The sequence below is a fragment of the Pseudomonas corrugata genome, assembly GCF_001269905.1.
Lineage (GTDB): Bacteria > Pseudomonadota > Gammaproteobacteria > Pseudomonadales > Pseudomonadaceae > Aquipseudomonas > Aquipseudomonas corrugata.
Genome location: NZ_LHVK01000007.1, coordinates 227459 through 285129, shown reverse-complemented (window position 1 = coordinate 285129; position 57671 = coordinate 227459). Strand labels below are relative to the sequence as shown.

Annotated in this window: 53 protein-coding genes (2 of these 53 running past the window's edge); 29 read left to right on the top strand and 24 right to left on the bottom strand. The window is 61.6% G+C overall.

Features of this window, described 5'->3' with window-relative positions; genetic code table 11:
• From tssC to AD665_RS10870, 12 genes are all read left to right on the top strand, one after another.
• Positions 1-245 carry the final stretch of a type VI secretion system contractile sheath large subunit gene (gene tssC / locus AD665_RS10925; protein ID WP_024776801.1) on the top strand. Its footprint begins 1252 nt before the window's first position, so the window shows 245 of its 1497 coding nt (coding positions 1253-1497); its start codon lies beyond the left edge, outside the window; it ends in the stop codon at positions 243-245.
• Positions 246-404: 159 nt separating this feature from the next.
• Positions 405-893 carry an Hcp family type VI secretion system effector gene (locus AD665_RS10920; RefSeq protein ID WP_024776800.1) on the top strand — a complete coding sequence of 163 codons (489 nt, stop codon included), beginning with the start codon at positions 405-407 and terminating at the stop codon, positions 891-893.
• Between the two features lie 81 nt (positions 894-974).
• Positions 975-1430: a T6SS effector amidase Tae4 family protein gene (locus tag AD665_RS10915; RefSeq protein ID WP_053192074.1), complete on the top strand. Its 456-nt coding sequence runs from the start codon at positions 975-977 to the stop codon at positions 1428-1430.
• Positions 1430-1855, top strand: a complete 426-nt coding sequence (locus tag AD665_RS10910) for a hypothetical protein (RefSeq protein ID WP_053192073.1) — start codon at positions 1430-1432, stop codon at positions 1853-1855. Before AD665_RS10915 ends, AD665_RS10910 begins: the two co-directional genes overlap by 1 nt.
• Positions 1849-2361 (top strand): type VI secretion system baseplate subunit TssE, encoded by a 513-nt coding sequence (gene tssE / locus AD665_RS10905; protein WP_024776797.1) that lies wholly within the window; start codon positions 1849-1851, stop codon positions 2359-2361. The genes AD665_RS10910 and tssE overlap by 7 nt, the downstream gene beginning before the upstream one ends.
• Entirely contained in the window at positions 2358-4217 is a 1860-nt protein-coding gene (tssF, locus tag AD665_RS10900; protein ID WP_053192071.1) for a type VI secretion system baseplate subunit TssF, read from the top strand. Before tssE ends, tssF begins: the two co-directional genes overlap by 4 nt.
• Positions 4181-5233: a type VI secretion system baseplate subunit TssG gene (gene tssG, locus AD665_RS10895; protein ID WP_024776795.1), complete on the top strand. Its 1053-nt coding sequence runs from the start codon at positions 4181-4183 to the stop codon at positions 5231-5233. The genes tssF and tssG overlap by 37 nt, the downstream gene beginning before the upstream one ends.
• Positions 5226-7916, top strand: a complete 2691-nt coding sequence (gene tssH / locus AD665_RS10890; RefSeq protein WP_053192069.1) for a type VI secretion system ATPase TssH — start codon at positions 5226-5228, stop codon at positions 7914-7916. The genes tssG and tssH overlap by 8 nt, the downstream gene beginning before the upstream one ends.
• Positions 7917-8073: 157 nt before the next feature.
• A complete protein-coding gene (locus AD665_RS10885) occupies positions 8074-10005 on the top strand; it encodes a type VI secretion system Vgr family protein (RefSeq protein ID WP_024776793.1) in 1932 nt (643 codons plus the stop codon).
• Positions 10006-10023: 18 nt separating this feature from the next.
• Positions 10024-10458: a DcrB-related protein gene (locus AD665_RS10880; RefSeq protein WP_024776792.1), complete on the top strand. Its 435-nt coding sequence runs from the start codon at positions 10024-10026 to the stop codon at positions 10456-10458.
• Positions 10459-10470: 12 nt separating this feature from the next.
• Complete coding sequence (locus AD665_RS10875; protein ID WP_053192067.1) at positions 10471-14907, top strand: RHS repeat-associated core domain-containing protein; 4437 nt, start codon at positions 10471-10473, stop codon at positions 14905-14907.
• Position 14908: 1 nt separating this feature from the next.
• On the top strand, positions 14909-15187 hold the full coding sequence (locus AD665_RS10870) for a hypothetical protein (RefSeq protein ID WP_024777886.1): 279 nt from the start codon (positions 14909-14911) through the stop codon (positions 15185-15187).
• A 79-nt stretch (positions 15188-15266) separates the two neighbouring features.
• On the opposite strand, the gene AD665_RS10865 is transcribed toward AD665_RS10870, so the two are convergent.
• The 5 genes from AD665_RS10865 to AD665_RS10845 form a co-directional block, all read right to left on the bottom strand.
• Positions 15267-16775 carry a DUF6630 family protein gene (locus AD665_RS10865; protein ID WP_053192065.1) on the bottom strand — a complete coding sequence of 503 codons (1509 nt, stop codon included), beginning with the start codon at positions 16773-16775 and terminating at the stop codon, positions 15267-15269.
• A gap of 147 nt (positions 16776-16922) precedes the next feature.
• A complete protein-coding gene (locus AD665_RS10860) occupies positions 16923-17456 on the bottom strand; it encodes a hypothetical protein (protein WP_053192062.1) in 534 nt (177 codons plus the stop codon).
• Positions 17453-18748: a PAAR domain-containing protein gene (locus AD665_RS10855; RefSeq protein ID WP_053192060.1), complete on the bottom strand. Its 1296-nt coding sequence runs from the start codon at positions 18746-18748 to the stop codon at positions 17453-17455. Before AD665_RS10855 ends, AD665_RS10860 begins: the two co-directional genes overlap by 4 nt.
• Before the next feature lie 27 nt (positions 18749-18775).
• Positions 18776-19210 (bottom strand): DcrB-related protein, encoded by a 435-nt coding sequence (locus AD665_RS10850; RefSeq protein WP_024777882.1) that lies wholly within the window; start codon positions 19208-19210, stop codon positions 18776-18778.
• A 161-nt stretch (positions 19211-19371) separates the two neighbouring features.
• Complete coding sequence (locus tag AD665_RS10845; RefSeq protein WP_053192059.1) at positions 19372-20085, bottom strand: class I SAM-dependent methyltransferase; 714 nt, start codon at positions 20083-20085, stop codon at positions 19372-19374.
• Between the two features lie 258 nt (positions 20086-20343).
• Here AD665_RS10845 and AD665_RS10840 point away from each other — a divergent pair, with 258 nt between their 5' ends.
• Positions 20344-20628 carry a hypothetical protein gene (locus AD665_RS10840; protein WP_331717173.1) on the top strand — a complete coding sequence of 95 codons (285 nt, stop codon included), beginning with the start codon at positions 20344-20346 and terminating at the stop codon, positions 20626-20628.
• A gap of 195 nt (positions 20629-20823) precedes the next feature.
• Here AD665_RS10840 and AD665_RS10835 read toward each other — a convergent pair whose 3' ends face one another.
• The 3 genes from AD665_RS10835 to AD665_RS10825 form a co-directional block, all read right to left on the bottom strand.
• The gene (locus tag AD665_RS10835; protein WP_024777879.1) at positions 20824-21099 is read right to left on the bottom strand and encodes an HU family DNA-binding protein; all 276 of its coding nucleotides are present in this window, start codon (positions 21097-21099) and stop codon (positions 20824-20826) included.
• 192 nt (positions 21100-21291) lie between these two features.
• Complete coding sequence (locus AD665_RS10830; RefSeq protein ID WP_053192055.1) at positions 21292-22443, bottom strand: NAD(P)/FAD-dependent oxidoreductase; 1152 nt, start codon at positions 22441-22443, stop codon at positions 21292-21294.
• Positions 22444-22481: 38 nt separating this feature from the next.
• Entirely contained in the window at positions 22482-22655 is a 174-nt protein-coding gene (locus AD665_RS10825) for a rubredoxin (RefSeq protein WP_024777877.1), read from the bottom strand.
• A gap of 197 nt (positions 22656-22852) precedes the next feature.
• On the opposite strand from AD665_RS10825, the gene AD665_RS10820 reads away from it, so the two are divergent.
• Together AD665_RS10820 and ubiA are read left to right on the top strand one after the other, a co-directional pair.
• Positions 22853-23416, top strand: a complete 564-nt coding sequence (locus AD665_RS10820; protein WP_024777876.1) for a chorismate--pyruvate lyase family protein — start codon at positions 22853-22855, stop codon at positions 23414-23416.
• Positions 23416-24306: a 4-hydroxybenzoate octaprenyltransferase gene (ubiA, locus tag AD665_RS10815; RefSeq protein ID WP_024777875.1), complete on the top strand. Its 891-nt coding sequence runs from the start codon at positions 23416-23418 to the stop codon at positions 24304-24306. The genes AD665_RS10820 and ubiA overlap by 1 nt, the downstream gene beginning before the upstream one ends.
• Before the next feature lie 48 nt (positions 24307-24354).
• On the opposite strand, the gene AD665_RS10810 is transcribed toward ubiA, so the two are convergent.
• Positions 24355-24738 (bottom strand): COG4315 family predicted lipoprotein, encoded by a 384-nt coding sequence (locus AD665_RS10810; protein ID WP_024777874.1) that lies wholly within the window; start codon positions 24736-24738, stop codon positions 24355-24357.
• A gap of 152 nt (positions 24739-24890) precedes the next feature.
• Between AD665_RS10810 and phoB the strand changes: the two genes are divergently transcribed.
• The 3 genes from phoB to AD665_RS10795 all read left to right on the top strand — a co-directional run bounded on the left by phoB (position 24891) and on the right by AD665_RS10795 (position 28413).
• Entirely contained in the window at positions 24891-25580 is a 690-nt protein-coding gene (phoB, locus tag AD665_RS10805) for a phosphate regulon transcriptional regulator PhoB (protein ID WP_003177195.1), read from the top strand.
• 45 nt (positions 25581-25625) lie between these two features.
• Positions 25626-26948 (top strand): phosphate regulon sensor histidine kinase PhoR, encoded by a 1323-nt coding sequence (gene phoR / locus AD665_RS10800; protein WP_053192053.1) that lies wholly within the window; start codon positions 25626-25628, stop codon positions 26946-26948.
• 124 nt (positions 26949-27072) lie between these two features.
• Positions 27073-28413, top strand: a complete 1341-nt coding sequence (locus AD665_RS10795; RefSeq protein WP_024777872.1) for a hemolysin family protein — start codon at positions 27073-27075, stop codon at positions 28411-28413.
• Positions 28414-28615: 202 nt separating this feature from the next.
• Here AD665_RS10795 and AD665_RS10790 read toward each other — a convergent pair whose 3' ends face one another.
• From AD665_RS10790 to AD665_RS10755, 8 genes are all read right to left on the bottom strand, one after another.
• The gene (locus AD665_RS10790) at positions 28616-29512 is read right to left on the bottom strand and encodes a peptidoglycan DD-metalloendopeptidase family protein (RefSeq protein WP_053192051.1); all 897 of its coding nucleotides are present in this window, start codon (positions 29510-29512) and stop codon (positions 28616-28618) included.
• A 228-nt stretch (positions 29513-29740) separates the two neighbouring features.
• The gene (locus AD665_RS10785; protein WP_053192049.1) at positions 29741-30688 is read right to left on the bottom strand and encodes a response regulator; all 948 of its coding nucleotides are present in this window, start codon (positions 30686-30688) and stop codon (positions 29741-29743) included.
• Between the two features lie 169 nt (positions 30689-30857).
• On the bottom strand, positions 30858-31619 hold the full coding sequence (phoU, locus tag AD665_RS10780; protein ID WP_024777869.1) for a phosphate signaling complex protein PhoU: 762 nt from the start codon (positions 31617-31619) through the stop codon (positions 30858-30860).
• A 112-nt stretch (positions 31620-31731) separates the two neighbouring features.
• Positions 31732-32565: a phosphate ABC transporter ATP-binding protein PstB gene (gene pstB / locus AD665_RS10775; RefSeq protein ID WP_024777868.1), complete on the bottom strand. Its 834-nt coding sequence runs from the start codon at positions 32563-32565 to the stop codon at positions 31732-31734.
• Between the two features lie 138 nt (positions 32566-32703).
• Positions 32704-34374: a phosphate ABC transporter permease PstA gene (pstA, locus tag AD665_RS10770; protein WP_053192046.1), complete on the bottom strand. Its 1671-nt coding sequence runs from the start codon at positions 34372-34374 to the stop codon at positions 32704-32706.
• A gap of 15 nt (positions 34375-34389) precedes the next feature.
• Positions 34390-36423, bottom strand: a complete 2034-nt coding sequence (locus AD665_RS10765; protein ID WP_173668676.1) for an ABC transporter permease subunit — start codon at positions 36421-36423, stop codon at positions 34390-34392.
• Positions 36424-36894: 471 nt separating this feature from the next.
• The gene (locus AD665_RS10760) at positions 36895-37893 is read right to left on the bottom strand and encodes a phosphate ABC transporter substrate-binding protein PstS (RefSeq protein ID WP_024777865.1); all 999 of its coding nucleotides are present in this window, start codon (positions 37891-37893) and stop codon (positions 36895-36897) included.
• Positions 37894-38065: 172 nt separating this feature from the next.
• On the bottom strand, positions 38066-39364 hold the full coding sequence (locus tag AD665_RS10755) for an MFS transporter (RefSeq protein WP_053192044.1): 1299 nt from the start codon (positions 39362-39364) through the stop codon (positions 38066-38068).
• A 384-nt stretch (positions 39365-39748) separates the two neighbouring features.
• Here AD665_RS10755 and AD665_RS10750 point away from each other — a divergent pair, with 384 nt between their 5' ends.
• Positions 39749-40153, top strand: a complete 405-nt coding sequence (locus AD665_RS10750; protein ID WP_024777863.1) for an acyl-CoA thioesterase — start codon at positions 39749-39751, stop codon at positions 40151-40153.
• A 57-nt stretch (positions 40154-40210) separates the two neighbouring features.
• Positions 40211-41110 carry a D-hexose-6-phosphate mutarotase gene (locus AD665_RS10745; RefSeq protein WP_024777862.1) on the top strand — a complete coding sequence of 300 codons (900 nt, stop codon included), beginning with the start codon at positions 40211-40213 and terminating at the stop codon, positions 41108-41110.
• Between the two features lie 132 nt (positions 41111-41242).
• Here AD665_RS10745 and AD665_RS10740 read toward each other — a convergent pair whose 3' ends face one another.
• The 5 genes from AD665_RS10740 to AD665_RS10720 form a co-directional block, all read right to left on the bottom strand.
• Positions 41243-41779 (bottom strand): DUF3299 domain-containing protein, encoded by a 537-nt coding sequence (locus AD665_RS10740; RefSeq protein ID WP_024777861.1) that lies wholly within the window; start codon positions 41777-41779, stop codon positions 41243-41245.
• 88 nt (positions 41780-41867) lie between these two features.
• Complete coding sequence (locus tag AD665_RS10735; RefSeq protein WP_003196372.1) at positions 41868-42113, bottom strand: GlsB/YeaQ/YmgE family stress response membrane protein; 246 nt, start codon at positions 42111-42113, stop codon at positions 41868-41870.
• Between the two features lie 100 nt (positions 42114-42213).
• Positions 42214-43299, bottom strand: coding sequence for a 5-(carboxyamino)imidazole ribonucleotide synthase (locus AD665_RS10730; protein WP_024777860.1), 1086 nt, complete (start codon positions 43297-43299; stop codon positions 42214-42216).
• Positions 43300-43311: 12 nt separating this feature from the next.
• Entirely contained in the window at positions 43312-43803 is a 492-nt protein-coding gene (purE, locus tag AD665_RS10725; RefSeq protein WP_003196369.1) for a 5-(carboxyamino)imidazole ribonucleotide mutase, read from the bottom strand.
• 338 nt (positions 43804-44141) lie between these two features.
• Positions 44142-45044: a LysR substrate-binding domain-containing protein gene (locus AD665_RS10720; protein WP_024777859.1), complete on the bottom strand. Its 903-nt coding sequence runs from the start codon at positions 45042-45044 to the stop codon at positions 44142-44144.
• Between the two features lie 181 nt (positions 45045-45225).
• Between AD665_RS10720 and aspA the strand changes: the two genes are divergently transcribed.
• The 5 genes from aspA to AD665_RS10695 all read left to right on the top strand — a co-directional run bounded on the left by aspA (position 45226) and on the right by AD665_RS10695 (position 52052).
• The gene (aspA, locus tag AD665_RS10715; protein WP_024777858.1) at positions 45226-46650 is read left to right on the top strand and encodes an aspartate ammonia-lyase; all 1425 of its coding nucleotides are present in this window, start codon (positions 45226-45228) and stop codon (positions 46648-46650) included.
• 445 nt (positions 46651-47095) lie between these two features.
• Positions 47096-48544, top strand: a complete 1449-nt coding sequence (locus AD665_RS10710) for an alanine/glycine:cation symporter family protein (protein WP_024777857.1) — start codon at positions 47096-47098, stop codon at positions 48542-48544.
• Positions 48545-48676: 132 nt separating this feature from the next.
• Positions 48677-49681, top strand: coding sequence for an asparaginase (locus AD665_RS10705; RefSeq protein ID WP_024777856.1), 1005 nt, complete (start codon positions 48677-48679; stop codon positions 49679-49681).
• A 187-nt stretch (positions 49682-49868) separates the two neighbouring features.
• Complete coding sequence (locus tag AD665_RS10700; RefSeq protein WP_024777855.1) at positions 49869-50861, top strand: AraC family transcriptional regulator; 993 nt, start codon at positions 49869-49871, stop codon at positions 50859-50861.
• Between the two features lie 828 nt (positions 50862-51689).
• A complete protein-coding gene (locus tag AD665_RS10695) occupies positions 51690-52052 on the top strand; it encodes a DUF6124 family protein (protein ID WP_053192042.1) in 363 nt (120 codons plus the stop codon).
• 125 nt (positions 52053-52177) lie between these two features.
• Here the strand turns inward: AD665_RS10695 and AD665_RS10690 are convergent, their stop codons facing one another.
• Complete coding sequence (locus AD665_RS10690) at positions 52178-52855, bottom strand: glutathione S-transferase family protein (protein ID WP_053192039.1); 678 nt, start codon at positions 52853-52855, stop codon at positions 52178-52180.
• Positions 52856-52939: 84 nt separating this feature from the next.
• Positions 52940-53686 (bottom strand): SDR family oxidoreductase, encoded by a 747-nt coding sequence (locus tag AD665_RS10685; RefSeq protein WP_053192037.1) that lies wholly within the window; start codon positions 53684-53686, stop codon positions 52940-52942.
• 136 nt (positions 53687-53822) lie between these two features.
• On the opposite strand from AD665_RS10685, the gene AD665_RS10680 reads away from it, so the two are divergent.
• The 4 genes from AD665_RS10680 to AD665_RS10665 all read left to right on the top strand — a co-directional run.
• Positions 53823-54734, top strand: a complete 912-nt coding sequence (locus tag AD665_RS10680; RefSeq protein ID WP_024777851.1) for a LysR family transcriptional regulator — start codon at positions 53823-53825, stop codon at positions 54732-54734.
• 181 nt (positions 54735-54915) lie between these two features.
• Positions 54916-55947 carry a histone deacetylase family protein gene (locus tag AD665_RS10675; RefSeq protein ID WP_024777850.1) on the top strand — a complete coding sequence of 344 codons (1032 nt, stop codon included), beginning with the start codon at positions 54916-54918 and terminating at the stop codon, positions 55945-55947.
• Positions 55948-55958: 11 nt separating this feature from the next.
• Complete coding sequence (locus tag AD665_RS10670; protein ID WP_024777849.1) at positions 55959-57059, top strand: polyamine ABC transporter substrate-binding protein; 1101 nt, start codon at positions 55959-55961, stop codon at positions 57057-57059.
• A 396-nt stretch (positions 57060-57455) separates the two neighbouring features.
• Positions 57456-57671 carry the 5' portion of a dermonecrotic toxin domain-containing protein gene (locus AD665_RS10665; protein ID WP_053192035.1) on the top strand. The gene runs 4398 nt beyond the window's last position, so 216 of the gene's 4614 nt are visible here — the first part of the coding sequence; the start codon lies at positions 57456-57458; the stop codon falls past the right edge of the window.

The window sequence follows — 57671 nt, the reverse complement described above, 5'->3', positions numbered from 1 at the left end:
AGGACGAGATGCAGCGCTGGTTGCAGGACTGGATCCTCAACTACGTCGACGGCGACCCGGCGCACTCCACCGAAACCACCAAGGCCCAGCACCCACTGGCTGCAGCCGAAGTGATCGTGGAAGAAGTCGAAGGCAACCCGGGGTATTACAACTCCAAGTTCTACCTGCGCCCGCACTACCAGCTCGAAGGGCTGACCGTGTCGCTGCGCCTGGTATCGAAGCTGCCTTCGGCCAAGGGCGCGTAATCCGACCCCTTGATGTGATCGTTCCCACGCTCGGCGTGGGAATGCCGCCCGGGACGCTCCGCGTCCCAGGAACGCAGAGCGTCCCAAGATGCGTTGCCACGCAGAGCGTGGGAACGATCAACACAACACAACGTGGTAGAAACCACACAGGGAGAAAACATGGCTGTTGATATTTTCATCAAGATCGGCGACATCAAGGGCGAGTCCATGGACAAGGCCCACAAGGACGAAATCGACGTCCTGAACTGGAGCTGGGGCATGTCCCAGTCCGGCAACATGCACATGGGCAGTGGCGGTGGCGCCGGCAAGGTGAACATCCAGGACTTGTCGCTGACCAAGTACGTCGACAAGGCTTCGCCGAACCTGATGATGCACTGCGCCAGCGGCAAGCACATCGACAAGGTCAAGCTGACCGTGCGCAAGGCCGGCGGTGAAAGCCAGGTCGAGTACATGATCATCAACCTGGAAGAAGTGCTGATCACCTCCCTGAGCACCGGCGGCTCGGGCAACGATGATCGCCTGACCGAAAACGTCACCCTGAACTTCGCCAAGGTGCTGGTGGACTACCAGCCTCAGAAAGCCGACGGCAGCAAGGAAGGCGGTCCGGTCAAGTTCGGCTGGAACGTGCGTCAGAACGTCAAGGTGTAATCGAACACGCCCCCGGTGCCACGCGCCGGGGGTGTTTGGTGCTAGCTCTAATCCAATCCTTTGCAGCGCGGTGTCTGAGTCATGGCCAAGCCTTCGTTTATCAATTTGTGGAAAGCCTACTCCGACCTGTTGGTTGCCCATCCTGACGCAAAACCCTGTGACGGTCCTTGGGCAAACCAATGCGCCATACGCATGAGCCTGACGCTCAATGCGGAGAAAACCATCAAGGTCAACAAATCCACCTACACCAAAGACCCCCTGTGCAAGCATGAACACGCCAGGGGGGCCGAGTCATTGGCCAATTGGTTGTGGAAACATTATCTGGGCCGTCCAACTATTCTCAGTAACAGCCCCGAAGACCGAAAGACATTGATGGGCAAGACCGGCCTGATTTTCTTCAAGGACTGCTTCCAGCAATCAGGAGAGACTGCCGAAGGTCGTAGCGGCGACCATATCGATCTATGGAATCGTGGCCTGACCCAAACCAGCGACCTTTTCTATCGATCCAAGAAAGTCTGGTTCTGGGAGCTCACTTAATGAACAAGGCCCTGTTCGCCCTATGCCTGACGACTAGCCTGACCAGCCTGAGCGCATGCGCCGAGCATGCCGGGACGCCGACGACCGAGGCGGTTTTCGAGGGCCAGCCACTCAGCCTGGTGGACGATCAGGGTCAATGCACGCTGGTCAAACCCGACCAGAGTCGCATGAAGCTGGACATGGAATGGCCGTGCGGCTTCAGCTTGGATAAACAGCAGAAATTGCGCGTGGAAATGTTCAACAACATCCCGATTTTTGCGGTCTGGCGCAGCGAACACATGCCCGCCCCCAGCCGCGATTGTCTGAGCAAAATGCAGGCTATTCGTCAGCTGCCGGAAGGTTTCGAGGCGGGAACGGTCAGCCTGTATGCAGCTTGCGGCGCCGGCGGAGACCAGAAAATGTACGTGGCACCCTTTACGTGGTAACCGAAATCGCCACCCGCGATCGCCTGCAACCCTCCCTGCTGGACCGGTTGACCGACGACGATCCGACCAATCCCAAGGAAAGCGCCGACAAACGCGTGCTGTCCCTGACCCAATTGAAAGCCTCGGTGCTGCGTGACCTGGCGTGGCTGCTCAACACCACCTCATTGCTCGACGCCGATGCCACGCTGCACACCCCGGCGGGTACCTCAGTGGTGAACTTCGGACTGCCGGCGCTGGCCGGCAACAGCGCATCGAACGTCGATCTTTCGGCGCTGGAAGCCCTGATCCACCAGGCCATCGCCACTTTCGAGCCACGCATCCTGCGCCACACCCTGCGTGTGCGGGCCCGGGCGACGGCCGAGATGAACCACAACGCCTTGAGTTTCGAGATCGAAGGCGACCTCTGGGCGCAGCCGGTGCCGTTGCGCCTGATGCTGCAAACCGACCTGGACCTGGAAACCGGCCATGTGCGAGTGGTCAACGCCGATCAGCGGAGACGCTCATGAACCCACGCTTGCTGGAGCTGTACAACCAGGAACTGCACCACGTGCGCGAAAGCGCAGCGGAGTTCGCCAAGGAATACCCCAAGATCGCCAGTCGGCTGACGTTGTCCGGCATGGACTGCGCCGACCCGTATGTCGAGCGGCTGCTGGAAGGTTTCGCCTACCTCACGGCACGGGTACAACTCAAACTCGACGCCGAGTACCCGACCTTCACCCACAACCTGCTGGAAATCGCCTACCCCCACTATCTGGCGCCAACACCGTCCATAACCGTGGTGCAGATGCAGGCCGACCCTGACGAAGGTTCGTTGAGCAGCGGTTTCGAGCTGCCCCGGGACAGCGTCCTGCGCGCCGCCCTGGGGCGTGAAACCCAGACCTGCTGTGAATACCGCACAGCCCACTCGGTGACCCTGTGGCCCTTGCAGGTCAGCCAGGCCGAGTACTTCGGCAACCCGTCCACGGTGCTCGGGCGACTGGCCGCCAGTGAGCCGAAAGCCAAGGCCGGCCTGCGCCTGACCTTGCGCACCGGTGCCGAATTGCCGTTCAACAGCCTGGCCCTGGATAATCTGCCGCTGTACCTCAGCGGTGCCGACGAACAACCGTTCCGCCTGTACGAACAGCTACTGGGCAGCGCCTGCGCGGTGTTCGCCCGCCAGCCCGGCGGCAATTGGGTCGAGCGGCTGCCCCAGGATGCGCTGCGCTCCCGTGGCTTCGATGACGTCGACGCTGCGCTGCCGGTGGTGCCGCGAGCGTTCCAGGGCTATCGCCTGTTGCAGGAGTACTTCGCCCTGCCCCAGCGCTTCCTGTTCGTCGACTTCACCCAACTGAGCCGGGCGGTCAAGCGTTGCGATGGCCAGGCGCTGGAGTTGATCGTGCTGTTCGACCGCCACGACCCGAGCCTGGAAGGCAGCGTCGGTGCCGCACAGTTCTTGCCGTTCTGCACCCCGGCCATCAATCTGTTCCCCAAACGCCTGGACCGCATCCACCTGTCGGACCGGGTCAACGAGCACCACGTGATCGCCGACCGCACCCGGCCGATGGATTTCGAAGTGCATTCGCTGACCGGCCTCACCGGCCATGGCACCGGGCCGGAGCAGCCGTTCCTGCCGTTCTATGCCGTGCGCGACCCGTCCCGTTATGGCCGCGACCAGGCCTATTACACGGTGCGCCGTGAGCCGCGGGTGTTGTCCAGCGATCAGCGACGCAACGGCCCGCGCTCGAGCTACATCGGCAGCGAAACCTTTGTCAGCCTGGTGGACAGTCACCAGGCGCCCTACCGCCATGACCTGCGCCAACTGGGCGTGACCGCGCTGTGCACCAACCGCGACCTGCCGTTGTTCATGAGCGTAGGCAGCGGCAAGACCGACTTCACCCTGGCCGACAGCGCACCGGTCGGCGCCGTGCGCTGCGTCGCCGGGCCGAGTCGCCCACGGGCCAGCCATGCCCACGACGCCAAGGCCTGGCGGCTGATCAGCCAGTTGTCGCTGAACTACCTGTCTCTGAGTGAGCAAGGCCAGGGCGCCGCCGCCCTGCGCGAACTGCTGCGCCTGTACGGCGACAGCAACGACGCAGCGCTGCAATTGCAGATCGAAGGCCTGCGGGACGTCAGCAGCAAGGCCTGCACCCGGCGCCTGCCGATGCCCGGTCCGATCGTGTTCGGTCGGGGCCTGGAGATCACCCTGGAATTCGACGAAAACGCGTTCCGCGGCACCGGGGTGTTTCTCCTCGGCGCGGTGTTCGAACGCTTCCTGGCACGCTACGTGTCGATCAACAGTTTTACCGAGACGGTGATCCGTACCACCGAACGCGGCGAGATCATGCGATGGAAAGCCAAGCCCGGACGTCGTCCGACCCTGTGAGTACCCTGGACGCGATGCACCAGGAGCCCTGGGAATACGACTTCTTCCAGGCGTTGCGGCGCATCGAGTGCGAAACCCCCGAGCTGCCGCGCCTGGGCCATTCGTTGCGCCTGGCCGATGACCCGCTGCGCCTCGGGCAACAGGCCGACTGCACCTTTGCCCCGGCCACCCTCGCCTCGGTGCAACCGGGTGTCGACGGTGCGCCGGCGCGGCTGGAGCAGTTCTTCTTCGGCCTCGGCGGCCCCAACGGCCCGATGCCGTTGCACATGACCGAGTACGTGCGCGAGCGCCAGCGCAACAACGCCGACAGCACCAGCAAGCGCTTTCTCGATGTGTTTCACCATCGCCTGCTCAGCCTGTTCTATCGGGCCTGGGCCGAAGCCCGGCCAACGGTCAGCCATGACCGCCCGGACGACGACTACTGGTCGGCGCGCCTGGCGGCGCTCAGCGGCCGGGGCATGCCGAGCCTGCTCAAGCAGGGGCTGATCCCCGACACGGCGAAACTGCATTACAGCGGTCACCTGGCGGCGCAAACCCGCTACCCGGACGGCTTGAAAGCCATCCTCAGCGAGTACTTCGGCCTGCCGGTAGAAATCGAAGAGTACGTCGGCCAATGGCTGGAGTTGCCGGAACGCAGCCGCGTCGGCGTCAGCGCCCATCAACTGGGCGTGGACTTCTGCCTGGGCCGCTACGTGTGGGATCGCCAGCACAAATTCCGCATCCGCCTCGGGCCGCTCAAGCTCGTCGACTACATGGGCATGCTGCCCGGTGGTGAACCGTTCAATGAGCTGGTGGCCTGGGTCGCCGAGTACCTGGGCCATGAATTGGACTGGGACCTGAACCTGGTTCTGGAGCAGTCCGAGGTGCCGGCGCTACAACTCAACGGCCGCTTCCGCCTGGGGTTCAACACCTGGCTGGGGCAGCCCGAAACCGATCCCAACGATCTAATACTGGCCCGGCATTACGCCGAACAGGCCAACACCTCACAGACCTCAAGGAGCCATGAGCATGGGTGAAATCAGTCGCGCCGCGTTGTTCGGCAAACTCAACAGCGTGGCCTACAAAGCCATCGAAGCCGCCACCGTGTTCTGCAAATTGCGCGGTAACCCCTATGTGGAACTGGCCCACTGGTTTCACCAATTGCTGCAACTGCAGGACTCGGACCTGCACCGCATCATCCGCCAGTTCAACGTCGAGCCGGCGCGCCTGGCCCGCGATCTGACCGACGCGTTGGACCGCCTGCCACGGGGCTCGACTTCGATCACCGACCTGTCCTCCCACGTCGAAGAGGCCGTGGAACGCGGCTGGGTCTACGGCAGCCTGATGTTCGGCGAAAGCCAGGTGCGTACCGGGTATCTGGTGCTGGGCATCCTCAAGACCCCAAGCCTGCGCCACGCATTGCTGGGGCTGTCGTCGGAGTTCGACAAGGTCAAGGCCGAAGCCCTGAGCGAGCGCTTTGACGAGTACGTCGGCGACTCCCCGGAGAACGCCCTGACCGCCAGCGACGGCTTTAACGCGGGCAGTGTGCCGGGCGAAGCCAGCGGTGCCATGGCTCCCAGTGCCATGGGCAAGCAGGAAGCCCTCAAGCGCTTTACCGTCGACCTCACTGAACAGGCCCGCAGCGGCAAGCTCGACCCGATCGTCGGCCGTGATGAAGAGATCCGCCAACTGGTGGACATCCTCATGCGCCGCCGGCAGAACAACCCGATCCTCACCGGTGAAGCCGGCGTGGGCAAGACCGCCGTGGTCGAAGGCTTCGCCTTGCGCATCGTTGCCGGTGATGTGCCGCCGTCCCTCAAGGACGTGGAACTGCGCAGCCTCGACGTCGGCCTGTTGCAGGCCGGCGCGAGCATGAAAGGTGAATTCGAACAGCGCCTGCGCCAGGTCATCGAAGACGTCCAGGCCTCGCCGAAACCGATCATCCTGTTCATCGACGAAGCCCACACCCTGGTGGGTGCCGGTGGCGCCGCCGGTACCGGTGACGCGGCCAACCTGCTCAAGCCAGCCCTGGCCCGCGGTACCCTGCGCACCGTAGCCGCCACGACCTGGGCCGAATACAAGAAGCACATCGAGAAGGACCCGGCCCTGACCCGGCGTTTCCAGGTGGTACAAGTGGCCGAGCCGTCGGAAGACAAGGCCCTGCTGATGATGCGCGGCGTGGCCTCGACCATGGAACAGCACCATCAGGTGCAGATCCTCGACGAAGCCCTGGAAGCCTCGGTCAAGCTGTCCCACCGCTACATCCCCGCGCGCCAGTTGCCGGACAAATCCGTGAGCCTGCTGGACACCGCCTGCGCGCGCGTCGCCATCAGCCTGCACGCCGTGCCGGCCGAGGTGGACGACAGCCGTCGGCGCATCGAAGCGCTGGAAACCGAACTGCAAATCATCGCTCGTGAGCACGCGATTGGCGTGGTCATCGGCACACGCCAGACTCAGACCGAAAGCCTGCTGAGCGCCGAACGCGAGCGCCTCGCCGAGCTGGAAAGCCGCTGGGCCGAAGAGAAAACCCTGGTGGACGAACTGCTCGCCACCCGCGCCACCCTGCGCGAGCGCGTCGGCGTGGTAGACAGCGAAGACGCCAGCGAAGCTTCCGACAACGAAAGTCACGCCCTGCGCGAAAAGCTGGTGGACCTGCAACAACGCCTGACCGCCCTGCAAGGCGAAACCCCGCTGATCCTGCCGACCGTGGATTACCAGGCCGTGGCCTCGGTGGTCGCCGATTGGACCGGTATCCCGGTGGGCCGCATGGCCCGCAACGAACTGGAGACCGTGCTCAACCTCGATCAGCACTTGAAAAAGCGCATCATCGGCCAGGACCATGCCCTGCAGATGATCGCCAAGCGCATCCAGACCTCCCGCGCCGGCCTCGACAACCCGAGCAAGCCGATTGGCGTGTTCATGCTTGCCGGTACCTCCGGCGTGGGCAAGACCGAAACCGCCCTGGCCCTGGCCGAAGCCATGTACGGTGGCGAGCAGAACGTCATCACCATCAACATGAGCGAGTTCCAGGAAGCCCATACCGTGTCCACCCTCAAGGGCGCGCCACCGGGCTACATCGGCTACGGCGAAGGCGGCGTGCTGACCGAGGCCGTGCGGCGCAAACCCTACAGCGTTGTGTTGCTGGACGAGGTGGAGAAAGCCCACCCGGACGTGCACGAGATCTTCTTCCAGGTGTTCGACAAAGGCGTGATGGAGGACGGTGAAGGCCGTGTGATCGACTTCAAGAACACCCTGATCCTGCTGACCACCAACGCCGGCACCGAACTGATCGCCGAGGTGTGCAAGAATCCGCGGGACGTGCCCGAACCCGAGGAAATCGCCAAGGCCCTGCGCCAGCCGCTGCTGGAAATCTTCCCGCCGGCCCTGCTCGGTCGCCTGGTGACGATCCCGTACTACCCGCTCAGCGACGAAATGCTCAAGGCCATCACCCGCCTGCAACTCAACCGCATCAAGAAGCGCGTGGAGAGCACCCACAAAGTCGCTTTCGACTACGACGACGCGGTGATCGACCTGATCGTCTCGCGCTGCACCGAAACCGAAAGCGGCGGCCGCATGATCGACACCATCCTGACCAACAGCCTGCTGCCGGACATGAGCCGCGAGTTCCTGACCCGCATGCTCGAAGGCAAGGCCATGGCCGGCGTGCGGATCAGCGCCGTGGATAATGAATTGCAGTACGATTTCAGCGACGCGGCCTGACCTGACAGGAACACAGAAAACCCTGTGGGAGCGAGCCTGCTCGCGATAGCGGAATTACATTCAACCTCGCGTTGACTGACCCACCGCCATCGCGAGCAGGCTCGCTCCCACAGTGGGTTGCGCTCCTTCAGCCAACACAACTTGCACGGGACACTCGATGTTATTCAACCAAGCCTCACGCCTGGCCAAGATCACCAGCCCCCTGGGACCCGAGGTGCTGCTGCTCAAGGACATGGGCGGCGGCGAAGAGCTGGGAAGGCTGTTCAACTATGAGTTGCAGCTGCACTCGCTGGACAACGCCATCGATCTCAATCAGGTGCTCGGCAAACCCATGTGCGTGAGCATGCAGCTGGACGGCGGTGGCGAGCGGCATTTCCACGGCATCGTGGCCCGCTTCAGCCAGAACGTCGACCAAGGCCAATTCGCCAGTTACCAGGCCACGCTGCGGCCCTGGCTGTGGCTGCTGACGCGCACCTCCGATTGCCGGATTTTCCAGAACCTGACCATCCCGCAGATCATCAAGCAGGTGTTCCGCGACCTGGGGTTCTCCGATTTCGAAGACGCCTTGAGCCGCCCCTACCGCGAGTGGGAATACTGCGTGCAGTATCGCGAGACCAGCTTCGATTTCGTCAGCCGCCTGATGGAACAGGAAGGGATCTACTATTTCTTCCGCCATGAACAGGGCCGCCACGTGCTGGTGCTGGCCGATGCCTACGGGGCGCACACCAGCGCCCCCGGCTACGCGTCGGTGCCCTACTACCCGAAGAACGAGCAGCAACGCGAGCGCGACCACATTCACGACTGGCATCTGGCCCAGGAAGTGCAGCCGGGCTCGCTGGAGCTCAACGACTATGACTTCCAGCGCCCCAGTGCGCGCATCGACGTGCGTTCGGCGATGCCCCGCCCCCATGCCGCCGGTGACTATCCGCTGTACGACTACCCCGGCACCTACGTGCAGAGCGAAGACGGCGAACACTACGCCCGCACCCGCATCGAAGCCTTGCAGACCCTACATGAACAGGTCGAGCTGGCCGGTAACGCGCGGGGCCTGGGCTCGGGTCATCTGTTCAGCCTGACTGGCTTCACTCGCCAGGATCAGAACCGCGAGTATCTAATCGTCGGCGCCCGCTACTACCTGTCCCAGGAAAGCGGCGAAACCAGCGGCGGCGCACCGTCGGCACAGTTCGAAAGCAGCCTGACCTGCATCGACGCCCAGCAGAGCTACCGCCCGCTGCCCCACACCCACCGGCCCATCGTCAAAGGCCCGCAGACCGCTCTGGTGGTCGGCCCCAAGGGCGAGGAAATCTGGACTGATCAGTTCGGCCGGGTGAAGGTGCACTTCTACTGGGACCGTCACGACCAGTCCAACGAAAACAGCTCGTGCTGGATCCGCGTGTCGCAGTCCTGGGCCGGCAAAAACTGGGGCTCGATGCAGATTCCGCGCATCGGCCAGGAAGTGATCGTCAGCTTCCTCGAAGGCGACCCGGACCGGCCGATCATCACCGGCCGCGTCTACAACGCCGAGCAGACGGTGCCTTACGACTTGCCCGACAACGCCACCCAGAGCGGCATGAAGAGCCGTTCGAGCAAGGGCGGCACGCCGGCGAACTTCAACGAAATTCGCATGGAGGACAAGAAAGGCGCCGAGCAGTTGTACATCCACGCCGAGCGCAACCAGGACATCGTGGTCGAGGTGGATGAAAGCCATTCGGTGGGTCACGACCGTAACAAGAGCATCGGCCATGACGAGACAGTGACCATCGGCAACAACCGCCTGCGCATCGTCAAACAGGAGGACATCCTGTCGGTGGGCCTGCGCAAGACCGACAGCATCAGCCAGAGCTACGTCATTGAAGTAGGCGAAAACCTGCGACTGGTGTGCGGCGAAAGCATTTTGGAGCTCAACGCCAGCGGCCAGATCAATCTGACCGGCGTGCAGATCAGCTTCTATGCCAAGGGCGATGCAGAGTTCAACACCGGCGGCGTCCTGCACCTGAACAATGGCGGCGGCCCTGGTGCCACCCCCGACGGCCAGGGCGTCAAGGCCAGCATCGACGCCAATGTCAAAGCCGCGTTCCCCAAGGGTTAATCCAGAGATTCAGGCGCCATGACTTACCGCATCAACGAATTCCAGCTCCAATTGCCGCCCAGCGAGTTGCTGGACGCGACGATCAATATCCTCAAGTTCCCCGAACTGGGCACGTCCTTGATCGTCAGTCGCAGCTTGCTGGCCGACGGCGAAACCCTGCAAAGCAACCTCGACGATCAGCTCAAGCGCCTGGAAAAACAGGTACAGGAACTGCGCTGCCAACCGGGCGCCACGGTACGCCTGGGCGCCAACCAGGAAGTCGAAGGCATCGAACTGCGCAGCCAGTTCAGCAAGGGCAACGAGAAAGTCTTCCAGTACCAGTTGGCCCTGGTGCTGCCCGGTACTCGCAAGATGTTTGCCCTGAGTTACGTCAAGGCCGAAAAACTCGGCGATGCCGAAGCCGCGCATTGGGCAACGATCAAGGGTTCGCTAGTGTTCGACGGGCCGGTCTGATGAGCGACTTGCATGTCTGACGCGCTCTGGGCTGCACGGCTGGGCGACGCGCTGGATCACACCTCGATGATGGCCGACATCCTCGGCGGGGTGCTGGAGGTGGCGGCCAACATCGCGATCACGGCCGTCGCCACCGCTGCCGTGGTCGCGGCCACCGGTATCACTGTCGCGACCGGCGGCCTGGGCTGCTTCCTGCTCGGCGCCGTGGTCGGTGCGGTCGTCGGCCTCGCCATGAGCAAGACCGGCGCCGACAAGGGCCTGAGCAATCTCTGCGAGGGCATCGGCAACGCCCTCTTTCCGCCCACGGTGCAGGCGAACATCCTCACCGGTTCCACCGACACCCTGACCAACAACATTCCCGCCGCCCGCGCCGCCGGGGCCATCGAGTCCCATGTCGCGCCGGCCGGCACCGAGCTGGAAGCGCCCGAACCCAGCTACCTGGACATGGCCGAAAGTTTCTTCTCGCAGATGTGGCGCCCCACCGTCGCCACGCCCGCCCCAGGCGCCGTGCCCAAGCCGCTGGACATGATCACCTGCCTGAAGCATCCGCCGATGCCGCCGCAGTTCCTGGCTGAAGGCTCGGATAAGGTCACCATCAACGGCCAGCCCGCCGTACGCAGCGGCGACCGCAGTACCTGCGAAGCCAAGGTAGTGTCGTCCGGACTGATTTCCCCGGACGTGACCATTGGCGGCGGCACCGTGGTGGTGCGCGAGATCCGCAGTGGCAAGACGCCGGGCGTGGGTTTGGCGGTGACCGCGTTGCTGATGCTCAAGGGCGGCAAGGGCAAGTTCCTGAGCAACCTGCCGTGCATGTTGATAGGCGGCGCGGCCTCGATGGCGGTCAGCAGCGCGATGGGCGCGGCGGCCAACGCGGCCATGGGCTCATCGAACCCGGTGCATGCGGCGACCGGCGCCAAAGTGTTGGGGGATGTCGAGGAACTGGACTTCGTCTTGCCCGGCATCCTGCCCATCGACTGGCAGCGTTTCTACAACAGCCGCGACGAACGCCGTGACGGCCTGTTCGGTGCCGGCTGGAGCGTCGCCTACGAAATACGCGTAGAGATCCTGCCCCATCCCGAGGGCGGCGAAACCCTGGTCTATACCGACGAACAGGGCCGGCGCATCGACATGGGCTCGATCCCCCTGGGCGGCGCGGTGTTCAGTGCCGGCGAAGGCCTCTCCGTGCGGCGCCATGCCAACGGGCAATTGCTGATCGAAAGCGCGGACGGCCTGTATCGTCTGTTCGAACCGGCACCGGGGAACGCGGCGTTGCTGCGCCTCAGCCAACTGGGCGACCGCAACGACAACCGTATCTACCTCGACTACGACGAAGCCGGACGCCTGGTGCGGCTGCGCGACACCTTCGATCAGGTTCAGGTCGAATTGGCCTACGACGAGCACCAGCCAAAACGGGTCAGCCGGATCGACCGCCTCTACCCTGACCAGCGCAACGAAGTGCTGATGCACTACGACTACGATGCCCAGGGAGAGCTGGCGCAGGTGCGCCAGTCCAACAGCCAGGTCAAACGTCGTTATGCCTACGACTTCGGGCAGCGGATGGTGGAGCATCAGTTGCCCACGGGGCTGCGGTGCTTCTACGAATGGGCGTTGGTCGAAGGCCTGGAATGGCGTGTGGTCCGCCATTGGACCGACGCCGGCGATACCTACACATTCGACTATGACCTGGCCGGCGGCATCACCCGCATCACCGACGGCTTGAATCGCGTCAGCACCCGGCGCTGGGATGCGCGCTACCAGATCACCGAAGCCATCGATGCACTGAATCGCACCTGGGCATTCGAGTGGAACGACGAAAGCCAGTTGCTGGGGGCGACTGACCCCAACGGTGGGCAGCATCAGTTCAGCTATGACGAAGCCGGCAATCTTTGCCAAACCCTCGACCCGCTCGGCCGCAGCGAGTCGACGCTGTGGCTCGAACACTGGGCCCTGCCTCTGGCCGAAACCGATGCCGCGGGCAATACCTGGCAGTACCGCTATGACGCGCGTGGCAATCGCATTCGCGAAACCGACCCGCTGGGCCACGTCACCCGCTATCGCCACGACGCCCACGGCCAAGTGGTGGAAGTCATCGATGCCAGCGGCAAAAGCAAGACCATGCGCTGGACGGCCCTGGGTCAACTCAGCGAACACACCGACTGCTCCGGCTACACCACCCGGTTGAGCTACGACGAGCGCGGTCTGTTACTCAGCAGTAGCGATGCGCTGGGGGAACGCACGCGCTTCAGTTACGACGACCAGGGCCGCTTGCTGAGCAAGCAGCTGCCGGACGGTCGCATCGAACACTATCAACGCGATGCCAGCGGCCAGTTGATCGGCTACAGCGATCCCGCCGGCCACACCACGTCTTTCCAACACACGCCGAGCGGTCAACTGCGCCTGCGCACCGATGCCCATGGCCGGCGGGTGGAGTTGAGCTACGACAGTTATGGGCGGCTTCTGGCCCTGACCAACGAGAACGGCGAAAGCTATCGGTTTGCCTGGGATGCGGGCGACCGCTTGAGCGCCCAGCACAGTCTGGATGGCAGCCTCAAGCGCTACGCCTACGATGCACTGGACAACGTCACTCGCGTGCAGGCCTTCGCCGTTCCCGGCAGCACCGACCTGGACCTCTCGCCGCAAGCGCCCGTCATCCATGAGCTGGAACGCGATGCCATGGGTCGGTTGGTCGCCAAGGTCACCGCCGATGGTCGAACCGAATACCGCTATGACGCCCTCGACCAGGTCAAGGCCATCACCTTCACCGGCCTGGCCGGCGAACAGCAAAGCATTGGCTTCAGCTACGACGCGCTTGGGCAACTGATCACCGAACAGGGCTGGACCGGTCGCCTCACGCATCGCTATGACGAACTGGGCAACCTCACCCAGACTCAGCTCCCCGATGGCCGCTGGCTGAACCGCCTGCACTACGGCAGCGGTCATTTGCATCAGATCAACCTCGACGGCCAGGTCATCAGTGACTTCGAGCGCGACCGCCTGCACCGCGAAGTGCTGCGCACCCAGGGCAGTCTCAGCACCCGTAGCGAATACGACCGCAGCGGCCGCCTGCGGGCCCGCCAGCGACGTCAACGGGACCAGTCGACCTTGTTGCCGCCAGCGGCACAGTCGTTGTTTGCCTACGACGGTAGCGATCAGCTGGTGGAGCGCTTCGACAACCAGCCCGAAGCGCCCCATCGTCAACTGCTGCACTACGACGCCACCGGCCGCATCCTCGCCAGCCAGGACAATCTCAAGGGGCAGCGTGAAGGTTTCGCCTACGACCCGGCCGCCAACCTGCTCGACGGACTGGTGGGCTCCGGCCACGTCACCCATAACCGCTTGCTGACCTATCAGGACAAGCGCTACCGCTACGACGGCTTCGGCCGCATGGTGGAAAAACGCAGCAGCCGACGCGGTGTCCAGCGCTTCAAGTACGACGCCGAACAGCGGTTGGTGGAGGTGCACAACGACAACGGCTCGGTCGTGAAGATGACCTACGACCCGCTGGGCCGACGCATCGAAAAAACCGAGTACGATCGCCATGCTACCCCGCTTGGTCGTACTCGCTTTACCTGGGATGCGCTGCAACTGTTGCAGGAACACCGCGACAGCCAGACCAGCCTCTACATCTATGCCGACGACGGCCACGAGCCTTTGGCGCGGGTCGATGGCCTTGGTGAGCAGCAGAAGGTCCGTTACTACCACAACGACTTCAACGGCCAGCCCGAACAACTTTCGGAAAGCGACGGCCATACGCTCTGGCGCGCCCATTACCAAGTGTGGGGCAACACCGCCGAAGAGCTGCGCGAACCGTATTACATCGAAGAGCAGAACCTGCGGTTCCAGGGCCAGTACCTGGACCGCGAAACCGGGCTGCACTACAACACCCTGCGCTTCTACGACCCGGACATAGGCCGTTTCACCACGCCGGACCCCATCGGCCTTGCCGGGGGGCTGAACCTCTACCAGTACGCACCGAACCCGGTGAGCTGGATCGACCCCCTGGGGCTGATGAAATGCACCACCCCGCCGAAGGGGCGCAAGGTCAATCGGACGGTCTATCGGTTCGAAGAGCCCGGACGGATCAGCACCACCTGGACCGCCCACAAGTGGAACGTTGCCGCCCGGCATCGTTATACCGCGCCGGGGCTTGGTGGCGTTTATGGCGCCAACTCGCGCAAGACCGCCATGGGCGAGGTCAATCACTGGGGCGTGGACCTGTCCACGCGGGTACTGGTGAGCAAGAAGGTGCAGCTCAACAACGTCCTCGATCTGACACGGGCCGATGTGCGCAAACAACTGGGCGTATCCCTTAAAAGCATCACCGGCAACAAATACACCCAGACCCACCAGATTGGCGCCTGGGCCAAAGCCAACGGTTATGATGGGATCCTGGCGCCGTCGGCGCGAAACCCGACCGGCAGCAACTTGATCTCCTTTGCAGGTTTTTGAAATGGGACTGGAAGACGAATACGTCGGCGACGCCGACTGGCAAACTTTCGTGCGCCTGTACGAAGAGGACTACCTCGACGACAACGCCCGCACGCTCGCCAAGGCCATGGACGACAACCTCGACATGGCCGTGGTGCTCTACGGAAAACGAGGGCTAAAGGAGGGCCTTTGGTGGCTGGAACAGGTCGTGCCGGCCTTGGGTAACAAACGCCCGGGCGATTGCCTCAAGAACCCAAAGCTGATCAGACGCCTGAGAATGGCCTTGATGAGCATGCCGTAATCCACAGCAATGCACCGTGAAGTGCTGTGCACCCAACCGCAGCGAATAAGAGCGCAGTCCCTGTGCCTTGCGTACCGCATCAGTCGAAACTCAGCACCTCGCCGCCCTTGGCCTCGAGCATTTCGCTGAACACCGGCAACCTGGCAACGAAGTCCGCTTCGAACGCCAGGTAGCGGTCCTGTGCCGGCAGGTAACGCACCTGCGGCTTGATACGCCGGATATCCTGGCTGGACAGTTTGAGCACCTGGTTGTCAAGCTGATTCCAGAACCAGGCCAGGGTGTACGAGCCGAACGTGTGGGTGGCGTAGTTCCAGACCCACCAGTCACCGTGTCCTCGGCTGACATGAACATACCCGTGGAACGTGCGCAGTGTAATGAGATTCTTTGGCTCTGTGACGAGCAGGCGGGTGTCCTGGCGCACCTCACTGCCAAAGCCATCCAGCAACGACTTCGTTGCGGTGCCCGAGACCACGTTGAAGCGCCACGCCAGCAGCACGGCCTCGTGGTAGCGCGGGTCTTCGAGGTTCTTGCGCTTGTCTTCGCTGAACAACAGGATCTCATCACCCCCCAGGTAGGCGGTCGAGGCCCTGAGGTGGTAGCCGTCCACCGCTGGCATCGGCTTGACGGCGATGGCCTGGTGCGGCGGGTCCTGGTTCCAGATCCAGCACTGTGGGCCGTTGTGTTGCATGAACAGCAGACGACGGTGGCCGAAGGGCAATATCGTCAGATCATCCGGGTGCTCGAAAATGACTTCGCTGGCCTGCGCCGTGATCCGCCAGATGCGTGTCATCGGCACCGGCTCGTAAAGGCGCTGGCGCTCGAATACCTCGGCATCCACCACGACGCTGGGTTGTTCAAATCCTGGCCACTCTACCTCGGCAGGGCCAAAAGCCTGGATGTCGTCGCCTTGGCGAACTTCGTACTTATAGCGGTCGTCCGAACTGTAGTCGCCGCGCTTGACCCGACGACGCCACAGGCTGCGCTGGGCATTGGCGTCGATGAGCTGCAGATCGGCGCCGTCGAGCCCATCGGTGCGGTGTTCGAGCATGTCCTGCTCGGCGGGCGGCCACGGGTTGTAGTCAATCAGGAAGCACAGCCACTGCTCATCGTCCTGCTCGGTAATAGCGGCCCAACCGTTGTGGTAGTTGCCGTCATGGACGTAGGTGGGGCCGGGATAGTCGTGTACTTCCTGCAGCCAGTTCACCTTGCTGCGCCTGGCCGGTTTGCGCGCGGTTTTCCGCTCAGCGACGCTAGCCTTTTCCGGCTCGATCAAGCTTGCTGTGAAGTCCTCCTGGCCTTGCCAGTGCCTGGCAAATGCCTCGCGCTGCTCGGTCGGGACCACGACCGGGCGGTAATCATCGCCGCCGGCGTCCAGGTTCCACAGGTCATAGCCGCGTTCGGCCAAGGCGTTCGCCAACGCCTGGAAGCAGATCTCGGGCATTTCGTTGGAGAGTTCATCCAGCAGCGCCTCGAATGGCTGGCCGACGAACACGTCGATATCGGGGTAGTAATGCTGGAGCAACCCAAGGAGTTCGCCACCCGGTGTTTTCCAGTCGATATGCACCAGCGGATCAAAACGAGATTGCATCACGCCTGCCTTCCTTGAAGTACCAGTCAGTGAGTCCCGTGGGAGCAAAGCTTGCTCGCGATAGCAGTAAGTCAGTCACCCATAATGTTGACCGGCCTGCCGCTATCGCGAGCAAGCTTTGCTCCCACAGGTTTCTGCACCACCCTGTCAGATGTTGGCCGGCACGAAATCCGGACCGCCCAGTTGGTCACGCACCGTCACCGCCGAACGCATCAACGGTGTCCACATGCCGTCCGGGCTGTTCCACGTAGCGCCCGCCCAGCGGGTATCGGCCACCAGTTCGGCCTTGTGTCGTTCCAGCAGACGCTTGAGGGCGACGGCGACACTGCCCATGTCGACGTCAAACAGATCGCCATAAGGGCCTTGCGGCTGCTTGCGCTGTTTGTCCTGGCAGAAGCGGTAGTACCAGACCCAGTCGTGAGCGATGTAGATCGCCCGCGTGCGGTCCGGGTACGTCGCCAGCAGGGTCAGCAGCGCCGAGACGAAGCGCATGGGGAAACTGGCGTCGTGGGTCTGGTGCCAGTACGGCATGATCAGCTGGTCGAACGCGGCCACCACATTCTGCGGCTCGTCGTTTTCGTTCTTGGCTTCGAGAAAGTAGAACGGCTCGCCCACCAGGAACTTGTCCAGATCGTTATTGGCCAACGCCAGCAACAGCACGTTGTCTTGTGGATTACTCATTGGATTCTCACTACGTCTCGGGTGGTCATCAACGTGTTGATGTCGTTGCCGTGGGCGATGGGCACGTTGTCCAGCACCGCTTCGCGCATGCCGCCGGGATGGGTCAAGCCGCCCGGTCGCCACAGCGAGTTCACCCCGCCCTCGTTACCGGTGGGCATCAGTACCTTGGGGTTGTCCAGGTTCATCATGTAGATGTCCTTGCCCACCAGCGAACCCGGATCGTAACCCAGGGCCGACTCCAGTACCGAAACGTCGCCGGTTTTCTTGTACTCGGCGACTACGGCGTTCAGGTCGGATTTTGCCATGACGAACTTGTTCGGGTTGAACGAACCATATTTGGGGTTGGCGATATCGTCCGAGGTGAACAGGAAACTGCCGCCCTCCTCCTCGAAGGTCTTGAGATGCTTGTCGACATACGGGCCTTCCAGATAATCCCGCGGCGGCGGTCGGCTGCCCTTGGGAATCGCCAGGATATCGGCTTCGGTCACCCCCGCCTTGTAGGCCGCCGCGCGGGGTGTCGGGGCCGCGCCGATGCGCGCCATTTTCGGCCCCAGGCCCAACAACGCCATGCCGGCGATGCCCTGGAGCAAATCGCGATAACCGGGGCCGAGACGGTCGCCCAACTGACCCAACAGGACCATGCCTCCCATCATCGCGCCACCGATCACCACAAACCCGGCGAAGGCCGCGGCACCGGCCATCGCCGCCAGTACCGCGGCGGCCCCCATGGCGACCATGCCCAGGGCTTCCAGCCCGGTGTGCAACCACCCTTCGATGTCGAGGACAAATGCGACCGCTACCGTTGGCCCGCCAATGAACGTATTGGGACTGCCGCTCTTGATATGTGCGCCGCAGACCATCTTGCTCTGCAACCGCGCCGCCGGCTTGCCGTTGATGAAAACCGTTGCACTGCCTTCGGCGATCAGTACCGGGAATGGCCAGATCGGGTGATTCATCGGCAAGCCCGAACACGAAGACGACACGTCTGCGCCCGCACGCATCGCGTTGCGGTTATTGATCTGGACGTTGAGGCTGCCCATGACCAACACCCCCGTGGTCGGCTCGGGCAGGTTGAAGATGGTGTTCAGGCCCTTGATGATCTGGAACATCGACAGGCCGCCCGCCGCAATCGAACCGGCCATGATCGCCAACGCCACGCCGCCGGTCGCCACGGTGGCCGCGACCACCGCCGCACCGATCAATGCACCGGCAACGGCTCCCGCCACCATCGCGGCGACACCAAAACCGTGGGCAATTTCATCGCCAAGGCGCGCAGCCGCCAGCATATCCATTGGTTCTATCGTCTTCGCGCAGGGTGATCAGGCAGTCTGTGGACGCAGCTTGAGTGAGTGCATGGCCATCTTCCACGCCGGCTCGTGGTGCATGAGATCGTTCGGGGTGGTGGTCAGGGTCGTGATCAACCCCACGGGCTGGCGGTCGATGAACACCTGGCGCAGCATCAGCTCCCGCCCTTCGCGTTGCCAGCTGTAATCGAGCAACACCGCCCCATGGCCATGGAGCGCGAAATCCCAGCGCTTGATCAGGTTGAATCCGGGCAACTGCTGCTCGGCGCTTGCCAGTTGCGCGGCAACGTAGTCGCTGAACGGCGTATCGCCCCGGCTCGGGTCGCGGCTGATGACGAAACTGGCTTCCCTGGCCGTTCCAACGGCAGGTAATTTGAAGATGTTGATGCTCTGGTCCTGCCAACTGTCGGGAATGTCGAGGTCGGCTTCTTGGAGGCGATAGAGCGGCATGATTCGGGTTGTTTCCAGGCAAGGAGGTGGCGGAGTCAGCGGCAGATCTTCAAGCAATAGATGGTAACAATCAAGGCATGGGGAGGGGCCGTTCACGGGGCCATGACACCCGTCTCATTTCTCCCTCCCGCAGCCTCCCTGGTCACCCGTTTCCTGGATCTTCAAGCCGTCTTGCACGTCAACCAGGCGCTCCAGAAAAGGCTGCTGAAGAAGCGGGTGGCATCGCCGAACCCAGACTCGTGCAACAACGTCATGACGGCTGCCTCGGAATGCGGAGGGTCGGCACCTTCAAGGATCTTACCAAGCTTGACCTTCACTTCATCCGGACTTGCGCCGTGCTGCCGCCAGCGTTGTCCCCAGGCTGCCAGCAACAACGGTTGGCTGGCATAAGCGTATTGGTTCCCCGCGACGATCAGCGGAGCGCCCGGTTTCAAATGGGCCCGAATGGACCGAAAGATCTGCCGCTTGGCCTCATCGCCTTCGAGGTGATGGAACACACCGATCAGGGTGGCGGCATCGTAAGACTCGCCCGCTGCCAGGTCCTCGACCTGACCAAGATGCAGGTGTGTTCTTTCAAGCAAGCCGTTCGCCTCCAACTGTTGCTTGGCGGCCTCCAGCATCGGCGCAGAGGGGTCGACGGCGGTGAAGCGCCAACCTGGCTCCAACGCTGCCATTGCAATGATCTCCTGAGCCGTGCCGCCAGCGCCCACGACCAGTATGTTCGCCGAGCGTGTCTGATCGAGGCTTGCCGCCAGCATGCAGGCGGCCAAGTCTTGGCAGGCGTCATACCCGGCCAGCGCGATACGGCTTTGTCGACCGTATTCATTGGCTCGGGCGGCGTCGAATTTTGCAGTTGAGTGTGAGGATGATTTCAAGGCGGTTCTCCATGTCCTTCAATCAAGCTACGCCACCGGTTGCGATAATAAAAATTCATTAATTTCATGCGCTACATTCCCATCAGGAATGGCGCGTTCCATTCGAACTGAGCTCGGCGCCAGGGTAAGCTTCCTTCCTGCCTTCCCATCCCGAGCTGCGCAACCATGAACAATCAGGCAATGTGCCGCGCCTTGTTGGCTTTGATCCTCCCGATCATGTGCGCGCCCGTACACGCGACATCGTGGCAAATCTGCCGTATGGATCTGCGCATCGTCGAGGTGTTGAAACAACCGTATCCGCAACTACAGGCCCAGGTCTTGAAAGTCAGTCGCAAGTTGCCCGCGACCGAATGTCCGGAAGAAGGCACGAGCCTCACGTTCACGCCGGAAACGCCCGACTACCAAGCCACACTGCCCCGCAAGCAATGGCCGGGGAAAGGGCAGTCGGTGCGTGTCGACTACCGGTACCTGGATGGCTTTTGCAAGGGCGATGGCAATAACTATGCGTGCCGCATCAGGCATTACCCGGTGGTGGGTCGGTAGACCGCTATCGCGAGCGGGCTCGCTCCCACAGGGGATCTGCGAACGACCCCAATCCACTGTGGGAGCCTGCTCGCGATAACAGCTTGACGGGCATTGGACCACTGAAAAGAAGCCATAAAAAAGGGCATCCGACTCCCTCGTCATGCCCTTTTTCGTTGCCACTTTCATCCCCTCTGCCCGAGGGGCCCACAGCAATTATGGGTTAACGCTGTCCTTCAACATCTTGCCCGGCTTGAATGCAACAGTGTTGCTGGCCTTGATTTTCACCGGCTCACCGGTTTGTGGGTTCTTGCCGGTGCGGGCGCCGCGGTGGCGTTGCAGGAAGGTGCCGAAGCCAACCAGGGTGACGCTGTCCTTGCGATGCAGGGCGCCGGTGATTTCTTCCAGGACGGCGTTGAGGACGCGGTTGGCTTGTTCTTTGGTGAGGTCCGCTTTTTCCGCGATGGCGGCAGCGAGTTCTGGTTTACGCATGAATGAAGCCCCTTTGACGGTTTTTTTGTTGTTATGTCTGGACTGCTCTCTTGGGGAACAGCCTCTAAGGCACCGCAGGCTCTACTCTGCGGCAGACGGGAGTGAGGATGGCACGGGGCCGGACCCGACGCCAGTGTCAGGGCGACCTTTGTGGCATCAAAAGCATGGCTTTTGCGACAGAACCCCCGGTATTTACGCCAGCAGGGGCGGAAGTTCCTTGTTCAGGGCCAGTTTCTCCATCACCGCCGCGCCTGTCAGGGCATAGCCCAACAAGTTGCCTTCGGCGTCGCGGCACAGCGCCTTGATATCGGAGCCCTGCCCTTCGACGCTCCAGGCACCTTCGCGGCCCCGTGGTGGCGGTGAGACCACCAATGGGCATACCGGTGTTTTCACGGTAATCGGCATCGGGCCATAACCAACGGCGGTCGGATTGCCGGCCAAGGTCTGAGCCAGGGCGCGGGCGCAGCTCATCAGCGGCATCACGTACAGCAGGTTCAAGCCATCGACCTCGGCGCAGTCGCCCAGGGCGTAGATGTTGGCGTGGGATGTCTGCAGGTGGCGGTCGACCACGACACCCCGATTGACCATCAGGCCGGCGGCAGCGGCCAGGTCGATCCGCGGACGCAGACCGATGGCCGAGACCACCAGGTCGCAGGCGATTACCTGACCGTCGGACAAGTGCGCCTCCAACCCATCGGCCACCCGTTGCAAGCGGTTGAGTACCGGGCCCAGGTGGAAGCGTGCACCCAGGCTTTCCAGTCCAGCCTGCACCGCAGCGGCGGCAGCAGGGTGCAGCAGCGTCGGCATGACCTGCTCGCAGGGCGCCACCAGTTGCACTTCGTAGCCGCCGAGAATCAGGTCGTTGGCGAACTCACAGCCGATCAGGCCAGCGCCTAGCAACAGCACCCGGCGCTTGCCGGCGGCCGCGACGCGAAAGCGTGCGTAGTCTTCCAGGTCATTGATGGGAAAGATCAGGTCCGCCGCGTCACCTTGCACCGGCACACGCACGGTTTCGGCACCCCAGGCCAGGACCAGGTCGCGGTAGTTCAGTGCCTCCTCCTCACCGATCCACAAACGCTTGTGGCCCGGATCGATGCCGCTGATACGGGTGTGGGTGCGCACTTCGGCCTTCAGTTGCTCAGCCATGGCGCCCGGTTCGGCCATGCTCAGGCCGTCGGCATCCTTGTTCTTGCCAAAGCCGGTGGAAAGCATCGGCTTGGAGTAGGAACGACCGTCGTCCGCCGTAATCAGCAGCAGCGGGGTCTCGCTATCCAGCTTGCGAAACTCCCGGGCCAGGTTGTAACCGGCCAGGCCGGTACCGACGATGACGACAGGTGCGCTCATGTTGCTCTCCATGTAATGGTAGAAACGGCGGGAAATGATCAGTCCTCTGCCATTGCATACATTTCAAAATCCATTTTGCCAACGCCGCAGTCCGGGCACAGCCAGTCTTCAGGGACATCTTCCCAGCGGGTACCGGCGGGAATGCCCTCTTCCGGTAAACCTTTGGCTTCGTCATAGATAAAGCCGCAGACGATACATTGCCATGTCTTCATTCAAATACTTCCTCAGGTGTCAGGCGTTGGCCGGCATACTCGGGTCGATGGGAGATTGCCCTTGCGGCTCAGGGCGTTTTGTACTGATCGATGGTCAAGGATGCAAGCGTGATCGACGCGGCGGTGGCCCACGACCGGCAAAGTCACCGATCTACATGGTAAGCTCGCGGCCTCATTTGCTGCCAATCAAGACACCTGTGCCGCATACAAATTCGATATTTCCTACACTTCAATGGCGGCCCCGGCACCTGCTGTCGCCTCGCCCCGATGCCTGTGTACTCGACTGGCTGTTTGACGAAGGATCCCTGACCCGGCGCCTCACGCGCCTGTCGGACGAGCATTTCAGCGTGACGCCGTTGTTCGAGGGCTGGCAGTCGTTGCGCGAGGATGAATGTGCCGCACTGGATCTGGCCCCAGGCAGCGAGGGTTGGGTACGCGAGGTGTATTTGCGCGGCCACGGCGAGCCTTGGGTGTTCGCCCGCAGTGTGGCGGCCCGCAGTGCATTGCAGGGCGACGGGTTGCAGATGGACGAACTGGGCAGCCGGTCCCTGGGTGAGCTGCTGTTCTGCGACCAGGCTTTCCAGCGCGGGGCCATCGAGGTATGTCATTACCCCGAGCCGTGGTTGCCGCGCGAGGTGCGCGCCGCTGAATTGTGGGGCCGGCGCTCGCGCTTCGATCGAGAGGCGTTGAGTGTGCTGGTCGCGGAAATCTTCCTGCCGCGCCTGTGGAGCGTCGCCCGCGCCTATTCGGAGATTTGCTGATGTACCTGCAACTGCTCAAATCCTTGAATCGCCTGAACCCGCGGGCGTGGGACTTCGTGCAGTTGACCCGCATGGACAAGCCCATCGGCATCTATCTGCTGCTGTGGCCGACCCTGTGGGCACTGTGGATTGCCGGTGACGGTTCGCCGTCGTTGGCCAACATCGTGATTTTCGTCCTGGGCGTGACGCTGACCCGCGCCGGTGGCTGCGTGATCAACGATTGGGCCGACCGCAAGGTGGACGGCCACGTCAAGCGCACCGCACAGCGACCGCTGGCCAGTGGCAAGATCAGTTCGAAAGAAGCCCTGGTGTTCTTCGCCGTGCTGATGGCCGTGAGTTTCCTGCTGGTGCTGTGCACCAACACGCCGACGATTTTGCTGTCCTTTGGCGGGCTGGCGCTGGCCCTCACCTACCCGTTCATGAAACGCTATACCTACTACCCGCAGGTGGTGCTGGGCGCGGCGTTCTCCTGGGGTATGCCGATGGCGTTCACCGCCGAAACCGGCCATTTGCCGGCGGCCGCGTGGCTGCTGTACATCGCCAACCTGCTGTGGACAGTGGCCTACGACACCTACTACGCGATGACCGACCGGGACGATGATTTGCGGATCGGCGTGAAATCCACGGCGATTCTGTTTGGCGATGCCGACCGGGTGATCAATCTGACGCTACAGGGCCTGGCCCTGGGCTGCCTGCTGCTGGCCGGTGCGCAGTTCAAGCTGGGCGGCTGGTTCCACCTGGGGCTGGTGGTCGCCGCCGGATGTTTTGCCTGGGAGTTCTGGTACACCCGCGGCCGGGACCGGATGCGCTGCTTCGAGGCATTCCTGCACAACCACTGGGCCGGGCTGGCGATTTTCGTGGGGATTGTGCTGGATTATGCGTTGCGCTAAATCCCATCACCACAATTGTTTTTTTCACCAGCCCAAGCGGTTGGTCCTTCAGTTGGCCTTCGCAGCCTTCCAGGCGCCATCCATCAGGCCATCACCGGTCTTGTCCCCGGGCGCCTGGTCCTTGATGAAGGTGTACAACGGCTTGCCGTCGTAGGCCCACTGCATCGAGCCATCGTCTCGCTTGATCACGGTCCATTCGCCCATGGACTTGTCGGTGTCCGTCGCCATGAGCGGCGGCCAGTTGGTTGCGCATTGGCCATTGCACATCGACTTGGCCCCTGCATCCTTGGCAAACGTGTACAGCGTCATGCCCTTGTGATCCGTCAGCATGCCATCCTTCTCCATTGCCGGCTCAGCCGCGAAGGCCAACGCCGGCAACGCCAGGGCAGCCGTTACTGCCAACGCTTTAAGGGATTGCGTGAAATAAGTCATGGAAACCTTCTTTGGTGGTTGTCAGGATTCGGACTGAAAAGCGTAGTCCAGAATCCTCCTTGCCGTCGGATGCCGAAATAACTGTCACACGACTGCAATAATTCCGTTATCTAATGCGGCGCAAGACAGTTAAATGACAAGAGGATTACCCCATGGTTGGCAGGAGCATTCTGATCGTCGACGACGAGGCGCCCATCCGCGAGATGATTGCCGTTGCGTTGGAGATGGCCGGCTATGACTGCATGGAAGCAGAGAACTCCCAACAGGCCCACGCCATCATCGTCGACCGCAAGCCCGACCTGATCCTGCTGGATTGGATGCTGCCCGGCACGTCCGGCATCGAGCTGGCGCGGCGCCTCAAGCGCGATGAGCTGACCGGGGACATCCCGATCATCATGCTCACCGCCAAAGGTGAAGAGGACAACAAGATCCAGGGCCTGGAGGTCGGCGCCGACGACTACATCACCAAGCCGTTTTCCCCACGGGAGCTGGTGGCGCGCTTGAAAGCCGTGTTGCGCCGCGCCGGGCCAACCGATGGCGAAGCGCCAATTGAAGTCGGCGGCCTGCTGCTGGACCCCATCAGCCACCGCGTGACCATCGACGGCAAACCCGCCGAGATGGGCCCGACCGAATATCGCCTGCTGCAATTCTTCATGACCCACCAGGAGCGCGCCTACACCCGCGGGCAATTGCTGGACCAGGTCTGGGGCGGTAACGTCTATGTCGAGGAGCGCACCGTGGATGTGCACATCCGTCGCCTGCGCAAAGCCCTCGGTGACGCCTACGAGAATCTGGTACAAACCGTACGTGGCACCGGTTATCGTTTTTCTACCAAGGCCTGACCCGAGCTCTGACCGCCCGACAAGCTGACAAGGACGCGCGCTCAATTGAATCAAAACTGGCATGGCACCCTGATTCGCCACATGTTGTTGCTGGTGACCGGCTGTTTGCTGATCGGCCTGATCAGTGGCTATTACGGCTGGAGCCTCGCCGCGGGCCTGGGGCTTTACCTGGCCTGGACCCTCAAGCAGTTGCTGCGCCTGCATGAATGGCTGCGCCTGCACAAACCCGACGAAGCACCACCCGACGGCTACGGCCTGTGGGGCGAGGTGTTCGACAGCATCTATCACCTGCAACGGCGCGACCAGCGCGTGCGCGGCCGCCTGCAAGCGGTGATCGACCGGGTCCAGGAGTCCACCGCCGCGCTGAAAGACGCGGTGGTCATGCTCGACAGCGACGGCAACCTGGAATGGTGGAACCGCGCCGCCGAGACCATGCTGGGCCTCAAGACGCCCCAGGACAGTGGTCAACCGGTGACCAACCTGGTGCGTCATCCGCGTTTCAAGGAATATTTCGAGCAGGACAACTATGCCGAGCCGCTGGAGATTCCCTCGCCCACCAACGACCGGTTGCGCATCCAGTTGTACATCACTCGCTATGGCAACAACGAGCACTTGATGCTGGTGCGCGACGTCACGCGCATCCATCAGTTGGAACAGATGCGCAAGGATTTCATCGCCAACGTGTCCCACGAACTGCGCACACCGTTGACGGTGATCTGCGGTTACCTGGAAACCCTGCTCGACAACGTCGACGAGGTGAACCCCCGCTGGATTCGGGCCTTGCAGCAGATGCAGCAACAGGGCGGGCGCATGCAGACCCTGCTCAACGACTTGCTGTTGCTGGCAAAGCTGGAAGCCACTGACTACCCGTCGGACAACCAGCCAGTGCCCGTCGACGACCTGCTGCAGATCATCAGCGAGGATGCCCAGGAGCTGTCCGGTCCCAAGCAGCAGACCATCACCCTGGAAGTCGACCCTGCGGTGCAACTCAAGGGCAGCGAGGCGGAACTGCGCAGCGCGTTTTCCAACCTGGTGTTCAACGCGGTCAAATACACGCCGGAGCAAGGCCGGATCCACATCCGCTGGTGGGGCGATGTGCAAGGGGCTCATCTGAGTGTGCAGGATTCGGGTATCGGCATCGACAGCAAGCACTTGCCACGCCTGACCGAGCGCTTCTACCGCGTTGACTCCAGTCGCAACTCCAACACGGGAGGCACCGGGTTGGGCCTGGCAATCGTCAAACACGTACTGCTGCGCCATCGCGGGCGCATGGAAATCAGTAGCGTACCTGGCCACGGCAGCACGTTTACCTGCCATTTCGCCCCGGCCCAGATGGTCCGCGCGCGCCTTGCCAGCCCTGCCGATTGATACCGGCCGGCACACCCCCCTAGGCAATCGCCGAGTCAGCCGCTACATTGGCTGACTTGTGCCTGCTTTTTCAGGCCCTCATTCCCAACTTCTACAGCTATTACGGAACCTGCAAAACTCCATCATGGACCCTTCCCCTGGCTTGTCCCTCGTTACACTCTTCGCCGAATTCGGCATGATTCTTTTTGCTCTGATCCTGGTTCTGCTCAACGGTTTTTTCGTTGCGGCCGAATTCGCCATGGTCAAGCTGCGCTCGACCCGAGTCGAAGCCATTGCCGACCAGAATGGCTGGCGCGGGCACATCCTGCGCACCGTCCACAGTCAGCTCGATGCCTACCTGTCTGCTTGCCAGCTGGGTATCACCCTCGCCTCCCTGGGCCTGGGCTGGGTTGGCGAGCCGGCGTTCGCCCATATCCTCGAACCGTTGCTGGACCTGGTCGGCGTTCAGTCGCCAGAGCTGATCAAGGGCATTTCGTTCTTCACCGCGTTCTTCATCATTTCGTACCTGCACATCGTCGTCGGTGAGCTGGCGCCCAAATCCTGGGCGATCCGCAAACCCGAGCTGCTGTCGCTGTGGACCGCCGTGCCGCTGTACCTGTTCTACTGGGCCATGTACCCGGCGATCTACCTGCTCAATGCCAGCGCCAACGCCATCCTGCGCATCGCTGGCCAGGGCGAACCCGGCCCCCATCACGAGCACCATTACAGCCGTGAAGAACTGAAGCTGATCCTGCACTCCAGCCGTGGCCAGGACCCGAGCGACCAGGGCATGCGCGTCCTGGCGTCGGCCGTGGAGATGGGCGAGCTGGAAGTTGTGGACTGGGCCAACTCCCGGGAAGACCTGGTGACGCTGGAATTCAACGCGCCGCTCAAGGAAATCCTGGCGCTGTTCCGTCGTCACAAGTTCAGCCGTTATCCGGTGTATGACAGCGAGCGCCAGGAGTTCGTCGGCCTGCTGCACATCAAGGACCTGCTGCTGGAACTGGCGGCCCTGGACCACATTCCCGAGTCGTTCAACCTGGCCGAACTGACCCGCCCCCTGGAGCGCGTGTCGCGACACATGCCGTTGTCGCAACTGTTGGAGCAATTCCGCAAGGGCGGCTCGCACTTCGCCCTGGTCGAGGAAGCCGACGGCAACATCATCGGCTACCTGACCATGGAAGACGTGCTGGAAGTGCTGGTGGGTGATATCCAGGACGAACACCGCAAGACCGAGCGCGGCATCCTGGCCTACCAGCCGGGCAAGTTGCTGGTACGCGGCGACACGCCACTGTTCAAGGTCGAGCGCCTGCTGGGGATCGACCTGGACCATATCGAAGCCGAGACCCTGGCCGGGCTGGTCTACGAGACCCTCAAGCGGGTGCCGGAAGAGGAAGAAGTGCTGGAAGTAGAAGGTCTGCGGATCATCATCAAGAAGATGAAAGGACCGAAGATCATTCTGGCGAAGGTGTTGATGCTCGATTGAGCAAACCCTCTGGCGAGGGGGTTTATCCCCGCTGGGTTGCGAAGCAGCCCTGAACACCAGCAACGCGGTGTTTCAGGCAGATTGAGTAGGCTGTATGGGGCTGCTGCGCAGCCCAACGGGGATAAATCCCCTCGCCACAGATAAATCCCCTAGCCACAGATAGATCCTCTCGCCGCAAAAACTCCCTCGGCACACCTCCAATCTATTGCTTGCCCACCGCAAAGTTGGGCAACTCCCCCACCGGCTGATCGAACTGGTAGGGAATCGACACCAGCCCCAACCCGGTATTGCGCTGCACCACGAAGTGCAGGTGCGGCCCGGAGCTATTGCCGGTGTTGCCCGACAGCGCCAGTGGCGTGCCCACCGCTACCCTTTGCCCTTCCCGAACGCTCACCGAACCTTTCTGCAGGTGCAAGTAAACGCCCATGGTGCCGTCATCGTGCAGTACTCGCACGAAGTTGCCCGAAGGGTCATCGCCCCGGCCGGTCTGCGCATTTTCGGTCTTGATCACCACGCCGCCCCGCGCCGCAATGATCGGCGTGCCTACGGGCATGGCGATGTCCATGGCGTAGCGGTTCTTCGGACCGTAGTGGCTGTACTGGCCGTTGGCGCCCTGGCTCAGCCGGAACGGCCCACCACGCCATGGCAACGGGTAGCGATAGGCCTGAGCCGCATCTGCCGGGTCGCCCAGGGAATATTCGAACCTGGGGGTGTACAGCAACGGTTTTCCGGGCTGGAGGGCCGTGAGCAGCGCCAGGCGCAGGTTGCTGCGCGCCGGCAGGACCCGGCGGATCGGCCGGCTCGGCGCCCCGCTCACATTGTCCAGACCGGCGAAACTCAATTCGATCTCTACCGGTGCGTACAAGTCATTGCGCACGAACACTGCGTCCGCGCCCTTCTGCTTCTTGATATCGAGAAACACCTGGCGCTCAAGGCGTTCGACCATGCGGTCGCGAAACACGAACACCTGGGCGCCCCTGCTCGGGCGGTCGCTGTAGGACACCACGCCGTTGGCGTTGGTGGATTTGTAGATCGTCATGGCCATGGCCGAAGTGGAGGCCAGGACAAGACAGCAGGCGAACAGCAAAGGCGCGAGCATGGGCAAGGGTTCTGTCGAAAAATTGAGGCCTGTTCAGCAGCCTAGCAGCTGAAATGGACCAGCGTAATCGACGGATGTTTCAGAGTCGGATCAGTGAAGTGATCTTTCCCACGCTCCGCGTGGGAATGCAGCCTGGGACGCCCCGTGTCCCTCAAAACCGAACGCAGAGCGTCCGTGGAGGCATTCCCACGCGGAGCGTGGGAACGATCTCTGAAAGGCACTGCCGGATCAGGCGCCCGGTACGAAGTGCTTCTGCGCGGTGCCGCGGGCGATCAAGCGGGAGATGTAATCGAGTTTCTGCGGGTCTTTGTCGACGAAGCGGAAGGTCAGTTGCAGCCACTCGCTGTCCGGCGTCTGTTCGTGGGCGACGATGGCGTGCAGGTAGCCGTTCAGACGCGCTGTTTCGGCGTTGTCGCCCTGCTCCATGTCCAGCACCGAGCTCTCGAGCACCTGTGGCAGGGTGTCAGAGCGTTTGACCAGCAGCAGCGCTTCCTTGAGGCTCAAGGCCTTGATCACGCATTGCTGGATGCCGCTGGCCAGGCGCAACTGGCCCTGGCCGCGGTTGGCGCCGGCGGAGGCGGACGCCACAGGTGCCTTGACCGGCGGGCTATTGAGCAGGCCGCGGGCCGGTGCAACGGCAGGAGCGGCAGGCGCCGCAGCGGCTGGCCTGGCAGGTGCCGGTGCAGCAGCCGCAACAACCGGGGCCGCCTTGCCGCCCGTCAGGGCACTGAGGGAATCATTGCCAAACGCCGAGTTCATCTTGGTCGGGGCGCTGTTCATCAGGGTGTCGAGCTTGCCGACCTTGTGCAGGGCCTGTTTGACCTTGGTCAGCAACTGTTCGTTGGTGAATGGCTTGCTGACATAGCCGGAAACACCGGCCTGGATGGCCTGGACAACGTTTTCCTTGTCGCCACGGCTGGTGACCATGACGAACGGCATGCCCTTGAGGTTGTCCTGCTGGCGGCACCAGGTCAACAACTCCAGGCCGGACATTTCCGGCATTTCCCAATCGCACAGCACCAGGTCGAATGCCTCGCGGGCCAGCAGGGCCTGGGCTTTTCGGCCATTCACTGCATCTTCGATACGGATGCCCGGGAAGTAATTGCGCAGGCACTTCTTCACCAGGTCACGAATGAACGACGCATCGTCCACGACCAACACACTGACCTTACTCATCCAGATACACCTCTAAAAAATCCCGGCAAGCATACCGCTTTTACTGATGGCACATAGCCAAAAACCTTCAGTCACGCCGGGACCTTTCGTTCACGGGGTGCTGCTGTCGATAAAAAAAATGGCCCAAAAAAAAGCCCGACCAGAAGGCCGGGCGCTTTTCTTGGCAATCCTACTTATCGTCAGTTTCACCCGGAACATTAGGGGATTCGGACGGGGTGCCCTCAACTTCTTCCTTCATTCGCTTGAGCCCCATGTGCCGTACATCTGTACCTCGCACCAGGTAGATCACAAGTTCGGAGATGTTGCGCGCATGATCGCCGATACGCTCCAGGGAACGCAGCACCCAGATGATGCTAAGCACCCGGGAGATCGAGCGCGGGTCTTCCATCATGTAGGTCGCCAGCTCACGCAGGGCGGTCTTGTATTCGCGGTCGATGGTCTTGTCGTACTGGGCCACCGACAGCGCCAGGTCGGCGTCGAAGCGGGCGAAAGCGTCCAGGGCATCGCGAACCATGTTGCGCACCTGATCGCCGATATGACGAACTTCGACATAGCCGCGTGGCGCCTCGCCTTCTTCGCACAGTTGAATGGCGCGACGAGCGATCTTGGTGGCTTCGTCGCCGATCCGCTCAAGATCGATTACAGACTTGGAGATGCTGATGATCAGCCGCAGGTCAGAAGCGGCGGGCTGGCGACGAGCCAGGATGCGCAGACACTCTTCGTCGATGTTGCGCTCCATCTGGTTGATCTGGTCATCGATCTCGCGCACTTGCTGGGCCAGGCCGGAGTCGGCCTCGATCAGCGCGGTCACCGCATCGTTGACCTGCTTTTCCACCAAACCGCCCATGGCCAGCAGGTGACTGCGCACCTCCTCCAGCTCGGCGTTGAACTGGGCGGAAATGTGGTGAGTAAGGCCTTCCTTCGAAATCATGGTTTTGCTCCGCAAAAGCTGTGAGCTGCAAGCTTCAAGCTGCAAGCTGATTTGTGTCGTTACGCTGAACTGCTCTCACTTGCCGCTTGAAGCTTGCGGCTCGCAGCTGCCGCTAGCCGTAGCGGCCGGTGATGTAATCTTCGGTCTGTTTCTTGGCCGGATTGGTAAACAAGGTGTCGGTATCGCCGAACTCCACCAGCTTGCCCATGTACATGAAAGCTGTGTAGTCGGAAACCCGCGCCGCCTGCTGCATGTTGTGGGTCACGATGACGATGGTGAACTTGGACTTGAGCTCGTAGATCAACTCTTCGACCTTCAATGTCGAAATCGGGTCCAGGGCCGAGCAGGGTTCGTCGAGCAGCAGCACTTCAGGTTCCACGGCGATGGTGCGGGCGATCACCAGGCGTTGCTGCTGACCACCGGACAAGCCCAGGGCCGAGTCATGCAAGCGGTCCTTGACCTCATCCCACAATGCCGCACCCTTGAGCGCCCACTCCACGGCCTCATCGAGAATACGCTTCTTGTTGATGCCCTGGATCCGCAGGCCATAGACCACGTTTTCATAGATGGTCTTCGGGAACGGGTTGGGCTTCTGGAACACCATGCCTACGCGACGGCGCAACTCCGCAACGTCTTCGCCCTTACGGTAGATGTTATTGCCGTAGAGGTTGATTTCACCTTCGACGCGGCAACCGTCCACCAAGTCGTTCATGCGGTTGAAAGTGCGCAATAAGGTCGACTTGCCGCAACCCGACGGACCGATGAACGCGGTCACACGCTGTTTCGGGATGTTCAGGCTGACGTCGTACAGCGCTTGCTTCTGGCCGTAGAACAGGCTCAGGCCGGGCACTTCGATGGCGACGGTTTCGTCGGCCAGGTTCAGGCTCTGCTTGTCGCGACCCAGGGCTGACATGTTGATGCCGTGTGTATGTGCTTCGTGTTGCATGGGAGGCTCCCTGTGCTAACAAATTCGGTTCGGTTGTGTGGGAGCGAGCCTGCTCGCGATCCAGGCGACTCGGTTTGGCTTGGCACCGAAGTGATGCCATCGCGAGCAGGCTCGCTCCCACAGAAAATCGGTGTGAAATCAGCTATCCAGTGCTTTGTATTTTTCCCGCAGGTGGTTACGGATCCACACGGCCGACAGGTTCAGTGTGGCGATCACCAGCACCAGCAGCAGCGCCGTGGCGTAGACCAGGGGTCGCGCAGCTTCGACGTTCGGACTCTGGAAGCCTACGTCATAGATATGGAAACCCAGGTGCATGATCTTCTGGTCCAGGTGCACGTAGGGGTAGTTGCCGTCCAGGGGCAGCGACGGCGCCAGTTTCACCACACCCACCAGCATCAACGGCGCTACTTCGCCGGCGGCGCGGGCCACCGCGAGGATCATGCCAGTCATCATCGCCGGGCTCGCCATCGGCAGAACGATCTTCCACAAGGTCTCGGCCTTGGTTGCGCCGAGGGCCAGGGAGCCTTCGCGCACGGTACGCGGGATCCGTGCCAGGCCTTCTTCGGTTGCCACGATCACCACCGGCACCGCCAGCAGGGCCAGGGTCAGGGAGGCCCAGAGCAGGCCCGGGGTGCCGAAGGTCGGCGCCGGCAGCGCTTCGGGGAAGAACAGACGGTCAACCGAGCCGCCCAGCACATAGACGAAGAAGCCCAGGCCGAACACGCCGTAAACGATGGCCGGTACGCCCGCCAGGTTGTTCACCGCAATGCGGATCAGGCGGGTCATCGGGCCCTGACGGGCGTACTCACGCAAGTAAACCGCTGCCAGCACGCCGAACGGCGTCACGATCATCGCCATGATCAGGGTCATCATCACCGTGCCGAAAATCGCCGGGAAGATCCCGCCTTCGGTGTTGGCTTCACGGGGATCGTCGCTGAGGAACTCCCAGACCTTGCTGAAATAGAAACCGAGCTTGGCGAAGGTGCCCATGCCGTTCGGCTGGTAAGCGTGCACCACCTTGCCGATGCCGATTTCCACTTCCTTGCCGTTGGCATCGCGGGCGGTCAGGCTGTCGCGGTTGAATTGGGCGTGAAGGTCGGTCAGGCGCGCTTCAATCTCCTTGTAGCGTGCGTCGAGCTCAGCGCGCTCGCTGGCCATGTCAGCTTGCGCGGCGGCGTCGAGCTTGCCTTCCAGTTCCAGCTTGCGACCGTGCAGACGGATACGCTCCAGACCGGCGTTGATCGCACCGATGTCGGATTTTTCCAGGGTCTTGAGCTCGGCGGCGAGTTGATTGACCCGCGCAATGCGAGCCTGCAACTGCGGCCAGGCGGCCTCGCCTTCAGCGACGACCTTGCCTTCTTCCTTGACGTTGACCAGATAGCCGTAGAAGTTGCCCCACTCGCGACGTTCGATAGCCATCAGCTCCGGCGGCGTAGTCTGGTCACTCAGCCAGTCACCGACGATCCAGGTGAAGTCGGTGCCGTTCAGGTCCCGGTTGCCTACCTTGATCAGCTCGCGGGTCATGAACTCGGGGCCTTCGTCCGGTACCGGCAGGCCGGCGCTTTTCAAGCGCTCACGAGGTACTTCTTCCTTTTGCACCACTTCGCCGACCACCAGGTGGGCAGGCATGCCTGGCACGTTGTAGTTGGCGTGGATCAGGTTCGCCGGCCAGAAATGACCCAGGCCACGTACGGCAATTACCGCCAGCAGGCCAATGGTCATGATGACCGCGATGGACACCGCGCCACCGCTGATCCAGACGCCGGGGGCGCCGCTCTTGAACCATCCTTTCAGGGAGTTCTGTTTCACAGACTTCTACCTTTCTTAAAGCGACGAATATTTCTTGCGCAGACGCTGACGAATCAGCTCGGCGAGGGTGTTCATGATGAACGTGAACAACAGCAACACCAGCGCCGACAGGAACAGCACGCGGTAATGGCTGCCGCCGACTTCCGATTCGGGCATTTCCACCGCAACGTTGGCCGCCAGGGTCCGCAGGCCCTCGAACAGGTTCATTTCCATGACCGGCGTGTTGCCGGTGGCCATCAAGACGATCATGGTTTCGCCCACCGCACGGCCCATGCCGATCATCAGCGCCGAGAAGATGCCCGGGCTGGCGGTAAGGATCACCACGCGGGTCATGGTCTGCCAAGGCGTGGCCCCCAGAGCCAGAGAGCCCAGGGTCAGGCCTCGAGGTACGCTGAACACGGCGTCTTCGGCAATGGAGTAGATGTTCGGGATCACCGCGAAGCCCATCGCCAGGCCCACAACCAGGGCGTTGCGCTGGTCGTAGGTGATGCCCAGGTCATGGGAGATCCACATGCGCATGTCGCCGCCGAAGAACCAGGCTTCCATGTACGGGCTCATGTACAACGAGAGCCAGCCCACGAACAGGATCACCGGGATCAGCAGCGCACTTTCCCAGCCGTCCGGCACTTTCAGGCGAACGGACTCCGGCAGGCGGCTGAAGACGAAACCAGCCACCAGGATGCCAATCGGCAACAGCATCAGCAGGCTGAAGATGCCCGGCAGGTGTCCTTCGACGTAGGGCGCCAGGAACAGGCCGGCGAAGAAGCCGAGGATCACCGTTGGCATGGCTTCCATCAGTTCGATCACCGGCTTGACCTTGCGGCGCATCCCGGGGGCCATGAAGTATGCGGTGTAGATGGCGGCGGCCACGGCCAGCGGTGCAGCCAGCAACATGGCGTAGAACGCGGCTTTCAGCGTACCGAAGGTCAGCGGCGACAGGCTCAGCTTGGGTTCGAAATCGGTGTTGGCGGCGGTCGATTGCCAGACGTATTTAGGCTCGTCGTAGTTCTCGTACCAGACCTTGCCCCACAACGCGCTCCAGGAGACTTCCGGGTGCGGGTTGTCCAGCAATAGCGGTTTCAGCTTGCCGCCCTGCTCCACGATCAGCCGGTTGGCCCGGGGCGACATGCCGAACACGCCCTGCCCATCGACCACCTGGTCCACCAGCAATGTGCGATGGGCAGTGCTGTGGAACACACCCAGCTTGCCGGCGGCGTCGAGGGCGACGAAACCCTTGCGACGCTCTTCGGCGGTGATCTCGACGATGGGCGCGGTGCCCATCTGGAAGGTACGGATCTCTTTCAGGCGTTGCTCGCCGTCAGGGTCCCGGGCCATGAACCACTGGGACAGGCCGCCCTTGGAGTCGCCGACGATCAACGAAATCCCGCCCACCAGTTGGGTCGCGGTGGTGACCTGGGTGTCGGCATTTTCCAGCAACTTGTAACGACCGTTGAGGCTCTTGTCCCGCAGGCTGAACACATCGGCCTGGGCCCGGCCGTTGACCACGTACAGCCACTGCTGGCGTGGGTCGACAAAAATGTTCTTCACCGGCTCGGTCATCTGCGGCAGATCGATCCGCGTCTGCTCGCTGGTGACTTCGCCGGTCATCATGTTCTCTTCGCTGGTGATCGACAGCACATGCAACTGGGCGCCGCTGGAACCGGCGATCAGCAGGGTCGAATCGGTGGCGTTGAGGCTGACGTGCTCCAGGGGGGCGCCCTGCTCATTCAAGGCGATAGGTGTTTCGCCATAAGGGTATTCGATAGCCGGACTGATGGTCTTCTTGCCGCCCGGGTAGCTGACCTTATAGGTGTGTCGGAACACCAGGGCCTGGCCATTGGACAGACCGATGGCCACCAGCGGGCTGCCGGGCTGGTCTTCGCCAATGGACGTCACGCTGGCACCGGCTGGCACCGGCAGGTCGACACGGCGCAGCTCGGCACCGCTGTCGATGTCGTAGAACAGCGCCTGGCCTTTGTCGGAAACCCGCATGGCGACCTGGTTCTGTTCTTCGATGGCGATCATCAACGGCTTGCCGGCGTCCTGCATCCAGGCCGGGGTGATCGAGTCCTTGGCGGTCAGATCCGCGCCCTGGAACAGGGGCAGCACCACATAGGCCAGGAAAAAGAAGATCAAGGTAATGGCAGCCAGAACGGCAAGGCCACCGACCAGGACGTACCAACGGGTCAGGCGGTCCTTGAGCGCACGGATACGGCGCTTGCGTTGCAGCTCAGGCGTATTGAAATCAATGCGCTTGGGAGGGGAAGTCGTAGTCATTGTGGAATTGGCCAGATCATTCATGCGCACACCCTAGCGATCCTGTATGACAGAAAGATGACAATGCAGTGACGCAACAAATCCGCCGCCCGTGGAAGCTGGCAGCGGAGAGGAAATTGGTGTCTGTGGGAGCGGGCTTGCTCGCCATGGGCCAGCACATTCGACATCAATGCCGACTGATCCATTGCATTCGCGAGCAAGCCCGCTCCCACAGAGAGCCAGGCGTTGGCCCGGGCTCAGGTGTTACTTCTTGGCGACGCTGCCGCCTTCCGACAGACCCAGGTCAGCCAGTGCCTTCGCGGCCACTTTGGCTGGCAGTGGGATGTAGCCGTCCTTGACCACGACTTCCTGACCTTGCTTGGACAGGACCATCTTCACGAATTCGGCTTCCAGCGGGGCCAGAGGCTTGTTCGGTGCCTTGTTGACGTACACGTAGAGGAAACGCGACAGCGGGTATTTGCCGTTCAGTGCGTTTTCTTCGCTGTCTTCGATGAACTCGGTGCTGCCTTTCTTGGCCAGGGCCACGGTTTTAACGCTGGCGGTCTTATAGCCGATGCCCGAGTAACCCACGCCGTTGAGCGAGGAGCTGATCGACTGTACTACCGAAGCCGAGCCAGGTTGTTCGTTGACGTTTGGCTTGTAGTCACCTTTGCACAGGGCTTCTTCCTTGAAGTAGCCGTAGGTGCCGGATACCGAGTTGCGACCGAACAGTTGAACCGGCTTGTTGGCCAGGTCGCCGGTCACACCCAGGTCACCCCAGGTCTTGACGTCAGCCTTGGCGCCGCACAAGCGGGTGGACGAGAAGATCGCGTCGACCTGCTCCATGGTCAGGTGCTGGATCGGGTTGTCCTTGTGTACGAATACAGCCAGGGCGTCCACGGCAACCGGGATAGCGGTTGGCTTGTAGCCATACTTCTGCTCGAAGGCCTGCAGTTCGTTGTCCTTCATCTTGCGGCTCATCGGGCCCAGGTTGGAGGTGCCCTCGGTGAGTGCGGGCGGCGCGGTGGAGGAACCGGCGGCCTGAATCTGGATGTTTACGTTCGGGTATTCCTTCTTGTAGTTTTCTGCCCACAAGGTCATCAGGTTTGCCAGGGTATCGGAGCCGACACTGGACAGGTTGCCCGAAACACCAGTGGTCTTGGTGTAGCTCGGGATCGCAGGGTCAACAGCGGCAACCGCGTTGGCAGTCGCAACGCCAGCAGCGACAAAAGTCATTGCCGCCATCAAACGCTTCAGTTTCATGCCTTACTCCTAGCAGATAGGGTGTGTTAAGTCGGCCAAGTATCGGTAAGCCGTGTGAACACTCTATGGCTGAAATATGACAATTGGATGAAAGGCCAGCATTGAGTTTTACAAGATGTTGTAGCGAGGGGATTTATCCCCTCGCTACAAAAGCTTCCAGTCATCCTTTCGATCAGCGCCCTTTCCTCCAGAGGTAGCCACCCACTACCATCCCGACCCCGCACAACACCGCCACATAATAAGCCGGCCCCATCGGGCTCTCTTTGAGCAGCAGGCTGACGATCATCGGCGTCAGGCCACCAAAAATGGCATAGGCAACGTTGTAGGAGAACGACAGGCCGCTGAAACGCACCACCGGCGGGAAAGCCTTGACCATGACATAGGGAACCGCACCAATGGTGCCCACCAGCAGACCGGTGAGGGCATACATCGGGAACAGCCACTGCGGATGGTCGGCAAGGTTGTGGTAGAAGGCCCAGGCGCTGGCCAGCAATGCGGCACAGCCGAAGACAAAGACCCGCCCCGCACCGAAGCGGTCCGCCAGGGCACCGGCCAGGATGCAGCCAATGCTCAGCATCACGATCGCCACGCTGTTGGATTGCAAGGCGGTGGTCGGCGCGAAATGGTAGACCGTCTGCAGGACCGTCGGGGTCATCAGGATCAGCACCACGATGGCAGCGGACAACAACCAGGTCAGCAGCATTGAAATCACGATGGCTCCGCGGTGGTCGCGCAGTACGGCGCGCAGCGGTACCTCTTCAGCCAGGGCCTTGCGCAGTTGCAGCTCGGCAAACACCGGGGTTTCGTGAAGCCACTGGCGCAGGTAGACCGACAAGAGGCCGAACACACCGCCCAGCAGGAACGGAATGCGCCAGGCGTAATCCACCACTTCCACTGGCGTATAGAGACTGTTGATCGCGGTGGCCACCAGCGAGCCCAGCAGGATCCCCGCCGTCAGGCCGGAGGTGAGGGTACCGCAGGCATAACCGATGTGGCGCCCCGGAACGTGTTCGGAGACAAATACCCAGGCCCCCGGCACTTCGCCGCCAATGGCCGCGCCCTGGATCACCCGCATCAGCAACAGCAGAATCGGCGCCCACATGCCGATCTGCGCATAGGTGGGCAACAGTCCCATGATCAGGGTAGGCACGGCCATCATGAAAATGCTCAAGGTGAACATCTTCTTGCGCCCCAGCAGGTCGCCGAAGTGCGCCATGACGATCCCGCCCAGGGGCCGGGCCAGATAGCCAGCGGCGAAGATGCCGAACGTCTGCATCAGGCGCAGCCACTCGGGCATGTCGACGGGAAAGAACAATTTGCCGACCACGGTGGCGAAGAACACGAAAATGATGAAATCGTAGAACTCCAGGGCACCGCCCAGGGCAGACAGCGACAGGGTCTTGTAATCGTTGCGGGTCAATGGACGGGCGGGTTGCGCAGGGGCTGCCGTGCTCGAAGGCGCAGTGGTCATGGCGAAGGCTTCTCTTATAGTCGGTTCTGCAACCCGCAAATCGGGGTTGGAGCGGTTTGGCACGATAGCAAATTGTTGGAAAAAGCACAGGGATGCGCGTCATTCTCAGTCGAAATCAGAACCCGGTAGTCGTCTCGACGCCTATCGCCCGATATACTCGCTAGCTTGCGACACTCTGTAAGGGGTTGCTGTGCGAAAACGTCGTTGGTGGTGCAGAGTTTGTAGGAGAAAACACCAGTACCAGCCGGTTTCGCAGAGTATCCCTTTAGCACGCCTTTACGAAAAACGTGACGAACGCAATGTGTTCGGGCTGAATCGTTTTTTTCAAAGACGGCTATTCACCTGAAGCACAAGACAGCGTTACGGGTCAGAGGCACCCCCGGCATGATAGAGCTCGAACAAGAAGATCCAATCCCGCAAGGCGACCTGGCCTTGCAAATCACCGCGCTTCCCCGCGACACCAATGGTTTCGGCGATATTTTCGGCGGCTGGCTGGTGTCCCAGATGGACCTGGCCGGCACGGCCATGGCCAGCCGGGTAGCCGGCGGGCGTGTGGCGACCGTGGCAATCGATCGCATGGCGTTCCTGGTGCCGGTGGCCGTAGGTGCACAGCTTTCGTTCTACACCCAGACCCTGGAGATCGGCCGCAGCTCGATCCAGATGATGGTCGAGGTCTGGAGCGACGACCCGCTCTCCAGTGAGTGGCGCAAGGTGACCGAGGCGGTATTCGTGTTCGTCGCCATCGACGGCAGTGGCCGTACCCGTTCGGTTCCGCCGCGCGCTCGTTAAACGCGACGGCCGTTTTGTGGTCCATTGCGGTTCCTGTTCCTGAACGAGGTTTGCAGTATGCCCACGCCCAACGTCGAAGCCGTCAAACTGGATGAACTCAATGGCTGGCGTATCCGCCACGGCCAGGCCGAGTTGCTGGTGGCCCAGCAGGGCGCGCATATTCTCAGCTACCAAGTGGATGGCCAGCCGCCGCTGATCTGGCTCAATGACCAGGCGACCTTCAAGGCTGGCAAGAGCATCCGCGCCGGTGTTCCGGTGTGCTGGCCATGGTTCGGCAACCTGACACGCAACCCCGACAGCGTCCAGGCCATGCGCGTGAGCAACGAGCCGGCCACCGCTCACGGCCTGGTGAGGGCAATGGATTGGGAACTGAAAGGCATCGAGGCCGAGGGCGAAGGCCTGAAAGTCGAATTCGTGTTGCCCCATCCCGAAAACGGCCTGGCGGGCTGGCCTCATCAGGTCGACCTGACGCTGACCATCGTGATGGACGCGCAACTGCATATCAGCCTCACCAGCCATAACCGCGGCAGCGAAACCGTCAGCCTCAGCCAGGCGCTGCACAGCTATTTCGCCGTGAGCGACGTGCGCAACGTGCATGTCGAAGGTGTGGCCGGCTTGAACTACATCGAGACCCTGGATGACTGGAAAACCGCCACCCAGGCCGGCGACCTGCACTTTGCCGGCGAGACCGACCGTATCTATCTCGATACCCCGGCGACACTGAGCATCGTCGACCCACATTGGGAACGGCGGATCGAACTGACCAGCAGCGGCTCACGCTCGGCGGTAATCTGGAACCCCTGGACAGAACGCGCCAAGGCCTTCAGCGACATGGCCGACGATGGCTGGCAGCGCATGCTGTGCATCGAAACGGCAAACGTGATGCACGATGTGGTGACGTTGCTGCCCAAGGCCAGTCATACCCTGGGTGTGAGCATCACTAGCAAACCGCTCTAAAACCCATCACATCCCTCTGTGGGAGCGAGCCTGCTCGCGATAGCGATCTGTCAGCCACCATTACTTTGACTGATCCACCGCTATCGAGAGCAGGCTCGCTCCCACAGGGGATCTGCGTCAGGTTGACCTGAGCTACAAATCCGCTTCCTGCACCGCCCTCACCTTCTCCGCATCCAGCGCATACGCCGCACTCGCCAGGTCGTTGTCGACCTTTTCGATCTTCAGCGTGCCGATCACCCACAGCGGTGTGTAGATGTCGTCGAGCTTCAGGCCCTTGGGGTAGCGCACCAGCACCAGTTGGTTAGGTGGCGGTGGCGGGACGTGGATGCAGGCGCCGGGGTATGGCACCAGGAAGAACAGCGTGCTGCGGCCCTTGGCGTCGGTTTCCAGCGGCACCGGATAGCCGCCGATGCGGATGTGCTTGTCGTTCATCGAGGCCACGGTCTTGGTCGAATACATCACCGCCGGCAAGCCTTTGCTTTGCTTCAGGCCACCCTTCTGGGTAAAGGTGCCGTTGGCTTCGGGGGAGTTGTGGTCGATCTCGGGCATGGCCTCGAGGGCTTTCTGGTCCGACTTGGGCATCAGTTCGAGCCAGTCGGTTTCCGGCAGCTCGGCAGCATGGGCCAGGCCACTGCCCAGCAGAAGAAGGGTCAACACTAGACGGCGCATGAAAAGGCTCGGCAATGAGTGAATGATGGAACGCCGGGCATTCTAGCCCCCCGCGCGCGCCGTGCGCAGAGGGCTTTGTCGCATTGACTCAGTTTCTTTTGATCAGGCCGTAGATCACCAGCAGCACAACCGCGCCGACCAGGGCACCGATGAAACCGGCCCCTTGCCCGGCCTGGTAGATACCCAGGGCCTGGCCGCCATAGGTGGCTGCCAGCGAACCGCCGATACCGAGCAGGATGGTCATGATCCAGCCCATGCTGTCGTCGCCCGGTTTAAGGAAGCGTGCCAGCAGGCCTACGATCAAGCCGATGAAGATGGTTCCGATGATTCCCATGGCATTTCCCTCTTTAAGACGCCAAGCCAAAGCCTGGTGAGGCTTTGGCGCTTAGCCATGAGAGAGATTTGCCGATGAATGGTTCAACCGCAATTGCGCACTACTGCTCGGCGATCAGCGTCTCGACCTTGATGATCTGCTGGGCCAGCGTAGCCCGGTCAGCACAACGCAGGTTGGCGTGACCGACCTTGCGCCCGTCCTTGAACGCCTTGCCATAGTGATGCAGATGGCAGTCGGCAATCGCCATGACCTTATCGGTGTCCGGTACCTTGCCGATGAAGTTCAGCATCGCGCTTTCACCGACCTTGGCGGTCGAGCCCAGCGGCAGCCCGGCCACCGCCCGCAGGTGGTTCTCGAACTGGCTGCATTCGGCGCCTTCGGTGGTCCAATGCCCGGAGTTGTGCACCCGAGGAGCGATTTCGTTGGCCTTGAGGCCGCCGTCCACTTCAAAGAACTCGAACGCCATCACACCGACGTAGTCGAGCTGCTTGAGCACCCGGCTGGAGTAGTCCTCGGCCAGGGCCTGCAGCGGATGGTCGGTGCTGGCCACGGAGAGTTTGAGAATGCCGTCCTTGTGGGTGTTGTGCACCAGCGGGTAGAAACGGATTTCACCGTCGCGGGCACGCACGGCGATCAGCGAGACTTCACCGGTGAACGGCACGAAACCTTCCAGCAGGCAGCCCACGCTGCCCAGTTCAGCGAACGTACCAGCTACGTCTTCAGGGTTGCGCAGGACCTTCTGGCCCTTGCCGTCATAACCCAGGGTGCGAGTCTTGAGCACGGCCGGCAGGCCGATGGCAGCGACGGCGGCTTCCAGGTCGGCCTGGGACTGAATGTCAGCGAAGGTCGGAGTGGGAATGCCCAGGTCCTTGAACATACTCTTCTCGAACCAGCGGTCGCGGGCGATGCGCAAGGCTTCGGCGCTTGGGTAGACCGGGACGAACTGGGACAGGAAGGCAACGGTTTCGGCCGGAACGCTCTCGAACTCGAACGTCACCAGATCGACTTCATCGGCCAGTTGGCGCAGGTGATCCTGGTCGCCGTAGTCGGCCCGCAGGTGTTCACCCAGCGCGGCGGCACAGGCGTCCGGCGCCGGGTCCAGGAAAGCGAAGTTCATCCCCAGCGGCGTACCCGCCAGGGCCAACATGCGACCCAACTGGCCGCCACCGATTACACCGATCTTCATTCGTCAACAACCTCAGGCAATGCGTGGGTCTGGATTGTCCAGGACGCTGTCTGTCTGCTCAGCGCGGAATTTTTTCAGCACGGTATGAAACTGTGGATGCTTGGCACCCAGGATGCTCGCCGACAACAGGGCCGCATTGATCGCACCGGCCTTGCCGATGGCCAGGGTCGCGACCGGAATGCCCGCCGGCATTTGCACGATGGACAACAGCGAGTCGACGCCCGAGAGCATCGACGACTGTACCGGCACGCCCAGTACCGGCAGGTGGGTCTTGGCCGCACACATGCCTGGCAGGTGAGCCGCGCCACCGGCACCGGCGATGATCACCTCGATGCCACGGGCCTCGGCTTCTTCGGCGTACTGGAACAGCAGGTCCGGGGTGCGGTGGGCAGAGACCACTTTCACCTCATAAGGAATGCCGAGCTTTTCCAGCATATCGGCGGTGTGGCTAAGGGTGGACCAATCGGACTTGGAGCCCATGATCACGCCAACCAATGCACTCATCAATGTGCCTCTTCTCTCTGGGCGCCCGCAGGCGCGTCAAAAAACAACAAGCCACGCGGGAAACCGGCGTGGCTTGTTGTACGAATAATGGCCGATCTGGACCGGCCGAAGGCCGCGCAGTATACCGCAATGAAGCAGATAAACAGCCCCTGTCGCGACCATCTGTCATTTGTGCCTGGACAGCGGTTTTATTGACTTGGAGGTCAATACAAAAGCACACCGGTTCCCCCTCTGTGGGAGCGAGCCTGCTCGCGATAGCGGTGGGCCAGGCAACAGTGATGTTGAACGTCAGTCCGTCATCGCGAGCAGGCTCGCTCCCACAAGGATCTTGCCTGTTTTCAGGAGCCGGCACCGCCTTCGAGCTTGCGCCACAGCAACCGCACATTGGCCTTGCGCACCAGGGCGCAGCGGTACAGGCGGATCTCCAGTGGGACGTGCCATTGCCCGCCACCGCAGATCACCAGTTCGCCCCGGGCCAGTTCGGCGCGCACGCTCAGTTGTGGCACCCAGGCGATGCCCAGGCCTTCCAGGGCCATGCTTTTCAAGCTGTCGGCCATGGCCGTTTCGTAGACCGTGGTGAAGCGCAGCGCCCGTTGGCGCAGCAGCTGGTTCACCGAGCGACCGAGAAACGCCCCGGCGCTGTAGGCCAACAACGGCACGCTGGCCTCGCCTTCGAGGTCAAACAACGGTTTGCCGTTGGCATCGGCAGCACACACCGGCAGCATTTCGGTCTGGCCCAGGTGCAGCGAAGGGAAGATTTCCGGGTCCATCTGCATCGCCGAATCCGGGTCGTAGAACGCCAGCATCAGGTCGCAGCCGCCCTCACGCAGGGCATGGACGGCATCGCCGACGTTGGTCGCCACCAGGCGCGTGGCGATGTTCATGCCGTCGTTGCGCAGTTGCGCGATCCAGCGCGGAAAGAAGCCCAGGGCCAAGGAGTGCGCGGCCGCCACCTGGATCACTTCGCCCTGCCCGCCTTCCAGATGATGCAAATGCCGCAACACCTCACCCAACTGCTCCACGACAGTGCGCGCCGTCACCAGGAACAACTGCCCGGCCGCCGTCAGCTCGACCGGCGTGCGGGAGCGATTGACCAAGGTCAGCCCCAACGCTGCTTCCAGGCTACGAATCCGTCTGCTGAATGCTGGTTGCGTGACGAAACGCCGTTCGGCCGCCTGGGAGAAACTGCGAGTAGCCGCCAGAGCACTGAAGTCCTCAAGCCATTTGCTTTCAAGATTCATCACGTTCTCCCGAACCACGCACCAAAACAGGTCACACGTCCGCCGTACCGTCGGCGTCACATCAGCATTATGCCGAATATGCATAGGGCAGTGTTTAACAGCATTGGCCCTGACGTTTACGAAAGCCTACGATCCACAGCGTTCCGGCACAGACCGGGTCCTTATCGAGATGATTTCCATCATGTCCTCCGCTGCATCATTCCGCACAGAAAAAGACCTGCTTGGCGTACTCGAAGTACCAGCGCAAGCGTATTACGGCATCCAGACCCTGCGAGCGGTGAACAACTTCCGTCTCTCGGGCGTTCCGATCTCGCATTACCCCAAGCTTGTGATCGGTCTGGCAATGGTCAAACAGGCTGCCGCTGACGCCAACCGCGAGTTGGGCCAACTCAGCGAAGCCAAGCATGCAGCCATCAGCGAAGCCTGTGCGCGTCTGATCCGCGGCGACTTCCACGAAGAATTCGTGGTGGACATGATCCAAGGCGGCGCCGGCACGTCGACCAACATGAATGCCAACGAAGTCATCGCCAACATCGCCCTGGAAGCCATGGGCCACCAGAAAGGCGAATACCAGTACCTGCACCCGAACAACGACGTGAACATGGCGCAGTCTACCAACGACGCCTACCCGACCGCGATCCGCCTGGGTCTGCTGCTCGGTCACGATGCGTTGCTGGCCAGCCTCGACAGCCTGATCCAGTCGTTCGCCGCCAAGGGTGAAGAGTTCGGCCATGTCCTGAAAATGGGTCGCACCCAGCTGCAGGACGCCGTGCCAATGACCCTCGGCCAGGAATTCCGCGCCTTTGCCACCACCCTGAGCGAAGACCTGGCGCGCCTGAAGACCCTGGCCCCCGAACTGCTGACCGAAGTGAACCTGGGCGGCACCGCCATCGGCACCGGCATCAACGCCGACCCGCGCTACCAGGCCCTGGCCGTGCAGCGCCTGGCAACCATCAGCGGCCAGCCGCTGGTACCGGCCGCAGACCTGATCGAAGCCACCTCCGACATGGGTGCCTTCGTCCTGTTCTCCGGCATGCTCAAGCGTACCGCGGTGAAGCTGTCGAAGATCTGCAACGACCTGCGCTTGCTGTCCAGCGGCCCACGTACCGGCATCAACGAGATCAACCTGCCGGCCCGCCAGCCAGGCAGCTCGATCATGCCCGGCAAGGTCAACCCGGTGATCCCGGAAGCGGTCAACCAGGTGGCGTTCCAGATCATCGGCAACGACCTGGCCCTGACCATGGCGGCCGAAGGCGGGCAACTGCAACTGAACGTGATGGAACCGCTGATCGCCTTCAAGATTTTCGACTCGATCCGCCTGCTACAACGAGCCATGGACATGCTGCGCGAGCACTGCATCGTCGGCATCACCGCCAACGAAGCGCGCTGCCGCGAACTGGTCGAGCATTCGATCGGCCTGGTCACCGCCCTGAACCCGTACATCGGCTATGAAAACGCCACCCGCATCGCCCGTGTTGCTCTGGAAAGCGGCCGTGGCGTGCTGGAATTGGTGCGCGAGGAGGGCTTGCTTGACGACGCCATGCTCGACGACATCCTGCGCCCGGAAAACATGATTGCTCCGCGTCTGGTCCCGCTGAAAGCGTGATCGATGCAACCACCGCTCACCAGGTCGAGGGACTAGACACCTCTCACCTTTTGAGGGCTTGGGGACTCGTTCCCCAAGCCCTTTTTTTACCGTCGCCAGGAGACCTTATGCCGAAAACGACAACACTGGACAAGATCGCAGCCTTCGCCAGCTCTCAAAAAGGGCTGTCGAAGGCTGCGATTTTTTCCGATTGCGGCACAACGTTTCGTCGCTTGCACCACAACTGTGCAGACGGGCGCGGCTCTGATAGGTATAGTGCCGCCCCTCTTCGCATGAGTGGTCGTCGGTAGCGAGACCTTAAACATGCGAAACCCGAACTAATAAAACCCGCGAATTGGACCGGGACGAAACCTCGCCTCACCTGTCAAGCCGTGCGCCGACGGATGTTTCGGGATGTTTCCAAATGGCCAGCATTTGCTTAAACAAAAAACAGCGAGGAATACTCATGCTTGAAGTCATCAACGACTTCCTCTCAGGGAAAGTGCTGATCGCGCTCATTGTCGGGCTCGGCGGCTACTTCACGATCCGCTCGCGTTTCGTCCAGTTCCGTCATTTCTTCCATATGTTCGCGGTATTCCGTGACAGCCTCAAAAGCAGCACCGATCAGCTCAGCTCCTTCCAGGCCCTGATGCTCAGCCTCGCCGGTCGTGTCGGCGCGGGCAACATTGCCGGTGTCGGCATCGCCGTGACCCTCGGCGGCCCCGGTGCAGTGTTCTGGATGTGGGTAACCGCGCTGGTCGGCATGTCCAGCAGTTTCTTCGAGTGCTCCCTCGGCCAACTCTACAAGCGCTGCGACTCCGAAGGCCAGTACCGTGGCGGCCCGTCCTACTACATTCAGCACGGCCTGCAGAAACGCTGGTTGGGCATGATCATGGCCTTCCTGCTGCTGGTCACTTTCGGCTTCGCCTTCAACGGCCTGCAAGCCCACGCCGTGACCCACTCGCTGAACAACGCCTTCGGCCTCGACACCACTTACACCGGTCTGGGCCTGGCCGTGCTGCTGGGCCTGGTGTTCATCGGCGGAATCAAGCGTATCGCCCGCGTTGCCGACCTGCTGGTACCGGTCAAGACCCTGGCCTACATCGCCGTGACCATCTATGTGATCGCGCTGCAGTTCGACCACGTACCGGCCATGCTGGCAACCATCGTCAAGAGCGCCTTTGGCCTGGACCAGGCGTTTGGTGGCCTGATCGGCAGCGCCATCGTCATGGGCGTCAAGCGCGGCGTCTTCGCCAACGAAGCAGGCCTGGGCAGTGCGCCTAACGTAGCCGCCGTTGCTTCGGTCGAGCACCCGGTTGCCCAAGGCGTAGTCCAGGCCTTCAGCGTGTTCCTGGATACCTTCGTGATCTGCACCTGCACCGCGCTGCTGATCCTGCTGTCGGGCTTCTACACCCCTGGCTTCGAAGGCGACGGCATTGCCCTGACCCAGAACTCCCTGGCCGCCGTGGTCGGTGACTGGGGCCGGATGTTCATCTCCGTGGCCCTGGCGCTGTTCGTGTTCACCTCGATCCTCTACAACTACTACCTGGGCGAAAATAACCTGCGCTTCATGCTCGGTGAAAACCGCAAAGCGCTGATCGGTTATCGCGCAATGGTTCTGGTCCTGATTTTCTGGGGCGCTATCGAAAACCTCAGCACCGTGTTCGCCTTCGCCGACATCACCATGACCCTGCTGGCGTTCGTGAACCTGATCGCCCTGTTCCTGCTGTTCAAGGTCGGCATGCGCATCCTGCGCGACTACGACGCCCAGCGTTCGGCCGGCATCAAGACTCCGGTCTTTGATTCCAGCAAGTTCCCGGACCTGGACCTGGACCGCAAAGCCTGGCCAGCCACCCCAACCGCAGCGGCTGCCCAGCCTGACGCGGTGACCGGTGTGGCCGCAGCGCAACGCTGATCGGCAAACCTGCTGCAAAAAACCGGGCGCATCCCCTGCGCCCGGCGTGACACAGCGTAAGGTCGGCGTCATGCTCGACCTTATGTTGGGGCAGCTCGATCAAGCTGCCGTTTTCGTCCTCGGAGAACGACCATGAATTCCTCGACCTACCCTGCCGCCCAGCACGTCATGGTGCTCTACACCGGCGGAACCATCGGTATGCAAGCCAGCGCCCATGGCCTCGCTCCGGCATCCGGCTTTGAAGCACGCATGCGCGACTACCTGCACAGCCAACCTGAACTGGTTATCCCGCAATGGCGCTTCCGGGAAATGTCGCCGTTGATCGATAGCGCCAACATGACCCCGGCCTACTGGCAGCAACTGCGCGAAGCGGTGGTCGACGCCGTGGATGTGCAGGGGTGCGACAGCGTATTGATCCTGCATGGCACCGATACCCTGGCCTACAGCGCGGCGGCGATGAGCTTCCAGCTGTTGGGCCTGCACGCCCGTGTTTGCTTCACCGGCTCCATGCTGCCCGCCGGCGTGACCGACAGCGATGCCTGGGAGAACCTCAGCGGCGCCCTGGTCGCCCTCGGCCAAGGCCTGGCGCCGGGCGTACACCTGTACTTCCACGGCGAGCTGCTGGCGCCGACCCGTTGCGCGAAAGTGCGCAGTTTCGGTCGCCATCCGTTCAAACGCCTGGAGCGTCAGGGCGGCGGTGCCAAAGCCACTTCGCTGCCGGCGCAGCTGAATTACAACCAGCCGAAGCAGTTGGCGAACGTCGCGGTACTACCGTTGTTCCCGGGCATCAGCGCCGACATCCTCGATGGGCTGCTGGGCAGCGGGATCCAGGGGCTGGTGCTGGAATGCTACGGCAGCGGCACCGGCCCAAGCGACAACCCAGCCTTCCTCGCCAGCCTGGCCCGAGCGCGGGACAACGATGTGGTGGTGGTCGCCGTGACCCAATGCCATGAAGGCGGCGTGGAGCTGGACGTGTACGAGGCCGGCAGCCGTTTGCGCGGCGTCGGCGTGCTGTCCGGCGGCGGCATGACCCGCGAGGCTGCGTTCGGCAAGTTGCAGGCGTTGATCGGCGCAGGGCTGCCGGTGGATGAGGTTCGGCGGTTGGTTGAGCTGGACCTGTGTGGCGAACTGATCTGACCGCCAGGCACACCTGTGGGAGCAAGGCTTGCCCGCGACGACGTTGACGCGATCCTCAGAAATCGCGGCGATATATCGCGACCAGGCTCTGCTCCGACAATTTGCCGCCACGAAGCTTGGCAACGTTGGGCTTTACTCCCGGCACACAACCTGCTCCATTTACAGCCTCCCCAGGCTGGAAACGGACATGCTTCATTCCCACCTCACCACCCTCAACGCCGTCTCACTGGTGCTCAGCGCCTTCAAGCACGAAGGCCTGCCTAGTGATGCATTGCTGGCCGGCAGCGGCATCAGCGCAGCGGACCTGAGCCGGGCCGACACGCGCATCACCACCAACCAGGAAATGCAGGTCTGCGCCAACGCCGTAGCTCTCAAGCACGACATCGGCCTGGAATTGGGACGCAGCATGCACGTTTCATCCTACGGCATGCTCGGCTACGCCCTGCTCACCAGTGCCACCTTAGGTGACGCCTTGCAACTGGCGCTGCGCTATCCGGCGCTATTGGGAACACTCTTCGACCTGAACCTGGAAGACGACGGCGAGCATCTCTGGTTCAGCGCCAGCGATTATCGAGAGGCCCCAGCCCTGGCCGCGTTCAATGCCGAATTCTGCATGGTCTCGCTGAAAGTCATCTGCAACGACCTGCTCGGTCACCCGCTGCCCTTGCGCGCGGCGCGCTTCGAACACCCGGCACCGGATTACCAAGCCCGCTACGGGGCCCATTTCGATTGCCCGGTGCGTTTCGGGGCCATCGACAACGCCTTTGCCTTCGACCGCCACTGGCTCGATCACCCGTTGCCGCTGGCCGACCCCATCACCCACCACGCCATGGCCGAACGCTGCCGCAAGCAAAACATCGAATTCACCGGCCGCCAGGCTTGGCTGGGCCGCATCCGCCAACTGCTCGCCGCCCAACTCGACGCCGCCCCCGGCCTGGAAGGCCTGGCCGAACAAATGAACTGCTCCGCCCGCACGTTACGCCGGCACCTCAAGGATTCGGGTTGCAGCTACCAGGAGCTACTGGACGAACTACGCTTCGAGCGGGCCAAGCAAATGCTCTGCGAGGACCAACTCCCCATCCACCGCATCGCCGAACTGCTGGGCTTCAGCGAAACCGCCAGCTTCCGCCACGCCTTCGTCCGCTGGAGCGGCGTGGCGCCGAGTCAGTTCAGGCCCTGAGCCCAAACCTGGGGACAGCTTTTATCTCCTGTGGCGAGGGGATTTAGCGAAGCGTCGCACCGCCCCGCCGGGCTGCGCAGCAGCCCCAATTCAGCCGACGCATTCCTACCGAAAACCACACCAGCCAACCCACGACGGCTACGCCGCCGAACGGGAGCAAGCTCCTTCGCCATACATTTTGAGCCATCTTCAGCCCGCATCGCATGCCCTGACCGCCAGACACCACGGGAAGCCCGCGGATTATGAGTATTCATCCAACCTGTTGACAGAGTGATTGTTCCGCAATACACATTACCCCCACGCATGAGAAGTGATTCTCGAGCCTACCTTCCGAAGCCCGCTTGAGAGAAATCTCTGCGGGCTTTCGTGTTTCTATGGCAAGGGATCCGATCAACCATGACGCACCATGTACCATGCCAGCAAACCCGCGACGACTACGCCGTCGAATAGTGCAAGCTCCCTCGCCACAAGTTACAGCCATCTCCGAGCCCACCGCGCATGGCCTTACCGCCAGCCTTCCACCAGGCTACCCAACCTTGCGCCTTTACCTACAACTACGCCAGAATCCGCCCGCTTGTGCGCCTTGTCCCCTGGCTCTATCGTTTCCCTGCCACTGCCCATCAGTGGTCGGGTTTAGTAGCCCGGTAATACACATGGCTGCATGAGCCTCATCAATCAGGCATTCGCCTGCATTCGATGGTGGCTGTGCGCATGGCGCCTTCGGGCGCGCCGGGCTTTGTGTATTTCACCGGTCTACTAACTTGCGCACAGCTGCCGCCTTTCGTTTAGTAGCGAGACGGTTGCGGCCCTACTAGTGGAAATATACGAATGTTCAAAATAACTCCGAACCCTCCAGAAGCAGACCCAACCTCCCCCTACACCGACGGCATCAACGCCCAAAAACTCGACGCCGCCGCCAAACGTGCTCTGGATTTTTACCTATTACCGAAACCGGAAAAACCTGAAGCCACCACCCAACCGGGTCAGCTGTTCACCGTCGTAGAAGACGTCGACACCGAATGCCTGCTCGCCAACCTCAGCGAAACCCTGGCTTCGGCTGATGCGATGGTCAGCGATTTGGCATTTGAACTGGATGGCTCTCGCCGCCACGTTGCCCTTGGCATTCAGCAATTGATCGAGCTGAGTTCGTTGCTGGCAAACCGGGCGCTGGATAACGTTGATCCGCGATAGCCGTAAGCCTTCCCGCAAGCCCGGCGCATTGCGTCGGGTTCACTTCAGAAGTGTTTGTCCTGAACGGCCATGACAACGACTTGAGGGCCGATTTCGTCGCACATCCATTGAAGGGTGTAACGTCCCTATGCAGTCGCCAGTACCGCTCCTGCTTCTTGCAAATGCTCGCGGAACCGGACGGCGTAGTCCTCTGCAACGGCCGCCTGAATACTGGGATGTTTAGCCAGGGCACGACGCCACTCAGCCACTCGGCTCAGCCCATCGAACAGAGGGTGGTTGGATGCGAATCCAAGTATGTCGAAATAGCGAAAGACCGGGGCCATGGCGATGTCGACCATACTGAGTCTTTGTCCGGCGAAATAAGGGCCGTCTGACATTTCACCGTCGAATCGCTCCAGCTTTCCTCTCAAAGCTGCGGATTTTCCAAGGGCTGTCTGCTGATCTGAGGCGTTCAGAAATCCCCATGCGTCCCCCAAGGTGGCAGATGCGAATTCGATCCAGGCGCGGTGTTGTGCTCGGGTCAGCGCATTCACCGGATGCAACGCAGGGTCGGGGTGCACGTCCTCCAGGTATTCACAGATGGCGACGCTCTCGAATAGAACGGACCCGCCCTCATTGCCATCTGGCACCTTGAGCAGCGGAACCTTGCCCGTTGGTGACATCGTCAGAAACCAGTCCGGCCTGTCGCGAAGGTCGACATTTAGACGCTGAAAGGAAACTTCTTTTTCGAGCAACACGATGGCCACTCGCTGAACGAATGGACACAAGTGGTGGCTGACGAGCACCAGCGGTGATCGGGACATTGGAATACCCATCAATAAAAGAATCCGCACCCGCCGCCACGCATGGGCGCCGGGCTATATAGAAGCGTCGTTCGTGCGAAGCACTTAGAGCGAGCGGCCGCCGTCGACAATGATTTCCGAACCAACCGTCCATCGTGACTCGTCCGAAGCCAGGTACAGCACAGCCTTGGCGACTTCCTCGGGCGTGCCGAAGCGGCCGAACGGGATGGTCGCAACGATGTCTTTGTTGACCTGCTCGCGATAGGCATCGGGAATCCCGAGCTTGTCGTAAAGCGGCGTATCGACCGGGCCGGGGCTGACGGCATTGAAACGAATGCCACGCTGGAGCAGTTCGCTCGAAAGCGTCTTCGACATGTTGAGGAACTCGGCCTTTGTCGCCCCATACACCGATGAATGCGCAGCGCCGATGTGTGCATTGACCGATGTATTGAGCACGACCGACGCGGGGTTCGCAAAGACGGGTAGCAGCGCCTGAATCAGAAAGTACGGCCCCTTGACGTTGATGTCGAAGGAGCGATCGAACATGTCCTCCGTCCACTCTTCGATTGGCAGCCAAACGGATACGCCCGCATTGAGGAAGGCAACATCGAGTTGGCCATAGTGAGTCTGAACGGCATGCGCCAGTTCCTTCTGAGCAGCGATGCTGGCCGAGTCGGCACGGAGTACCAGAACCTCGCTCCCCAGTTCCGCCTGGGCATTTGCGATGGATGCCGGATTGACTCCAGTGACGATCACCCGTGCGCCTTCAGCAAGGAATTGCTTGGCCGTTTCCAGGCCAATGCCGCTGGTGCCACCGGTAATGAGAGTGCGTTTGCCTTGTAATCGGGACATGTAAAGTTTCCTTCGGTTTTCAAGGTCAGTCGATGCACTGACCTGCTTGAGGGAAACTATGTATTCATGCCCACATATTGATAAGATTGTTTATTTGCATACATTCCATGCCGAAACTGCATGAATAAGGGCCCAAATGGATCGACTGCTGCTGATGACCTGCTTTGTCCGCGCTGTCGAGACAGGAAGTTTCTCGGCTGCGGGGCGCGACTTGGGGCTGGGTCAGCCCAACGTCAGCCGCTATGTGGCGGCGCTGGAAGATCATCTACAGACCAGGTTGCTGCACCGATCCACGCGAAAGCTTGCTCTCACCCCCGAGGGAGAGCGCTATTACGCAGACGCCCTGCGCATTCTCGACGCCGTAGCACAATCGGAGTCGTCCTTCAGGGAGAACGTCGCCCCGTCCGGATTGTTGCGCATCGCCTGTCCGACCGCGCTAGCCCATACCTTCGTCTTGCCGCATGTCTCTGCCTTCCTGGAACGCTATCCAGAGTTGACGCTCGATCTGCAGCTCAATGACCGCTATGTAAATCTGGTCGACGAAGGGGCTGAACTGGCGATTCGCATCGGGCATCTGGAAGACAGCGCAATGCGTGCCCGACCGCTGGCCTGGTTCGAGCGTGTGTGCGTTGCCAGCAAGGGATACCTGGCCAAACGCGGAATCCCCGTTACGCCCAATGATCTGAGAACGCACGATTGCCTGATCTACACTCTGCTGTCGACAGGCACCACATGGCGTTTCCGCAATATCGATGTTCCAGTTTCCGGCAGGCTCCGGGTCAACTCGCCCGAGGCCATACGAGAATGTGTCAATGCAGGGCTGGGGATCGCACAGGGGCCCGAATGGCTTTACGAGGAAGGGCTGAAGAATGGCAATCTGCAGTTGGTGCTAAGGGACTACGTGGCCCCGCCCGTCCCCCTTCAAGTCGTCTACCTGGCGGATAGGCTCCTGCCCAAACGCGCCCTCGTATTCATGGATTTCATCGCCGAAGTATTTGCGAAGAGTCCTGCATTCAGCGAGCGCCACAAGCTGTCTCAGTTGCAATAGTCCAGCGTACGACCGCGCCATCGCCATGCCTTGATCCTAAGGTCCTGATCCCACCAAAGAGCCATTTCCGGTCAAACCTTTTGGCCATTTCAATCCCCTTTTGGCCTCTCCCACCGTTCTCCTGAGTGCCACCCGCCGCAAGACTATCCTCAACCGATCAGTCCCCTTGCGGAGAACAACAATGCTGACGATCTATTCAGACGATCACCACCTGCACCACGGCCGTTGCGAGCTCATGGACGGGCAGCTCATGCCCTGTTTCGAAATGCCCTCCCGCGCCGACCACGTGCTGGAGCGGGTCAAGGCTCGCGCGTTGGGGCCGGTGCAAGCGCCACGGGATTTCGGCCTGGCACCCATCCAGCGCATCCACACCCCCGCCTACCTGGAGTTCTTCAAAGGCGCCTGGGATCGCTGGGCCGAATACAACCGCGACGGCGACTTGCTGCCCTTCACTTGGCCGGCTCGCACCCTGCGCACGGTGATCCCGAAGAGCCTGCACGGCCAACTCGGTTATTACAGCTTCGACGGTGGCGCGCCGATCACTGCCGGGACCTGGCAAGCCGCCTACAGCGCAGCCCAGGTGGCCCTCACCGCCCAGGCCGAGATCCAGCGTGGCGCGCGCAGTGCCTTTGCGCTGTGTCGGCCGCCGGGGCATCACGCAGCCAGTGATCTGATGGGGGGTTATTGCTACCTCAATAACGCAGCCATCGCGGCACAGGCGTTTCTCGACCAGGGCCATGGGAAGGTCGCAATCCTCGATGTGGATTACCACCACGGCAACGGCACTCAGTCGATCTTCTATGGGCGCAGCGATGTGCTGTTCGCCTCGATTCATGGCCATCCAGAGGCAGAATTTCCATTCTTCCTCGGTTATGCGGACGAGCGCGGCGAAGGCGCTGGCGAAGGCTTCAACTTCAACTATCCGTTGCCGGCCGGTTCAGGCTGGGACACCTGGAGTGCTGCGCTGGAGCAGGCGTGCAGCGAGGTCCAGGGTTACGACGCCGATGTCATCGTCGTCTCGCTGGGCGTGGACACGTTCAAGGATGACCCGATCTCGCAGTTCAAGCTCGACAGCCCGGATTACCTGGCGATGGGCAAACGCATCGCGGCACTTGGCAAGCCGACGCTGTTCGTGATGGAAGGCGGCTATGCGGTGGCGGAAATCGGCATCAACGCCGTGAATGTTCTCGAAGGTTTTCAAAGCGCCCAATGAGGAAGAAGAGCATGCAAAGACTCAAGCGTTTGATGGTCCCCGCCCTCTGCACCGCGCTGCTGTGTAGCGCCGCCCAGGCCGAAGAGCGGACCTTGCGCGTCTACAACTGGTTCGACTACATCACGCCCAAGGCCCTGGAAGACTTCAAGGCGCAGAACAGTCAGGTCAAGTTGGTCTACGACATTTTCGATACCAATGAAGCCTTGGAGGCCAAGTTGCTGACCGGTAATTCCGGTTATGACGTGGTGGTGCCTTCCAATGTGTTCCTTGCCAAGCAGATCGAGGCCGGTGTGTTCCAGCCGCTGGACCGCAGCAAGTTGCCGAACTGGAATCACCTCGATCCCAAGTTGATGAAGTTGATCGAGGCCAACGATCCAGGCAACAAGTTCGCCGTGCCGTACATGTACGGGACCATTCTGATCGGCTTCAACCCGGACAAGGTCAAGGCGGTCCTGGGTGATAACGCGCCAGTGGACAGTTGGGACCTGATCTTCAAGGAAGAGAACATCAGCAAGCTCAAGCAGTGCGGCGTGGCGCTGCTGGATTCACCTTCGGAAATCCTGCCCCTGGCCTTGCAGCACCTGGGACTGGACCCCAACAGCAAGAAGCCGGCGGATTATGCCAAGGCCGAGGCGTTGATGATGAAGCTCCGGCCGCACATTACGTACTTCCATTCTTCCAAGTACATGGCGGACATCGCCAATGGCGATATTTGCGTGGCGGTTGGGTATTCCGGGAGTTTTTCCCAGGCGGCCAATCGGGCCAAGGATGCCAAGAACGGTGTGACGGTGGACATGCGGCTGCCCAAGGAAGGCGCGCCGATCTGGTTCGACATGCTCGCCATTCCGAAAGGGGCGAAGAACCCGGATGACGCGTACGCCTTTATCAACTACTTGCTGCAGCCGAAGGTGATTGCGCCGATAAGTGATTTTGTGGGTTATCCGAATCCGAACAAGGATGCTACCGAAATGGTGGATCCGGCGATTCGTGGCAATCCCAACCTGTACCCGACAGAGGCGGCCATGGCGACGCTGTATACCTTGCAGCCTTTGCCGCGGGATGCCGAACGGGTGCGCACGCGGGTCTGGACCCGGATCAAGTCGGGGCAATGACCAGGGGGCCTGCTCGCGATGGCGGTGGGTCAGTCACCGGCGATGTTGGATGTGCCGACGCCTTCGCGAGCAAGCCCGCTCCCACAGGTTCTGTGTCGTGCATGAAGATCGAGTAGACCGCCAATCCCATGGTGGGAGCGAGCCTGCTCGCGATGGCGGTGGGTCGGTTAGCTGCGATGTTGGATGTGCCGATGTCATCGCGAGCAGGCTCGCTCCCACAGGTTCTGTGCATGAATGTCGAGTACGCCGCTGCTCCCACAGGGAGCGGCATCACCAGGCCCTTAACGACACGAGCAATACATAGTTACCACCTTCCCTGTTTCTCGCCCCTCTAGCATGGAGATCCCGAAGCGTTCGGCTTCGGGATTCCATTCATCGCGAGACAGGGAGACTCAGATGACAAACACTTCTACCACCACGATCCCCAAGGCCGACGCCAACCCCAGGGACGCTATATTGAATCAGTTGCTCGCCGGCCCCACGTATCCGGAGGTCGCGTCCATACTTCTGCGCGACGGCCTCAAGAAACTCTACCCCACGCTGAACCTTGACCCACACAACACCGTGGTCGGCGAACCGAGCTGGGACATTGTCGACGGCGAAATCGTGCCA

What these genes read in the sequence shown, in the direction of transcription:
- AD665_RS10920 (WP_024776800.1), top strand. Translation starts at nt 405, where the DNA reads ATGGCTGTTGATATTTTCATCAAGATCGGCGACATCAAGGGCGAGTCC.
- AD665_RS10915 (WP_053192074.1), top strand. Translation starts at nt 975, where the DNA reads ATGGCCAAGCCTTCGTTTATCAATTTGTGGAAAGCCTACTCCGACCTG.
- AD665_RS10910 (WP_053192073.1), top strand. Translation starts at nt 1,430, where the DNA reads ATGAACAAGGCCCTGTTCGCCCTATGCCTGACGACTAGCCTGACCAGC.
- tssF (WP_053192071.1), top strand. Translation starts at nt 2,358, where the DNA reads ATGAACCCACGCTTGCTGGAGCTGTACAACCAGGAACTGCACCACGTG.
- tssG (WP_024776795.1), top strand. Translation starts at nt 4,181, where the DNA reads ATGGAAAGCCAAGCCCGGACGTCGTCCGACCCTGTGAGTACCCTGGAC.
- tssH (WP_053192069.1), top strand. Translation starts at nt 5,226, where the DNA reads ATGGGTGAAATCAGTCGCGCCGCGTTGTTCGGCAAACTCAACAGCGTG.
- AD665_RS10885 (WP_024776793.1), top strand. Translation starts at nt 8,074, where the DNA reads ATGTTATTCAACCAAGCCTCACGCCTGGCCAAGATCACCAGCCCCCTG.
- AD665_RS10880 (WP_024776792.1), top strand. Translation starts at nt 10,024, where the DNA reads ATGACTTACCGCATCAACGAATTCCAGCTCCAATTGCCGCCCAGCGAG.
- AD665_RS10875 (WP_053192067.1), top strand. Translation starts at nt 10,471, where the DNA reads ATGTCTGACGCGCTCTGGGCTGCACGGCTGGGCGACGCGCTGGATCAC.
- AD665_RS10870 (WP_024777886.1), top strand. Translation starts at nt 14,909, where the DNA reads ATGGGACTGGAAGACGAATACGTCGGCGACGCCGACTGGCAAACTTTC.
- AD665_RS10865 (WP_053192065.1), bottom strand. Translation starts at nt 16,775, where the DNA reads ATGCAATCTCGTTTTGATCCGCTGGTGCATATCGACTGGAAAACACCG.
- AD665_RS10860 (WP_053192062.1), bottom strand. Translation starts at nt 17,456, where the DNA reads ATGAGTAATCCACAAGACAACGTGCTGTTGCTGGCGTTGGCCAATAAC.
- AD665_RS10855 (WP_053192060.1), bottom strand. Translation starts at nt 18,748, where the DNA reads ATGGATATGCTGGCGGCTGCGCGCCTTGGCGATGAAATTGCCCACGGT.
- AD665_RS10850 (WP_024777882.1), bottom strand. Translation starts at nt 19,210, where the DNA reads ATGCCGCTCTATCGCCTCCAAGAAGCCGACCTCGACATTCCCGACAGT.
- AD665_RS10840 (WP_331717173.1), top strand. Translation starts at nt 20,344, where the DNA reads ATGGATCTGCGCATCGTCGAGGTGTTGAAACAACCGTATCCGCAACTA.
- AD665_RS10835 (WP_024777879.1), bottom strand. Translation starts at nt 21,099, where the DNA reads ATGCGTAAACCAGAACTCGCTGCCGCCATCGCGGAAAAAGCGGACCTC.
- AD665_RS10830 (WP_053192055.1), bottom strand. Translation starts at nt 22,443, where the DNA reads ATGAGCGCACCTGTCGTCATCGTCGGTACCGGCCTGGCCGGTTACAAC.
- AD665_RS10825 (WP_024777877.1), bottom strand. Translation starts at nt 22,655, where the DNA reads ATGAAGACATGGCAATGTATCGTCTGCGGCTTTATCTATGACGAAGCC.
- ubiA (WP_024777875.1), top strand. Translation starts at nt 23,416, where the DNA reads ATGTACCTGCAACTGCTCAAATCCTTGAATCGCCTGAACCCGCGGGCG.
- AD665_RS10810 (WP_024777874.1), bottom strand. Translation starts at nt 24,738, where the DNA reads ATGACTTATTTCACGCAATCCCTTAAAGCGTTGGCAGTAACGGCTGCC.
- phoB (WP_003177195.1), top strand. Translation starts at nt 24,891, where the DNA reads ATGGTTGGCAGGAGCATTCTGATCGTCGACGACGAGGCGCCCATCCGC.
- AD665_RS10795 (WP_024777872.1), top strand. Translation starts at nt 27,073, where the DNA reads ATGGACCCTTCCCCTGGCTTGTCCCTCGTTACACTCTTCGCCGAATTC.
- AD665_RS10790 (WP_053192051.1), bottom strand. Translation starts at nt 29,512, where the DNA reads ATGCTCGCGCCTTTGCTGTTCGCCTGCTGTCTTGTCCTGGCCTCCACT.
- AD665_RS10785 (WP_053192049.1), bottom strand. Translation starts at nt 30,688, where the DNA reads ATGAGTAAGGTCAGTGTGTTGGTCGTGGACGATGCGTCGTTCATTCGT.
- phoU (WP_024777869.1), bottom strand. Translation starts at nt 31,619, where the DNA reads ATGATTTCGAAGGAAGGCCTTACTCACCACATTTCCGCCCAGTTCAAC.
- pstB (WP_024777868.1), bottom strand. Translation starts at nt 32,565, where the DNA reads ATGCAACACGAAGCACATACACACGGCATCAACATGTCAGCCCTGGGT.
- AD665_RS10765 (WP_173668676.1), bottom strand. Translation starts at nt 36,423, where the DNA reads ATGCAGGACGCCGGCAAGCCGTTGATGATCGCCATCGAAGAACAGAAC.
- AD665_RS10760 (WP_024777865.1), bottom strand. Translation starts at nt 37,893, where the DNA reads ATGAAACTGAAGCGTTTGATGGCGGCAATGACTTTTGTCGCTGCTGGC.
- AD665_RS10755 (WP_053192044.1), bottom strand. Translation starts at nt 39,364, where the DNA reads ATGACCACTGCGCCTTCGAGCACGGCAGCCCCTGCGCAACCCGCCCGT.
- AD665_RS10750 (WP_024777863.1), top strand. Translation starts at nt 39,749, where the DNA reads ATGATAGAGCTCGAACAAGAAGATCCAATCCCGCAAGGCGACCTGGCC.
- AD665_RS10745 (WP_024777862.1), top strand. Translation starts at nt 40,211, where the DNA reads ATGCCCACGCCCAACGTCGAAGCCGTCAAACTGGATGAACTCAATGGC.
- AD665_RS10740 (WP_024777861.1), bottom strand. Translation starts at nt 41,779, where the DNA reads ATGCGCCGTCTAGTGTTGACCCTTCTTCTGCTGGGCAGTGGCCTGGCC.
- AD665_RS10735 (WP_003196372.1), bottom strand. Translation starts at nt 42,113, where the DNA reads ATGGGAATCATCGGAACCATCTTCATCGGCTTGATCGTAGGCCTGCTG.
- AD665_RS10730 (WP_024777860.1), bottom strand. Translation starts at nt 43,299, where the DNA reads ATGAAGATCGGTGTAATCGGTGGCGGCCAGTTGGGTCGCATGTTGGCC.
- purE (WP_003196369.1), bottom strand. Translation starts at nt 43,803, where the DNA reads ATGAGTGCATTGGTTGGCGTGATCATGGGCTCCAAGTCCGATTGGTCC.
- AD665_RS10720 (WP_024777859.1), bottom strand. Translation starts at nt 45,044, where the DNA reads ATGAATCTTGAAAGCAAATGGCTTGAGGACTTCAGTGCTCTGGCGGCT.
- aspA (WP_024777858.1), top strand. Translation starts at nt 45,226, where the DNA reads ATGTCCTCCGCTGCATCATTCCGCACAGAAAAAGACCTGCTTGGCGTA.
- AD665_RS10710 (WP_024777857.1), top strand. Translation starts at nt 47,096, where the DNA reads ATGCTTGAAGTCATCAACGACTTCCTCTCAGGGAAAGTGCTGATCGCG.
- AD665_RS10705 (WP_024777856.1), top strand. Translation starts at nt 48,677, where the DNA reads ATGAATTCCTCGACCTACCCTGCCGCCCAGCACGTCATGGTGCTCTAC.
- AD665_RS10700 (WP_024777855.1), top strand. Translation starts at nt 49,869, where the DNA reads ATGCTTCATTCCCACCTCACCACCCTCAACGCCGTCTCACTGGTGCTC.
- AD665_RS10695 (WP_053192042.1), top strand. Translation starts at nt 51,690, where the DNA reads ATGTTCAAAATAACTCCGAACCCTCCAGAAGCAGACCCAACCTCCCCC.
- AD665_RS10690 (WP_053192039.1), bottom strand. Translation starts at nt 52,855, where the DNA reads ATGTCCCGATCACCGCTGGTGCTCGTCAGCCACCACTTGTGTCCATTC.
- AD665_RS10685 (WP_053192037.1), bottom strand. Translation starts at nt 53,686, where the DNA reads ATGTCCCGATTACAAGGCAAACGCACTCTCATTACCGGTGGCACCAGC.
- AD665_RS10680 (WP_024777851.1), top strand. Translation starts at nt 53,823, where the DNA reads ATGGATCGACTGCTGCTGATGACCTGCTTTGTCCGCGCTGTCGAGACA.
- AD665_RS10675 (WP_024777850.1), top strand. Translation starts at nt 54,916, where the DNA reads ATGCTGACGATCTATTCAGACGATCACCACCTGCACCACGGCCGTTGC.
- AD665_RS10670 (WP_024777849.1), top strand. Translation starts at nt 55,959, where the DNA reads ATGCAAAGACTCAAGCGTTTGATGGTCCCCGCCCTCTGCACCGCGCTG.